The organism is Mesorhizobium sp. B2-4-15 (assembly GCF_006658505.1).
In the GTDB taxonomy this organism is placed as follows: Bacteria; Pseudomonadota; Alphaproteobacteria; order Rhizobiales; family Rhizobiaceae; genus Mesorhizobium.
In genome coordinates this window covers 1-55513 of sequence record NZ_VFUZ01000030.1, presented here as the reverse complement: position 1 = coordinate 55513, position 55513 = coordinate 1, and the positions used below count along the sequence as shown (strand labels likewise).

The following is a 55513-nucleotide window of genomic DNA, read 5'->3' as shown; positions in this document are numbered from 1 at the left end:
CGGCTCGATCAGCAGCCTGATGCCGGCCTGCTCCAATTTCTCCGCCGCGAAGGCGAGGTTTTCGGCAAAGACGTCTTCCAGCACCTTACGGTCGACACCGGCCGGCACAATGCCGGCGAGACAATTAACCTGCTCGCAGCCGAGCGCCTGCGCATAGATGATCGTCTTGGCGATGCCCTGGCGGAATTCCGGCACGCGGTCGGGCAGCACGGCGATACCGCGCTCGCCCTTGCCCCAGTCGCCGGCGGGCAGGTTGAACAGAACCTGCGTCAAGCCGTTCTTCTTCAGCCTCGCGGCAACCACGTCAGGCGCATGATCATAGGGGCCGATATATTCGACGCCCTTGAAGCCGGCACGAGCGGCTGCGTCAAAACGGTCGAGGAAATCATGCTCGCCAAAGAGCATCGACAGATTGGCTGAAAAACGCGGCATTCTTCTTGTCCTTCTTCTCAGTCTAGCATCACGATCGCCGTCGGCGCGTCTTCCTGATGTTCGGCAAGGTCCTCGAATTCGGTGATCTTGTCGATTTCGGTCCCCATCGAGATGTTGGTGACGCGTTCGAGGATGAATTCGAGCACGACCGGGACCTGGTGTTCCTTCATCAGCCGCTGCGCTTGCTTGAAGGCGGCGGCGAATTCCTCGGGCTTGCGCACCCTGACCGCCTTGCAGCCCATCGCCTCGGCGACGGCGACATGGTCAACGCCATAACCGGCTTCGGGGTCGTCGGCGCGGTTGATGTTTTCGAAGGCAAGGCTGACTTCGTAGTCCATCGAGAAGCCGCGCTGCGCCTGGCGGATCAAGCCGAGATAGGCGTTGTTCACGACGACATGGATGTAAGGCAGCTTGTGCTGCGCGCCGACCGCCAGTTCCTCGATCATGAACTGGAAATCATAGTCGCCCGACAGGGCCACGATGGTGCGGTCCGGATCGGCGGCGCGAACGCCAAGTGCTGCCGGCAGCGTCCAGCCAAGCGGGCCGGCCTGGCCGCAATTGATCCAGTTGCGCGGCTTGTAGACATGCAGGAACTGCGCGCCGGCAATCTGCGACAGGCCGATCGTGGTGACGTAGGTGACGTCGCGGCCGAACGCCTTGTTCATCTCCTCATAGACACGCTGCGGCTTCAGCGGCACCTGCTCGAAATGGGTCTTGCGCTTCATCGTCTTCTTGCGGCCCTGGCATTCCTTCGCCCAGCCCGACCAGTCGCGCAATTTGCCAGCCGTCTTCCACTCGGTGGCGACGTCGAGCAGCACCTTCAATGCGGCACCCGCATCCGAGACGACGCCGAGGTCCGGCGCGAAGACGCGGCCGATCTGCGTCGGCTCGATGTCGACATGGATGAATTTCTTGCCCTTGGTATAGACGTCGACCGAGCCGGTGTGGCGATTGGCCCAGCGGTTGCCGATGCCGAAGACGAAGTCGGCTTCCAGCATTGTCGCATTGCCGTAGCGGTGCGAGGTCTGCAGCCCGCACATCCCAGCCATCAGCCGATGGTCGTCGGGGATCGCGCCCCAGCCCATCAGCGTCGGGATGACCGGCACGCCGGTGATTTCGGCGAATTCGATCAGCAGATCCGATGCATCGGTATTGATGATGCCGCCGCCGGCGACGATCAGCGGCTTTTCGGCGGCATTGAGCATGGTCAGCGCCTTTTCGGCCTGCGCGCGCGTCATCGCCGGTTTGAATGGCATCAGCGGCTCATAGGCCTCTATGTCGAACTCGATCTCGGCCAGTTGGACGTCGACCGGCAGGTCGATCAGCACTGGACCCGGCCGCGACGAGCGCATCAGGTGGAATGCCTTCTGCAGCGCCATCGGCACCAGATACGGTTCCATGACCGTGACCGCCCATTTGGCGACAGGCGACGCGATCGCGGCGATGTCGACGGCCTGGAAATCCTCCTTGTTGAGCCGCGCACGCGGCGCCTGCCCGGTGATGCACAGGATCGGAATGGAATCGGCGGCAGCCGAATAGAGACCGGTGATCATGTCGGTGCCGGCCGGACCCGAGGTGCCGATGCAGAGCCCGATATTGCCCGCCTTTGCGCGGGTGTAGCCTTCGGCCATGTGCGAGGCGCCCTCGACGTGACGGGCCAGGACATGGCGGATCGTGCCCCTCGCCTTCAGCGCCGAATAGAGCGGATTGATCGCCGCGCCCGGCACGCCGAAGGCGCAGGAGATGCCTTCTTTTTCGAGAACGAGAACCGCGGCATCGACAGCGCGCATCCTGGCCATTTTCCGGCCCTCCACAGGGGTTGTCATTGTTGGATTGACTGAGGATGTCAGCAAGCCGGCTATTTTTCAATTTTTTCAGAATATTTTTTCATTTCTAAAAAACGGCCGCTATTCATTGATTTTATTTGCCTTCCGGTTTTTCAGGAATTTGCGTGCCGATAGCGGTGGAAAACTTTTTCATTTCCTTGTTCGGCGAAATCGGTGACAATGGAGCTATGGAAACCGCCGAAAAACGTCAGCGCGGCCGGCCACGCGCCTTCAACGGGCCATCCGAGGCCAATTCAGTGCAATCGCTCGATCGTGCCTTGCGCATCCTGGCCATCGTCGCGGAGGGCAGCGGCCTGTCGCTGAGCGAGATATCAGCGCGAAGCGGCCTTGCGGCCTCCACCGCCTACCGCATGCTGACGACGCTCGAAAACCACGGCATGGTCGAGTTCGACACGAGCGACCAGTTATGGTCGATCGGGGTCGAGACCTACCGCATGGGCGCGGCGTTCCTGCGCCGCCGCAAGCTGGTCGACCGCGCCCGCATCGTCATGCAGGAATTGATGGAGAACACCGGTGAAACGGCCAATCTCGGTGTCGCCGAGGATGATTGCGTGGTGTTTGTCAGCCAGGTCGAAACGCATCAGGCGATCCGCGCTTTCTTCCGTCCGGGCACGCGCAGCCCCTTCCATGCGTCCGGCATCGGCAAGGCGGTGCTGGCGCATCTCGAACCGGAGCGGGTCGGGACCATCCTGCGCAAGGCCGGCCTGCAGCGTTTCACCGACAAGACGCTCTCCGAGATCCCGGCCCTCGCCGACGACCTAGCTGTCATCAAGCAACGCGGCTGGTCGGTGGACGACGAGGAACGGCACCCCGGCATGCGCTGTGTGGCGGCGGCCATCTTCAACGAATTCGGCGAGCCAATCGGTGGCGTTTCGGTGTCGGGCCCGACCGTGCGAGTGACGCCGGAGCGGCTGGCCGAGATCGGGCCGATGGTGCGCAACGCAGCGGCCGAGGTGACCAGGATGATCGGCGGGACAACGGGCTGATCAGCAAGCGTCCCGCAGGGCGGGGCGCTCCTGGTCGCCGCCTCGACGATTCGAGCAGGATTTGCCGGCACAGGCCGCTCGCGGCAAAGATAAAGACAGTGATAGACATGGAGTTGGCGCGCTGGACGCTCATGGGATCGTTGTGCATCGTCGGTTGCCGCGCCAAAGGCTGACGACAAGCGGCGTGATTGGAATGCATGCGGAAGGGCAGGCATGAGGGAAACGGTTCCGCTTCTGCTTGCCGCTTCGCTTTGCGGATGCGTGGCGGCAGCGCCCAAACCCGATCCTGGGGACCAGCGCGTCAATCCGATCCCGATCTCGCTTGCCCTGGAGGAGATCATCACCACCGGCATTCGCCAGCGCCTGGAGGACCCTGCCTCCGCCAGGTTCGGAACTATTCTTGCCGGCGAACGGACCCTCAACGGCCACCGGGAGATCGTGGTCTGCGGCCATGTCAGCGTCAAGAAATCTTCCGGCAACCATGGAACCGACGAACCTTTCGCTGCCAAGATCTATCCGGACGCGGGAAGTAGCTTCGAGTTCGTCGCGATGGGTGACCAGTCGCCGAATGCGAGCCTCCTCATTGGCGACACCTGCCGTGCCGCCGGATTAGCGATCCTGGACTCCAAACTGAAGGCTAGTCTCTAAACACGGCCTTCCGGCGTTCAAACGAGGAAAAGGGGCCGCGTGCAGCCCCTCTTGCCTGTGTTGGCACACCTCCTCTTAAAGCCGGCAGTAGTGGCTGTAGCCGTCGTGGCCGATATAGGTGTCAGAGTCCGGATCGTAACTCGAATAGCGTTCGAAGCAGCGGCGTACATGCCAGGAACCGCCATCTTCGTCGACGTAGACAGTTCGCGGCTGCTGCTGGGCGAGAAGGCTGCCGAGGACGAAACCGCCAACACCGGCGGCGATGCCGATGCCGAGGTCGTGGTGATGCGAGTGAGCCGCCGAGGGCTGGACGGTGCCGACCAAAGCGGTGGCGGCGACAGTGGAGGCGACGAGGCCCGAAACGAGTATGCGCTTGAACATGACGATCTCCTTGGTTCGTTGACCGAGGCGATCCATCCGCCTCTTGATCATCTGTCGCGATGACAAGGAAAAAGGTTCGAAAGATTTTTCGGGCGGACAAAGATCGACCAGCTCGATGTGGCCACATGGCGCCAATTATCAACGATGATATCGGCGCATGGCGGCATGCGGACGCAAGAAGGGCGGCCGAAGCCGCCCTTCTTCGATCGCACCGTCAGGCTATGTTCAGTAGACGATGATGTGATGGTGATGATGGTGGTGGTGATGATGGTGCCACCAGTAATCCGGGTAATCAGGGTAATCCGGGTAGTCTGAATAGTACGACCAATCCTCGTAATGATGATGGTGATGGTGCATACCGTAAGCTGACGACGTCTGAACCGTGGCGACCAGCGCGCCTGAGGCGACGAAAATGGCAACGAGAGCGGAAGTGAGCGTGCGCTTGAACATGATGATCTCCTGGATCCTTGAGCGAGGCGACCATTCGCCTCTGGAGATCAGTCGACGGAGTGCGGCAAAAGGTTCGAAGGTCGGGAGATTTTTCGGCTAATCACACAACGACGATTAGTGAAGAGAGAATCACAGGGATCTCGGATCACCACTGCCTACTGCCTACTGCCTTTCCCCAACCTCATCCCATGCCGGTGATATGGCGAAGCCAGAAGGCGAGCGCGATGAAGCCGACGATGGTGGTCACGCCGGTCCAGTCCACATTGGCCTTCTTCCCGTCACTGATGAGCTTCACCAGCAGCATCCAGGCGATGACGACGATCGGAAGAATGATGACAAGCCTGATCATGCGACACTCCAGTTCGAAGCGATTGCACCTGCTTTAATGTAGGAAGCACGTTTGCGGATTTCAGCATGCGGCCCACGCGTCATCCACCAGGGTACGAAGCCAAAAAAGTTTTGTCTTTACTGGCGCGACAAATATGCTAACGGGGCGCCATGCCTTGTAGCTCAGCTGGTAGAGTAGCGGTTTTGTAATTCGCTGGATCAATCGGCTAAGGTGTTGGAAAGCCATGATGTTTTCCAAAGCCGGGTTTCAGGGGTATACGTACGGGTAAATGTGCCGCCTTAGCTCAGATGGTAGAGCAGTAGTTTTGTAAACTATTGGTCGGGGGTTCGAGTCCCTCAGGCGGCACCACTCGGCGCGTTTGCGCGTAGCTGCTCGACAACGTTGCATTGGGTGGAATCTACCGCCTGAATGAAATCCTGCAGCCAATCGCGAAGTGCAAACTTGTGCTCTGCAGTCGGCCCATAGGCAACATGATCGGCGTGCGCATTGTCACCGGCACGTGGCGTATAGACGATGTCAGTAGGAAAGCCGGGCAAAGGGGAAGTTCCGTCTGTCCGCAGATTTTCAACACTCTGATACAACACGCCGATGAACGGCATTTTATCGCCGCAGAATGCCCTTGCTTCGGCTTCAACATCTTTGACCAGTGAAAGCAGTCGGCCGGACAACTCCAGAGACCAAGCCCGGTCATCCGGCTGACTAATCGCTTTGCCTCCAAAAGCGCCATTGTGAACGGTGCCATCGGACCGAAGGTATGCCTCGTTTGTCAGTACTCGCAGCCAGTAGTCACGAACATCCGCTTTGTCCCCCCAATTCAGCGCCATTTAGCGGTTTAGCCTCCTTACAAGCCCAGCCAGATCGAATTTCAAGCTTCCTAATTCGATATCTCGCGCATTGAGCACTCCTCTTTGCCCATTTGCCCGCCGCCAGTAACCTTTCCACACACTTCCAGGCCCGATATCGATGAAGAGCTTATGCAAGTTGCCGTTCTTCCAAATCCACTCAAGCGCAATCGCACCGTCGGCGGTGGGGGCAATTGCCGGATTGGACAGCACCTTGGGCAACGAATCCAAAAAGCCTTTGGCGGCACGTCTTGTGTCTGCAGTTATGGGATCAGCGTCAAACCCATCCCAATTCTCAGTTTCATATTTGGCGTATGAAGCAAGCCGATCCTGCCCTTGCGTGACACCAATGCGGTTGGCTGTGGTGATCTCCCGCGCGAATACAGCGGACAACCGTGCGAGCACGGCGTTGCGGGGGCTCTCAGAGAACAGGGTCACATGGACAAGATGCGGCAAAAAAATCGCGTTGGGCGCCGGACCCTCGAGAACCGGCTCGCCCAGCGGAAAATAATGCGAGACGTCGGCCGACCATTTCGTTTGCCAGTAGTTATCGAAAAGAGCCTCGATTTGCGAGTAATGAGCGTCGCCGGAAAGGTCCGGCCGCGCAGTCACATTCGCGCTCATAGGGCTAGAACCCTGGGGATATCCGGTTTGACCAGCCTGCAAGATGCCAATTGGATAGGATGGGGCCGTCGCGTTCGCCGCCGCAAAAACATTCATGGACACTCACCAGACTCGACATTTTCACGCGCTAAATTAACTAGCTCCTCGAATATGGGGATCAACAGCGTTTTCTCAAACGGGGTTGTGTTCGCTGCATCTGTGCTGTGATCAATTTCAAGTCGCACCCCGAAGGTCGGATCATTCAACGAAACTGTACCACTCTCAGGCCCCATTCTGAATTGGCCGGTCAGGACTCGCAGCGCGCCGAAAGAAGTTATTCGATTCAGTTCACTCCCCGTCACATTGCTTTTGGTTGGCCAATTCGTGCGCAACAGAAAGTCTTTCACTCGATCTTCAATTCTCGCTGATCGAACGTACTTTGACAAAGCGCGATTTGTATCCTCAACACCATCAGTTTTTAAGAGAACGATACAACCAAAAGCAATGCGAATTACGGAGTACGCAGTGCTTTCAAACCAACCCAACGCCGTCTCAACGAACGCTGGGAAACCGTCCTCAAAGCTGGCAAACGTCGGCCATTCGGCAACTGTTTCCGTTGATGGGTTTTGTGTTAATACGACGTCAACTCGGGACCCTTGGAATGAGAGGTTAAGGCGTCCGGGTCCATATTCGCCGGCATAGACCCGTCCTGCAGGCACCGTCTGCCGTAACTCGGCTTCGTCTTGTCCGGTCAAAGCGGTCCATTCGGCTTCAGAGCCTTTGGCCGCTTCATTCAAAAAAACAGTAAGCCGCAGAGTCTCTACCTGCCACTTCGCCGCCATGGTCCCCCTCCTGTTTCCTGAGGTCTAGCATTGCCGAAAGTTCATTAATAGAGACGGAATCGATACCTCATCCTCGACGGCTTCTGACCCGCACCGGACAAGTATCAGCCAGGACTCGGCTTCTGCTGGAAAACCATCCATTGCTTGCGAATCTGAGTTGGCTCGCCGCACGCTGCGCAATTCGTCGTTAAGTTCTCGATCAAATCACGCTCGGGCGTCCCGTTCTGGGTCTCGCATTTCGTGCATTCCCACCGGAGTTTGCGCAGCTCGTAGTCGACCACCTCACCGACGCTGAGAACATCATAGACGCGGCCGCACTCGCTACAGATCACGACCGCTCCTTTTGTAATGTGCTCCGCGCGACGATACATCTCGAAGCCGCAGTGGCAATTCATCATCCAGCGCGGGCCGACTAGGTGAAGATGCCAGGATTATGAATCCAGAACCTTGCGAAGCTCCGGTGCGTATTCTTGGCAGCGGTTTCTAAAAGTCGCAGCCGTAGCGCCCTGCCCTTTCTCTAGCTGGTCGATCGTTGGCACGTGCAGCGCGTTACCAAGCGCGTTGTGCGCCTTGCTGGCCCATTTCGCTGTAAAGCGGTAGTCTTGGGTGCCTAAGGGATGCCATTCCCCGGTCTTAGGGTCTTGGATGCTCAGCAGTTGTGGAGTGGTAGCGTACTTGTCTATTTCAAGGAGCTCATCGAGCACCTTTTTAGGTTGCCATTTGGCGAGTTCGCCTTTCGACAATTCAGCGCGATAGAGGCAGAGCATTCCATAGCAAATCGCCTCGACACACAGGCGCAGTTCAACGCAGGCATATCTTGTAAGGCCGTCATCCCCGGCGCCTAGGAGTATGTCCACCGTTTTGAGGTGATCCTTTGCCCTTTCTCTATACTCGCTCGCCAATTTCTGTGTCATTCGCACCACCCGCAGTTCGAAAATCAACCCCTGCGCTTACCCTGGACGCGATTGCTGAAATTCGGGCGTCATCGATTCGTTGAAATTATTGTGAATTCGTGACGGTGTGTTTGGGCTGGCATTCAATTGAATGTTTGCTGCTCAACACATTGTATAGAGCCGAGCCTTTGATTTAGCATCGGGAATTTCACGTCGGCAACTCAGCGTCTGTTTGGATAACCGAAGGTCGCGGCTTCGATTCCTGCCGGGGCACCAGTTCCTGTGTGTGTACGATCCGAGATCCCAAACCTTCCTGATTCGACTACGAGCGCCGCCAATCTCTATGGAGCGCTCGCGACTTGGGCAGACGCGTTTGTCCTGGTGAACGTATTCCTCACCCTGACCGACTTATAGACGTAAGCGGCCCAGATGCCGGTCACCACAAACGAGGCTATAGGTGCCACCAGCGCATCGCCTGCAAGCGCTTGGTTCACCGGGACCCCCAGAATTGACGAGATCCAGATCGTGTCCAGGATGAACACGACCGGCATTGCAAACCACTGGAACAGAAACAATTGCGGGAAGCGGTGGCTTCGCCGCAGCATTAAAGCCAGCACAACCAGCTGAAGTGCCAAAAACGCCAGATTGAGGGCAACTTCGCCATACGCCGCCAGAGCCCCGTTCGGCAGGGTCATGAGTTGCCGGTAACCTTCGACCGAATTGACCAAGTCGGCGAGTGTACGCAGCGGAGACAATGCCTGAACGATCGCCAGCAGCATCAACCAACCACCGAAGCCCACAAGACCAGCTGGATTCTGTGATGGCTTCGCGGCTGACCGGACAGCAAAGAAAACAGGTACGCCGATCAGCAGCAGTACTATTGCCCAATGCCAGACGGAAAACGACATTTTTACCCCCCCCCTTTTTTATGCCCCCTTAGGTTGTATCAGGTTTTAAATTCAACTCAAGAGGTGAAGTCGCGGGAAGGTACGTTGGGTGCCGAAGCGGCGATTTCTCCTGCCTGCTCCTGACAGTTGGTTTCACACCCCGATCGCAGCCACCAAGATCCGGTTCTGCCGCCTTATCGCCGCGCGCAATTCCGGCATCCCCGCCTTGTCGCGTTTCACGAACTCGATGAACATCATGTTCATGTTGTTGAAGATCAGTTCGCCGAGTGACGCCCCGTCGATGTCCTGACGTACCAGGCCAATCTCCTGCAGCCGGGCGATCAGCGCGCGGATCTGTTCGGTCAGCGAGCGGTCGAGCGCGGTGTAAGCCTGACCGAACGGGCTGTCGGGCAATTGCGTCGAAATCGCCATCGCCTGCCGCCACATCTCCTTGCTGAGATAGTGCAGCGAGTGCTCGATATAGATGCCGACCAGCGCATCCAGCGCATCGCCGACATTGGCGGGCGGGTTGGCGACCACGCCGCGCCCGGCGTTCAGCACCTCGTTGACCTCAAGCGAGACGATGGCGCCGAGGATGTCGCCCTTGTTCTGATAGTAATTGTAGATCGTGCCTATCGACACTTCGGCCTGCGCGGCGATCGCCTCGATCTTGGCGCCCTCATAGCCGGCCTCGCGAAAAAGCGCCGCCGCCGCCTCGATGATGCGCCTGTGACGGTACGCCTTTTGCCTTGCCCGCAATCCGCTCATATCCTCCTCTTGCCATAAAAACAGAATTGACTCAATTTTAGAATTGGTTCAATTTTTTGCAAGAAGCCACAAAGGCAAAGGGAGAACACTCGATGTCCGTCAGATCCGCGAATCCACTTTCCGTCCTCAAACGCCATCTGCATGCCGCCTGCGCCGCCACGGCATTGCTGCTTGCGGCGTGCGGCATCGCCCAGACCGCCGATCTCAACGCGCTGATCTGGTGCGACCATTCCGATCCGGCGCTGCTCCAGCCCTTCGAGACGGCCAACAACGTCAAGGTCAACGTCAAGGAATTCGAGGGCACCGGCGCTGGTCTCGCCATCGTCGAGCAGTCGCAGCCTGGCGACTGGGACGTCATGGTAATCGACTCGATCGACGTGCCGCGCGGCGTCGAGAAAGGCCTTTTCGAGCCACTGCCGGAAGATAAGCTGCCCTTCGCCGACCTTTTCCCGCAAGTGAAGATGGACAAGTCGACGATGATCGACGGCAAGCGCTACGGCATCACCGAAAAGTTCGGCTACAACACGATCGGCTTCAACAAGACCAAGGTCGATCCGGCCGACATGCAGTCCTTGGCGTCGCTGACCAGCGACAAGTACAAGGGCAAGGTCGCCATATACGACTATTACCTGCCGGTCATCGGCATGGCGGCGCTGGCCATCGGCAAGAAGACGGCTGATCTCACCGAGACCGACCTGCCCGCGCTCAAGGAAGAGCTCCTGAAGATGAAGGCCAATGCCAAGCTGGTCGGCGAAGTAACCGCCAGTCAGACCGCGCTCGCCACGGGTGAAGTCGACATACTGGTCGGCGGCGGCGAGTGGGTGACGGCGGGACTGGCGAAGGAGAACCCGGCTCTGGATTTCTCCATCCCGAAAGAGGGCGCGGTGTTGTGGTCGCAGTCGCTGGCCATGTTCAAGGATTCCAAGAACAAGGACATGGCGCTGAAGTTCATCCAGTACATACTGAGCCCCGAGGGCCAGGCGCGGCTTGCCACATCGTCCTGCTATTGGGGCATGCCGTCGAACACCAAGGCCGCGCTCACCGACGACCAGAAGAAGGTCCTGCGGTTCGACGAGCAGCCGGGCTTCCTGGCTCGTGCGCAAGCCTATCCGGCGCCCAATGCCGACCTCGACAAGAAGATGCAGGATATGTGGACCGAAATGCTGCAGGCAAAGTGAGCGATCCCCGCTCATGAGCACAGCTGAAAACAACGGGCGTCCCTGGCCCCGGGCGGGTCGCGCCCTGCCCCGGGCGGGTCGCACTTTGCCCTGGGTGCTGGTCACGCCCGCGCTCGGCTGGACGCTGCTGTTCTTCGTGCTGCCCTTCGCCGCCATGGGGCTTTCCAGCCTGACGGCGCATGAGGGCGGCGGTTTCACACTGTCCAACTATAGCCAGTTCTTCACCAACCCGTCCTACTGGCAGGCGATGGTGAACTCGCTGCAGGTCACGGTGATCGTCACCGTGGTTTCGGTGCTGCTCGCCTACCCCTTCGCCTGGATCCTGGCCGAACAGGTGCCGGAGCGCTGGCAGCGCCTGGCGCTGATGCTGGCCGTGCTGCCGTTCTGGACTTCCTATGTCGTGCGCTCCTATTCCTGGCTGCTGGTGCTGGCGCAGAACGGCGTCATCAACCGCGCGCTGACCGGTTCGGGCCTGATCTCGGAGCCGCTGCAGCTCGCCAACACGCGTTTGGCCACGGCCACCGGCTTCGTGCATTTCTTCGTCATGCTGTTGACGCTCACCATTTTCGCCAACCTCAAGCAGCTCAGCCCTAGCTATCGCAAGGCGGCCGCCGATCTCGGCGCCGGGCCGGTGCGCACCTTCCTGCACGTCATCCTGCCGCTGACCTTGCCCGGCATCATGGTCGGCGCTTTTCTGACCTTCGTGCTGTGCATCGGCGACTACATCACGCCGCAGATTCTCGGCGGCAACAACGAGCTTCTGATGCCGCAGCTGGTGATGATGCAAATCGGCCGGCGTGGCGATTTTCCGCTGGCCTCGGCGCTGTCGATCATCCTGATGGCGGTCGTCACGGTTGCCTACCTCGCCTGTGCGCGCTGGCTGAAGATCGAGCGGGCCTGACCATGCGCCAAGTGATCCGCGTCGCTTCCTGGATCTATGCGCTTGCCGTCTACGGCTTCATCTTCCTGCCGGTTGTCGTGCTGGTGCTGTTCTCGCTGCAGTCGACCTCCTTCCCCATCCCGCCATTCACCGGCCCGTCGCTGCGCTGGTACGATGCCGTGCTCTCCGACGCCAGGCTGACCTCGGCGCTGCTCAACTCGCTGCTGGTCGCGGTGCTTTCCTCGGCCACCGCTGTCACGCTCGGCTTCCTCTCTGCCTGGGGGTTCGCGCGCTTCGTGCTGCCCGGCTCGGGTCTGCTGCGCGGCCTGATCACACTGCCGCTGACGGTCAGCTATCTCATCATCGGCATGGGGCTTCTGGTGCTGTTCAACTGGGGCGGCGTGCCGAAGTCACTGCTTGCCGCCGGTATCGGCCATGTCGTGATCAACCTGCCGCTCTGCTTTGCCATCATCTACAGCCAGATGGGCGACCACCAGATCAACATCGAGCGTGCCGCGCGCGACCTCGGCGCGCCGGAGTGGAAGGTGCTGCTCCTCATCACCGTGCCGGTTATGGCGCCGGCCATCTTCGCCGGCTTCTTCCTGTCGATGACCTTCTCCTGGGACGAGTTCGTGATCTCTTTCCTACTCACTCGTTTCGACACCACATTGCCCGTGGAAATCTGGAACCTGCTGCGCTCCGGCCTCAATCCAAAAACCAATGCCGTCGGTTCGCTGGTCTTTGCCGTTTCCATCGTGCTGGTGGTGCTGTTCGAACTGACTTTGCTGCGCAGGAGAAAGCCATGACCGCGCCCCTGGTCGACATCCGCGGTGTCTCGCACCGTTTCGGGCAGCTGGCCGTGCTGAAGAACGTCTCGCTGCGGATCGAGCCCGGCAGCTATACGATCCTGCTCGGGCCGTCGGGCTCCGGCAAGACGACGCTGCTGTCCATATTGGGCGGCTTCGTCACCCCGAGCGAAGGCAAAGTCTTTATCCGTGGCGAGGACTGCACATCGGTGCCGCCGGCCAAGCGGCCGACGACAACCGTGTTCCAGGACTATGCGCTGTTTCCGCATATGAGCGTCGGCGGCAATGTCGGTTTCGGGCTCCGCATGCAGGGCGTCGATGGCACGAGGCGTGCAGCAAAAGCACGTGAGGCCCTGGCGCTGGTTGGCCTTGCCTCCGCCTTCGACAAGAAGCCGCACCAGCTTTCCGGCGGCCAGCGGCAGCGGGTGGCGTTGGCGCGTGCGCTGGTCATCGAGCCGGCGGTGCTTTTGCTCGACGAACCGCTCGGTGCGCTTGACCTCAAACTGCGACGGCAGATGCAGGACGAGTTGAAGGCGATCCAGAAGCGCGTCGGCACCGCCTTCATCCATGTCACCCACGACCAGGAAGAAGCGATGGCGCTGGCCGACCACTGCGTGGTCATGAATGATGGGCGCATCGAGGACGAAGGCCCGCCCGAGCGTGTCTATGCCAGGCCGGCGACGCGCTTTTCGGCGACCTTCATGGGCGAAAGCACGATCCTTGCCGGAACGGTGATGAAAGCGACAAACGGGGCAATCACGGTTTCGACGCCAGCGGGCGCGATCTTGCTGCCTGGCCCTCAGCCGGCCGGTACCAGCATTGCGCTTGCTATCCGGCCGGAATACCTGCGCCTTGGTGAGACCAAAGGCGATATCGCGCTGGGTTCCGCCAAAGTCAGCGATGTCGTCTTCCAAGGCAGCTTCAAACGCGTGCTGGCGACTTCGGCGTTGGATCCGGCACTGCAGTTCATCGCCAAGGCACCCGCATCCACAACTGTTCAGGCAGGCGACACTGTCGTGGTTTCGTGCAACGCTGACGACATCATCCAGCTGGCGGACTGAGACATGAGTGTGCTTCCAGCTATCGACGCGGCGGACTGGTACGAGACCATCCGCATGGGCGACGGGGTCACGCTGATCCATGAACCATGGATCAAGCCGTTCTTCCGCTGCAACATGTGGCATGTGCGCGGTCGCGACCGCGATCTCCTCTTCGACACAGGCCTTGGCCATTTCAGCCTGCGCGCGCATGTGACTTTGGTGACGGAGCGCAAGCTCATCTGCGTCGCCAGCCACACGCATTTCGACCATATCGGCTGTCACCACGAATTTCCCGACCGTTGCGTGCACAGCGCCGAGGCGGAAATCCTTGCCGATCCGCGCAGCGAATGGACGGTTGCCGACCGCTACGCCACCGACGAAATGTTCGATCGGCTGCCGCAAGGCTGGGATACGGCTCGCTACGGCATTCTATCCGCGCCGGCCGACCGTCTGCTCGAGCATGGCGACATTGTGGATCTCGGTGACCGTGCCTTCGAGGTCGTCCATACGCCGGGCCATTCGCCTGGCGGCATCGCGCTCCACGAGAGAAAGACCGGCATCCTGCTCTCCGGCGACATCGTCTATGACGGCCCGCTGATCGACGACGTCTACCACTCGGACATCCCGGACTATATGGCCACGCTGATCGCCATGCGCGACCTTGATATCTCGGTCGTGCATGGTGGCCATTTCCCGAGCTTCGGCAGAGTGCGCTACCGCCAGCTGATCGACGAATACCTGGCGCACAAGCGCCAGGCCGGCTGCCACCTGCGGCAGAACGGGTAGACCGGGTCCCGGATCAACGCATCAGTTCGAAATGCCGAGGGAATGCCTGATGCAGCAGGAGCAGCATGGTCTTGCGCAGCACGTCGGTGTCGCGGCCGGAAGGGTTCAGATGATCCCAATACCATGCACCGTGAACCAGGTAATTCAGGCTCTCTGAGAGAGTGTTGATGTCGATGCCGGCATAGCCGCCGCTGCGCGCGATCTCGATCAGCAATTCGCGCGCTTCGGCGGTGTAGGCGAGGTCACTGGGCAGGCCAATCTCATTGTAGATCTGCATGCTCTTGCGGTCGCTGGAGAACACGACGAAGACCGACACCCATTTCGGATGCTGCCCGGCAAAACGTTGTGCGCATTCGACGGCGCCCAGCAGCCTGTCAACCGGCGACAGGCCGGGCGCCCGCACCAGGTTGAACCACAGCTCGTCATACTGATCGCTGAGATATTGCAGGACGGCCCGGAACAAGTTCTCCTTGCTGCGAAAATGGAAGACGACCAGCGCGTTGGACGAGCCGACATGTTCGGCGATACGCTGCATGGTGACGCTCGCCAGACCCTCCTCCGCGATGAGCTCGATGGTGGCGTCGATGATGCGCTGTACGCTGGCTTCGCCGCGTTCGCGCCGACGGTCCCTGGGCGGGGCATCGTTTGCCGACTCCCTGCCCTTCGTCGCCGCGGCCTTGCGTTTCTCCGGCCTTGCGGTTGCCTTGCGCTGCGCCATTTTCGTCAGCCCTTTCGGACCCGCGGCGGAAATATTTCGCCGCACGGATTGCTTTGTCATACGGACCGCCGGCTCATCCCGGAAACCGCTTAGAGCGACGGGCGTGTCCCGGCATTTCCATACCATTGCCCCCGAGCCGTTTCATAGGCCAGCCCGGCCCGGAAAACGTCAGCGTCGCAGTAGGTGCGGCCGACGATCTGGATGCCTGTCGGCACGCCGTTGGCGGCATGGCCAGACGGTATGGAAAGAACCGGGCAGCGGCTCATCATGTTGAACGGCGTCGTCAGCACCCAGCCCAGCGACGGGTTCACCTGCTTCCCGTTGATCTCGACAGTGTCCCTGGTCTGGTCGAACTCCGCCGGAACCGCCGGGATAGCGTTTGTCGGGCAGATGAGCACGTCATACTTTTCCAGCAACGGGCCAAGGGTCTGGTACATCCTGCCGGCGACATCCAATGTTGCGACAAAGTCCGTGGCCTTCGATTTTTGCCCGTCCTCGGCGAACTTGCGGGCATAGCTGGTCATGTCGTCGGCGTGCCGTTGGAGCAGTTGCGACAGCGACGCGCCGAACAGATGCTCAAGATACATCATGGCGGCCTTGAGCACCTCATCGCCCCAACCCAGATCGACCTCCTCGACAGTAGCGCCCAGCGACCGGAAGACGTCGCACGCGGTAAGCGTGTTCTTGCGAACCTCCGGATCCACCTCATAGGAGCCGAGATCCATGGAGAAAGCGATCCTCCAGCCCTGGATCGGCTTGTAGTCGAACGGCAGGCGCAATTTGGGGCGAAGCGTCGCGATGTCGAGCGGGCTTGGCCCGGCCATGACGTTCTGCAGCAGGATCGCGTCCCTCACGGTTCGCGCCAACGGTCCGGTGTGGCAGTAGAAGTCGAGATTGAAGGGCGGATCATCCGGGTTTCGACCGTAGGGCGGCTTGAAGCCGACAAGGCCGCAAGCCGATGCGGGAATGCGGATCGACCCGCCAATGTCGGATCCCGTCGCGATCGAGGATGTGCCCGAGGCCAGCGTCGCCGCCGCGCCGCCCGACGAACCGCCCGGTGTGAAGTTCGGGTTCCATGGATTTCGCGTGACACCCCATCGTTTCGACCAGGTATAACCGGCGCAGCTGAATTCCGGCGTCGCGGTACGCGCGTGGACAATGCCGCCGGCCTTGATGATGCGCTCATTCATGGTCGAGGTGTGGCCGCCAATGGCATCCTTCGACAGCAGCGAACCGTGCGATGTCGGCTTGCCCTTGATGTAGCTCTCGTCCTTGATGCCGATCGGCAGGCCCTCGAGCGCACCGGTTCTGGCGCCTTTGGCGTATTTCGCCTCGGCCTTGGCGGCCAGTTCCATCGCCTCCTCGAAATGCGTGAACGTGAAGCAGTTGATCGCCGATCTGGTGGCTTCGGCACGGCGAATGGTGGCCCGCATCAATTCGACGGGCGAGAGTTTCTTCGCCTTGAACAGCCGCAGCGCCTCATGGGCCGGCATGTAGCAAAGGTCGAGATCGGACATCGGAAGTCTCCCGCGATCAAGAGACCGCACTTGGCATGAAGGTGGCCGGGCCGCGCGTTGCGGCCCGGTGGCTGTTCCCGGATTCGGTTGGCAGCGCTATTTCTGGAGGTCGGTCCAGATTTTCGTGTAGAGCGCCTGCACATTCGGCGGACAGGCCTGCATGAACTGGCCCTTGGCGGCAAATTCGGCCGGAATTGCCACTTCAGGCGCGGCCTTCATGTCGTCCGGCATGAAAGCGTCGGATCCCTTGATGCCATTGGCGTAGCGCGCGAAGGCCGAGATCATCGCGGCATTCTTCGGGTCCATGATGAAATTCTGGAAAAGCTTGGCGTTCTCGACATTCTTGGCGTCCTTGAGGACGGCGACATTGTCCATCCAGATCGGAAAGCCTTCCTTCGGATAGCCGTAGACGATCTTGTCGTTCTGCAGCCGCTCGCGCAGCGATATGCCATTCCAGTTGACGCCGGCGGCAATGTCGCCCCTGCCCAGGCCGTCGACGGCCGCGTAGTCGAGCGAAAGCCATTTCGACTTCGCCGCGACCAGCTTGTCGTGCACCTTCTTCAGGACTTGCATGTCGTCGGTGCAGTATTTGCCGCCCTCATAGGCGATGGCGAGGAAAAGGATGTCGCCCATTTCGGGCACGACATTGATCTTACCGGCGAGTTCCGGTGGCGGGTCGAGGAAAATCGCAGATGTGTTCGGGTCGCCGGCATAGACTGACTTGTTCACCGAAATGCCCGTTGTCCCCCACTGCCATGGAACGGTGTATTTACGGCCCGGATCAAAGGGAACATCGACCCATCGCGGATCGACATTCTTGAAATTCTCCATCTTGTTGGGATCGGTTTCCAGCAACAGACCTTCGCTGATCCAGATCGGCACGACGCTGGCCGAGGGCACGACGATGTCATAGCCGGACGCGCCTTGGCGGACCTTGGCCAAGGCGGTGTCGTTGGAGTCGTAGTCGGTGACGGTGACCTTGACCTTGTAGGTTTCCTCGAATTTCTTGATCAGGTCCGGGCTGGTATAGTTGCCCCAGTTGTAGATGTTGAGTTCGCCATCGGCGCGGGCAATGCCTGTTACGGCGAAAAGCGATAGCCCAACGGCCGCCGCTGTCAGTTTCCAGTTCATGCTAGTGCTCCCATTGTTGGGACCGGCCGCGTCGCCGCCTCAGGTCCATTTCCTGCCGATGAACAAGCCTGTTGACGCCTTTCGTCCCGATGATGGGCCGGACGGCTGTCGAGATATTCCCCTCTTCGCGGCCATTCACCGGCAAATGCCGGCTGGCCAACTCGGTTATCCCTGAGGCTAAATTATAACTAACTATACAGTCAATATCTTTTCGCCGGCACTGCCGCGACCTGATCAGGCGCCCTGCACTTTCCAGGCAGCGAGCCGCTGACGGAATGGCGGCGCAGGCTTCAGCCGCGGCTGCTGGCGGGAAGCGAAATCCGATAGTCCGGCCCCCGATTCCTCGGTTTCCGCCAAGGCCGCAGGCGATCCTTCAATCTCGTTCGAACAACAGGCTTGTCGTAAGCCGGGGCCGGCAGTCCGGCGAGCGCGTAGTAATCGTCCAGTATGCCGGTCTGCAGCAGACGCTGCTCCTGCGTGAAGAAGCTGAAATGCGCCGCCACCAGATCGCCGAAAATCTTGCCCGGACGATCGAGTTTCGCCGGCAAGGTCGCTGACAGCCATTCTTCCTCGTCATTTCCCGGCGGGTAGAAAAGCTCGCCGAGTTCCAGCACCTCCGATCCGAAAAACCCGATCGCGTTGATCGAGAAGCGCCCCAGCCTGACTTCGCGGTCAGGCACGCGGAAGTCCCCCAGCCGGTTCGTCCTGGCAGCCTCGATGAAGACCGGATGAAGCGCCTCGGGAAAGCTTGCATGAGCCCAGGAATACGGACACATCGCCTGACAGGTGAGTGGCCCGTCGATCAGAACCCTGGAAAAATTCTTGATCAAGGTGTTGCAGACCGCATTGTTGATGATGAGCGGGGCATACCAAAGCGCCGAACCCTTTTCCGACACGGCTCGCTCCTTGAATCTGGGAAGGAAGCCCTCCTCCAGAAAAACCACATCGTCATCGAGGCGCAGGTAGAGTGCGTCGGCGTCGTCACAGAAACGGAAGAACCTGCCGATGACATCGATGCTGCCGTCCGCGCTTGGAAGCGTCTTTATCTTGCAGCGCGGATCGCTGGCCGCCAGTCGCTGGAGATAGGCGCGGTCGGCCTCGTTGCGGCAATTGTCCCACAGATGCCATTCGTGAACCTCGGGGCTTTTCAGAACATGGTGGCTGAGCAGTCGGAGATATCTCTCGCGGCCGGCCGGGGTCACCACAATCAGCTTCATGAGAGGTCCGCCCCGCAGTGGTCGCTCGACTCGGCAGTTCCATGGCGAGCGTAGAATCGATCGCGCTACGAATCCAGATTCACGTTGTGTTGCAACGCGCGGCACAAGTTGTCCGCCCGATCAATGCCAACGACCAATTCCTTCCCACCCATGCCCCTTCGCATTCATCCGGCTTTGGTGTAGGGGCTCGCCATGACCGCTTTGGACCAAGGCATGAATGCCGGAAGTAGCCCAGTAACCAGCGGCGCCAGCCGCAATCTCGTCATCGTCAGAGCTGGCGACAACTCTCTCCATCGCGGTTGGGGAGCGGACGATACTGGATGCAAATTCGATTTGATCGTCAGTTACTACGGAGCCGACCCATCAGCGTTTCGGCAGGCCTATGAAAACCGGACAGACCACAAGGGTGGCAAATGGGACGGCATACACGCCCTGCTCAGCCGCCAGCCTGACCTGCTCGACCGCTACGAGTATATCTGGTTTCCGGACGATGATCTGGAAGCAGACCGTGCAACCATCGAAGCAATGTTCGCCAATATGCGCCGGCACGACCTCCACGTTGCCCAGCCGGCACTGACGCTGGACAGTTACTATACCCACCTGCCGTTTCTTCGCTGCAAGAGCTTCGAATTTCGCCTGGTCGACAAGATCGAGATCATGGCTCCCTGCATGAGAGCAGATGTCGCGGCCAAGATGCTGCCTCTTTTTCAACAGTCCATGAGCGGTTTCGGCCTGGACTCCTTGTGGACACGTCTTGCCGCGCAAAACCTTGGAGCATCGGCCATATTCGACGCCCTGCCTGTCCGCCATACGCGGCCAGTCGGAATTCATATGGTCAAAGCGATGGCCACGTCCGGCCGCACGGCAGAGTCGGAATACCGCCAACTGGCGTTGCAATATGGATTTGGTGAGTTCTTTCCCTTGTCCTACGGGGCCGTTGACCGCAAAGGCAGGCGGTGGAGATCGCGGCCGATTATCGGCCTGCGCATGGTCGCTGACTACGTCGTGGGTCGCGGCAACTTTCGTCAAACGCTTAAATGGAAAAGACGGCTCTGGCATCTTTTGCGCAGACAATGCTCCAAGCCCGTCGATCTGGCTCAGATCGTGCTCGAACCATGAGAGCGCCAGAACTGCCAATGAACAAGAACCTGCTTGGCGAAGCTGACATCCTCGTAGTCGGCGCGGGCTTTTACGGCGCGACGCTCGCCGAGCGCATCGCCACGCAACTCGGCCGGCGTGTGCTGGTGATCGACCGGCGCCGGCACATCGGCGGCAATGCCTACACCGAACAAGATCCCGTCACTGGCGTCGAGATCCATCGCTACGGACCGCATCTGTTTCATACATCCAACGAGGAAGTGTGGAATTATCTGCGGACCTTCACCGGTTTCACGTCCTATCGCCATCGTGCGTTCTCGACCTATCGCGACAAGGTCTATCCGCTACCGATCAACCTTGCCACGATCTGCCAGTTCTTCGGCAGGCGACTGAGCCCGGACGAGGCGCGCGGCATGATCGCCGAGCAGGCGGCCGAACTTGGCGATCGCCCACCGGCCAATCTCGAAGAGAAGGCGATCTCCCTGATCGGCCGTCCCCTCTACGAGGCCTTCATCAAGGGCTACACCGCCAAGCAGTGGCAGACGGACCCGCGCGAGTTGCCTGCGCAGATCATCGCGCGTCTGCCGGTCCGCTTCACATTCGACGATGGCTATTTCAACGACCGCTTCCAGGGCCAGCCCATGGATGGCTACACCGCGATCTTCGAAAAGATGCTCGCGCACAAACACATCGAAACACGGCTTGGCGTCGACTTCTTCGATATCAAGCTTTTGCTGCCGAAGGACTTGCCGGTCGTCTACACCGGCCCAATCGACCGTTATTTCGATTATTGCGAGGGCGAACTCGGCTGGCGAACCATCGATATCGATCTGGAAGTCATGGACACGCCGGATCATCAGGGCACGGCGATCATGAATTATGCCGACGAAGCCATACCTTACACCCGCGTCGTTGAATTCCGGCATTTCAATCCGGAACGTCAGCATAAGAGCGACAAGACACTTATTGGCCGCGAGTACTCCCGGTTTGCCGGCCGCACCGACGAGCCTTACTATCCGATCGACACACGCCGGGATCAGGCGGTCTACCGTCGTTATCTCGAACGGGCGGCCGCCGAGAAAAACCTGCATCTCGGGGGACGGCTGGGCACCTATCGTTATCTCGACATGCATCAGGCGATCGGCGCTGCCCTGAACGCCTTCGAAACCGTGCTTGGGCCCTATTTCACCGGCAGGCTTGGTTCTCTTTCGCGGCCGCTATGAGGGGCTGAGCCGCAAATTTCGGATCATCAGGCGGTTGCCGCCGACCTGCCGCCAGCCATGATCCGCCGCTGGAACCATTCGAAGGTGCGCGCCGGATCCGTTCTGGTAACCGGTCGTTGCCTCCCACCCGGGAAGACCCGTCTTGCCAGGGTCAGGTCCGGGCACCGGTTTGTCGGATCCTGCGGCACAGCCGCATGGTGTTCGATGCGGCTGCCAGCAGCGGGCAAGACATGCCGAGCATCGGCGGTGGTTCCATGACGTGGATGGCGAGCGTGTTTTCGCGACCTACAGCGCTCTTTGCGGGCAAGGCATTCCGGCGGCATCGCCGCAACGCGATGCCGTGGGTACCGATCTCGTGCTCATTTGTTCCGACTGGCGCACAAGCTCGGCGAAGACCAGCGCGAAGCTACCCAGCATGACAAAAACAACAATCAGGCGTGTTACCGGCAACGTGTCGGCCTCGTCTGGCTGGCGCATATCCCGGGATGAGGATTTTCCAGGGATCATGCGCACGATCAAAAGTGCCGCAGCCTCCATTTGACATCCCGAAGGATACAGCGGTGCCGCGGGCGCCCCACGCTGCCCATGCCGGCTAACATGATCGATCCGCGTTTACGAGAGTTTAAGCCCCGCCTTAACCATCACATTCGCTCGCGCTCTGACATGAAGCGCGACCTGCCGGCCTGGCGACGCAGTCGCGGTGTGGTTTCGCAGGCCGATACAACGGCTCTCTTTGCAGACCCGCCCCGCCCATGCTACCCCGGCGCTGGCGCGGCCGGAATCTCGCCAATCGGTCGCGATCGGGGAGCCATGAGCACAGCCGCCAACAGCATCGCCTTCGTTTCGTCCGACACAGCAGACGCCAAGGCGGCGCTGGAAAGCCTGACGGGGCGCTATGGTCAGTGTTCGGTCGCGGACGCGGGCGTTGTGGTGGCCTTGGGCGGCGATGGCTTCCTGCTGCAGACTTTGCGCGACACGATGGGAACGGGAAAGAAGGTCTACGGCATGAACCGTGGCACCATCGGCTTCCTGATGAATGAGTACCGGTCCGGAGGGCTCACCGAGCGCATCGCGGCCGCGGTCGCCGAAACGATCCGCCCGCTCGAAATGCAGGCCGTCACCTCGGAAGGCGAAACGGTGTCGGCGCTGGCGATCAACGAAGTGGCGCTTTGGCGCCAATCCTATCAGACGGCCAAGATCCGCATCAGTGTCGACGACCAGATACGGCTCGAGGAACTGAGCTGCGATGGCGTGATGATCGCGACGCCGGCGGGATCGACCGCTTACAATCTTTCCGCGCACGGCCCGATCCTGCCGCTCGACGCTCCGCTTCTGGCGCTTACGCCGGTCAGCCCGTTTCGTCCGCGCCGCTGGCGTGGTGCATTGCTCTCCAACAAGGCGACCGTGCGCTTCGACATTCTGGAGCCTGAAAAGCGGCCGGTGAACGCTGCCGCCGACCACACGGAGGTCAAGGCGGTGACTTCGGTAACGGTGCGGGAATCGCCGACAGCCACGGCGACCTTGCTGTTCGATCCCAACCATTCCTGGAACGAACGCATCCTAGCTGAACAGTTCCGTTACTGAGCCGGCACAGAGAGAAGCGGCCGGATTAAGCATCGCGATTAAGGTTACGACTTCACAATCGCGCCAATCCCGCCTGTTTCTGTTGACAAATCGTGGACTTGCGCCTAATCGCATACCAACTTTGCAGGCGCGCGGCGCTTGCCGCGACGAATGACGTTGCGCCTCCCCGAACCAGCCAAAGACAGCAACACTTGTCCTCAGACACCACGATCGCTCAAGAAGCGTTGACCTTTTCAGACCTCGGCCTGTCGCCGAAGGTGCTTTCCGCAGTCACCGATGCCGGCTACACGCAGCCGACGCCGATCCAGGCCGGCGCCATCCCGCACGCCTTGCTCGGCAAGGACGTGCTGGGTATTGCCCAGACCGGCACCGGCAAGACGGCCTCTTTCGTGCTGCCGATGCTGACCCGGCTGGAAAAGGGCCGCGCCCGCGCCCGCATGCCGCGCACGCTGATCCTGGAGCCGACGCGCGAACTCGCCGCACAGGTCGAAGAAAACTTCGTCAAATACGGCAAGAACCACAAGCTCAACATTGCGCTGCTGATCGGCGGCGTGTCCTTCGATGAGCAGGACAAGAAGCTGGAGCGCGGCGCCGACGTGCTGATCGCGACGCCGGGCCGCCTGCTCGACCACCGCGAGCGTGGCAAGCTGCTGCTCAACGGTGTCGAGATCCTTGTCATCGACGAAGCCGACCGCATGCTCGACATGGGCTTCATTCCCGATATCGAGCGCATCTGCGAGATGATCCCGTTCACCCGGCAGACGCTGTTCTTCTCGGCGACCATGCCGCCCGAGATCACCAAGCTGACGGAGAAATTCCTGCATGCCCCGGTGCGTGTCGAGGTTTCCAAGGCAGCCTCCACCGCCACCAATATTACGCAGCGGCTGGTGAAATCCGGCTCCAAGCCGTGGGACAAACGCGAGACGCTGCGCAACCTGATAAAGGCCGAAGACGCGGAACTGAAGAACGCCATCATCTTCTGCAACCGCAAGGTCGAGGTGTCGGAGCTGTTCCGCTCGCTGCTGAAGCATGATTTCGATGCCGGCGCACTGCATGGTGACATGGACCAGCGCGCCCGCATGCAGATGCTGGCCAATTTCCGTGACGGCAAATTGCGCTATCTCGTCGCTTCGGACGTCGCCGCGCGCGGCCTCGATATCCCCGACGTCAGCCACGTCTTCAACTACGACGTTCCGATCCATGCCGAGGATTATGTCCACCGTATCGGCCGCACCGGCCGCGCTGGTCGCTCGGGTAAGTCCTTCACCATCGCGACCAAGTCCGACACCAAGTATATCGACGCTATCGAACGGCTGATCGGCACCAAGATCGAGTGGCATGACGGCGACCTGTCGACGGTTGTTGCCAGCGAGAGCGAGGATGATGCTCCGCGCCGTGGCAAAGGCGCGCCGCGTCGTGCCGGCCGCAAGGACGAGGACCGCAAGGCCCATGATCGCAAGGACAATGGCGAGCGCAAGAGAGGCGGCGAACGTCGTGCCCGGCGCAGCGAGGAAGATGCCCCGGCCGCGGTTGCCCAGCAAAGCGAACAGCCCGATGCACCCGAGTCGGCCGTGGCCGACATCGTCGAACGGCGCGCGCGCAAGGATGCGATCCGTTCGGAAAACTCCGAGCGCAAGACGTCCTCGGATCGCGCACCGGAGCGCGGTGACACCAGGCCGCAACGCAACCGCCCTGCCCGCCAGCATCAGGAAGACAATGACACCACTGTCGGCTTCGGCGACGACATGCCGGCCTTCATGCGCATCGTCGCCAAGGTCTGATCGCCGAACGAAAGCAAGCCAGCCATCCGGCTTGCCCTCCCGGCAGACGTCTAACCGCGTCGCGTGCGAACAGCGCCAGGCGACGCGCTTTGCTTTAGGCCTTTGTTTCCATCCGTGTCGTGCTCCCAAGACGGGGCCGCCTCCGGCGACATGCGTTAGCCCTGACTCGCCCCTTACATCGGTCCAGGCATCATCTTGGTCGGTTTTTCCAGCATCGGAAACTCGGCCTTGTTGCATTTCACGTTCGGGTTCGTCGGGCTGAACATACCGTTCGGATTGTCCCTGAACAGCCAGGCGTGAAGATCGTAGTGGACGAACTCCCTCGGAATGAGCGGGTAGTGTCCCTCCATCGGACCCTGGAAGGTTTGGCCGAGCAGCTTCGGCGGCTCCTTGATGTCCGGCGTCAACGGCACCAGCCATTCCACCCCGACAAGTTGCAAGCCCTTTTTCGTCGGTTCGTAGATCAGCACATTGGGGCGCATCGGATCGAGTTTTTGGCCGACACTTTGAGCGTTGACGAAATGGATGCCCATGGCGCCTTTCGGATAGTCCATCGCGCCCGGTATCTTTTCTCCGCTGTAATAGACGCAGCCGACTGTCGACAGATAGAGGTCGCGAACGGCGACGGTGTAGTCCTGATATTTGGCCAATGATTTTTTCAAGGCGTCGATGTCGGCCTTGTTGGCGTCTTCGGCCACGGCCGAAGCGACGCCTAACCATGCGCCTACAATACTCGTCAAAGCGAGGACGCCGCAGCGCCCAAGGCAGGCTGTTCTTGTCATGCATTCCTCCCAGATTTTCTGATCTGGCCGTTCAAGACGGAGGCGGAAAATGCTGATTGCGCGGCCAGTTGTACCGCCTCATCCCCTCTGGACAGCGACGATGCTATTCCTTTCCATGGCCGCAGGAAAGCAGCTATTTAGAACTAGCTAATTCTCCAGCGCGCTAATTCCGCTCAAACAAAAACGGCCCCACATGGGGACCGTTTTGCATTCGCATGCCGTCCGGTTCAGGTGAGCGGAGAAAGCTGGATCTCGACGCGCCGGTTCTGGGCGCGGCCTTCGGCCGTTGCATTGGATGCGACGGGCCGCGTCTTGCCGAAGCCGGTGACGGCAAAGCGGCGCGAATCGACGCCCTGGCCGGACAGATAGTTGGCGACCGCCAGTGCACGCCGCTGCGACAGATCGAAATTGTGCTGGTCGCCGCCTGTCGAATCGGTATGGCCAAACACGTCGACGGTCGTCTGGCGGAATTTCTTCAGCACCAGCGCGACGGAATTGAGCACCGGATAGAAGCCGGGCTTCACCGCGTCCTGATCGACATTGAAGGTGATGTCGGACGGCATGTTGAGAATGATCTGGTCGCCGCTGCGTGTGACGCTTACGCCTGTACCCTGGAGCTGGCGGCGCAGCTCGGCCTCGTTCTGATCCATGGTGGCGCCGATGGCGCCGCCGGCCAGTGCACCGATACCGGCACCAATCAGCGCGTTGCGGCGATCATTGCCACCGGCAAGCAGGCCAAGGCTGGCGCCAGCCAAAGCGCCGAGGCCGGCACCAGCGGCCGTGTTGGAAATCTTCTGGTCGCCGGTATACGGATCGGTCGTGGTGCAGGCGCTCACGAGCAAAGCCGTCGCCACGACGACGAGCACGGTCTTCTTCATAGGATGGTCCCTCTCCAAGTCACGCCATTGCGATGGCGCCAAATCAGCCCTTCCCGCGACTTGTACCATGAAATACGGCGAAAAGCGGAATGGCAAAAGCGCTTGCCGCAGCTTTTCCCCGGAGCTGACTGGCGCCTGGAAGATTACCAGAGATTCTTGCCGTCAATGACCACCACTTCGACCTTGTCGAGATCGAAATCATCGAATAGCCGAGAATTGACGCTGATCTTCGGATTGTCGAAATTCGGCTCGCCAGTCGACCAATCCGGCGTTTCGGTGAAGGTGCCGCAGCCACAGGTCGCGCAGAAACCATGTTTTACGGTCTTCGAGCCCCATTGATAGAATGAAACATTTTTCGGCGGTGTGATGAGCCTGAACTGCGGCGGCGTGTAGTAAGCCCACAGAGAGCCGCGTTTCGAGCAGAACGAACAGGTGCACCGCGTCACGGTTTCTGGCGCCTGCGAAACCTCGAACGTGGTGGCCTTGCAGTGGCAGCTTCCCTTGATGGCCATGAACATCACCTTCCATTGTCCGCCCCGCGCGGCAAGGCACCATAAAGAAGCGATCCTGACAACTGTCCGTCAGCAGGCTTTTGCCCGCGAACAGCAGCCAGCGGCTCTAAAGCGTGTCACGTTCGAACGGATTGTGGCGACGCACTTTAGGTCTCTGTTTCATGCTTGTCGGGCTCCCGGAACCGGGACCCAGGCGACATGCATCAGTAAGACTGCGGCGGCACAAACAGGCAGATCGTCTTGCCTGCATCGAGACCGGCCACGTGAGCACACCAATGAAACTCACCGTCGGGCGAATCCTTGATCCGCCTGTCGCTGTAGGCCAGCACCTCCCCGGTATCCTTGATGACATAGCCTTCCGGGCGTTCGCTGATCGAGGTCTGCGATACCTCGCGGCAATCGTAGTTCGCGCAGCAGGCGAACGGATAGCTCCAGCCTTGCGGTTTGGCCGCGGTCGGCTTGGCGTCATGCGCCAGGGCTGGCGCCGTCAGGGCAGCTATCGCGCAGGCAGCACACAGAGGCAGGAGAGGCCGGCCAACCGATGGAACGGCAAAGGCCGATCTAAAACCGGCAGAAAACATGGCAACGCTCCTTTCAAACGAGATTCAAGCATTTCGCTTGCCCGTTCCCGGAACGTGTCTTCCCAGTGGCCGAACCGTCAGCAGATATGCCGCGACCGGCCATATATGCTTTGCCTCCTCCTGCCGCTGATGGTGAGCCGAAATGCGAGCCGGCGCAAGCAATAGCTGCGTAGCCGGCCCATGCTCTGCCGTCGCGGCAGCCACGGCGCGCTTTCACACAGCGCCAGCTCGTCGCGACAATGGTGAACGCGACAATCGTGAAAAAGGGTGCGCGACTGCCATTCGCTGGCCTGCGTCGCAGGACATCGGCTGACCTAATCCAAGTCAGCCACCACTTCGCCAGCGCCGCCCTCGATGCGCTGCGACAGCGACGCTTCCATGAAATCATCGAGGTCGCCATCGAGCACGCTCGACGGACTGGTGCTTTCGACGCCGGTGCGCAGGTCCTTCACCAACTGATAGGGCTGCAGCACATAGGAGCGGATCTGGTGACCCCAGCCGATGTCGCTCTTCGAGGCTTCGGTGGCGTTGGCGATGGCCTCACGCTTCTTCAGCTCTTCCTCGTAGAGCCGCGAGCGCAGCATTTCCCAGGCCTTCGCCCGGTTCTTGTGCTGCGAACGCTCGGCCTGGCAGGCCACCGCGATGCCCGTGGCGATATGGGTGATGCGCACGGCCGAATCGGTGGTGTTGACGTGCTGGCCACCCGAGCCGGAGGAGCGGTAGGTGTCGATGCGCACGTCCGATTCGGAAACGTCGATATCGATCGTGTCGTCGACGACAGGATAGACCCAGATACTGGAAAAGGACGTATGCCGGCGCGCGTTGCTGTCATAGGGCGAAATACGCACCAGGCGGTGGACGCCAGATTCGGTCTTCAGCCAGCCATAGGCATTGTGGCCCTTGATCAGCAATGTCGCGGACTTGATGCCCGCTTCTTCGCCGTCATGCACTTCCAGCACCTCGACCTTGAACCGGCGGCGCTCGGCCCAGCGTGTGTACATGCGCAAAAGCATCGAGGCCCAGTCCTGGCTCTCGGTGCCGCCGGCGCCGGCGTGGATTTCGAGATAGGTGTCGTTGGCGTCAGCCTCGCCCGACAGCAGCGTTTCGACCTGGCGGGCCTTCGCTTCGCCCTGCATCGATCGGATCGCGGCTTCCGCCTCGGCTATGACCCCTTGGTCGCCCTCTTCCTCGCCGAGCTCGATCAGGCCGATATTGTCTTCCAGTGCCTGGGTCAGACCCTTGACCGCCGCTATGCCTTCCTCGAGGCCCTGGCGTTCGCGCATCAGCTTCTGCGCTTCCAGCGGTTCGTTCCAGAGGCTGGCGTCCTCGGCACGGACATTCAGGTATTCAAGCCGTTTAATGGCCTGATCCCAGTCAAAGATGCCTCCTCAGCAGGGTTATCGCCTGCCTGATCTCGTCGACAATATTCTGCGTTTCCGCGCGCATGGCCTGGTATTCTGTCCTGTTGCTGAAAGTGACGGTTAGAGCGGATCGGTGTTTGAAGGAAACGCCGAACCGCTCCAACTTTTCTGTTTGACGCAATTCCGGACGGAAAACCGCTAGGCACTTTCCTGGAATTGCTCTGGTCGGCGCGATACATAGGGACGGTGCTGCCGCGTGTAAAGCGAAATGGGCCAGCCCCGGGCTGGCCCGTGGTCGGGATTTGAACCGTCAGTAGAGGCCGCCGCCACCGTCCTGAATGGCCTGGTTGGCCTGCGGCGATAGCGCGCCGCCGGAGGCGTTGGAGCCGTCGGCGCCCATGCCGATCACCCAATAGCTGTCGGCGGGGCCGGTACCTGGCTTGAAGGCCTCGATGATGGTGCCCGGGTCACCCGGTGTCGCCCGCATGCCGGTCTTGCGGTTGATGGCGATCAGGTTCATGCCATCGGGAACCTTGAAGTCGACATTGGGCGTGCCGTCCAGCGCCACGCGCATGAAATCCTTGAAGATCGGAGCTGCGAGACCGCCGCCGGTGGCGCCATGGCCAAGGCCGCGCGGCGTGTCGTAGCCCATATAGAGACCGACGACGAGGTTGGGCGTAAAACCGATGAACCAGGCGTCCTTCTCGTCATTGGTCGTTCCGGTCTTGCCGGCGATGTGGCGCCCGAGCTCGCCGATGGTGGCGCCGGTGCCGCGCTGCACGACGCCTTCCATCATCGAGGTGATCTGGTATGCGGTCATCGGATCGAGCACCTGCTCGGAATTGTCGACCAGTTCCGGCTCCGGCTGGTTCTTCCATTCAGGCGCGTTGCAGCCCTCGCAGCCACGCTCATCCTGCTTGAACACTGTCTTGCCGTAGCGATCCTGGATGCGGTCGATCAGCGACGGCTTGATCGACTTGCCGCCATTGGCCATGATCGAATAGGCCGAAACCATGCGCATGACGGTCGTCTCGCCGGAGCCCAGCGCCATCGGCAAATACGGGGCCAGATGATCGTAGACGCCGAAGCGCTCGGCGTATTCGACGACCAGCTTCATGCCCATGTCGTTGGCAAGCCGCACCGTCATGAGGTTGCGCGACTTCTCGATGCCGGAGCGCAGGGTTGCCGGGCCGGCGACGGTGCCGTCATAGTTCTTCGGTGTCCAGGTCGTGTTGCCGCTCTGGATGGTGATCGGTCCATCCATGATCACAGAGGCCGGCGTATAGCCGTTGTCGAGCGCGGCCGAATAGACGATCGGCTTGAACGAAGAGCCCGGCTGGCGCATCGCCTGAGTGGCACGGTTGAATTCGGACTGGGCGTAGGAGAAACCGCCGACCATGGCCAGCACGCGGCCGGTATGCGGATCCATGGCGATCAGGCCTCCTTCCACTTCGGGAACCTGACGCAGGCTGTAGGCATTGTCGGAGCCTTGGTTCTTCTGCACGAAGATGACGTCGCCCGGTTTGAGCACTTCGGCCGGCGACTTGGCCTTGACGGTCTTGCCGCCGACCACATGGCGCATGGCGAAGCCCATGTCGTCCTTGCTGACGGTGCCTTCGACACGTTCCTTGACGATGTCGCCAGACGCCTGGCGCGCGGGCTGCAGGCCGATCGACAGGCCGGTCGCGGAACTGTCGAGCACGACGGCGAGCGACCATTCGGGAACATCCTCGAGGCCCTTGACGTTGCCCAGAGGCACGCCCCAGTCACCGGAGACATCGATCGATTTCACCGGCCCGCGATAACCGCGCAGCGTATCGTACTTCAACAAGCCGTTCTGCATCGCCTTGCGAGCAATGAGCTGAATCTTCGGATCAAGCGTCGTGCGAACGGACAGGCCGCCTTCGTAAAGCGCGTTCTCGCCATAGCGGGCGATGATCTGGCGGCGAACCTCCTCGGTGAAATACTCGCCGGCGAAAAGATAGGTGCCGGTGCGGCGTGGCGTCACGCCGAGCGGCTCGGCCTTGGCCTTGTTGCCTTCCTCACGCGTGACGTAGCCATTCTCGACCATCTGGTCGATGACCCAGTTGCGGCGCTCAATCGCGCGATCGGCATGCTTGAACGGGTGGTAATTGTTCGGTCCCTTCGGCAGGGAGGCCAGATAAGCGGCCTCGGCGACGGTCAGCTCGTTCACCGACTTGTCGAAATAGGTAAGCGCCGCGCCGGCGACGCCATAGGCGCCGAAGCCGAAGAAGATTTCGTTGAGGTAGAGCTCGAGAATGCGATCCTTGGGATAGGCCTGCTCGATGCGGAAGGCCAGGATCATTTCCTTGATCTTGCGCTCGTAGGTCTGGTCCGCGGTCAGCAGGAAGTTCTTGGCCACCTGCTGAGTGATCGTCGAGGCACCGACCTGGCGCCTGCCCGAGCCGAGATTCTGAAAGTTGACGATGACGGCACGGCCAAGGCCGGTCACGTCGATGCCGGGGTGGTTGTAGAAGTTCTTGTCCTCAGCCGACAGGAACGCCGCCTTGACGCGATCCGGGATCGCCTGGATTGGCAGGTACAGGCGTCGCTCGCGCGCATATTCGGCCATCAGCGAGCCGTCCGAGGCATGGATGCGGGTGGTCACCGGCGGCTCATACTTGGCCAGCACCTCGTAGTCGGGCAGATCCTTGGACAGATGGCTAATGTAAATCGCAACGCCCGCCGCGACCAGAAGGGCCAGCGTCGTGCCGATGCCGAAGAAATAGCCAATGAGACGAATCATACCCGCTCCAGTCCTTGGTTCGGGAATTTCCTAAACGAAGCCGCCTTCCACGCAAGCTTTCGAGCCGGTCCCAAACCGTAATCGAAAACCCATGTCGCCACCATGTGGACAAAATACGGCAAGCCCTGATTTCGTGACCACGCGCCCGAAATAAAGGCACCTTGTGTTGTCGTTGCGCAACGCCGCCTCCGGTTGCAGGCGCCCGTGAGGCATGTCAGCCTCCGGTTCCGGTTCCGGTTCCGGTTCCGGCTCGGGCGGAGGCGAACAGCGCAACAGCGTTGGTGATGCTTTGCGCGGCCTTGCCGCGCCACTCGGCGTTGAGGAGCTGCGCCTCGTCCTTGGCGTTCGAGAGATAGCCGAGCTCGACCAGCACCGATGGCACGTCTGGCGCCTTCAGCACCTTGAATCCCGCGGAACGTTGCGGATTGTTGATGAGGCCCACGCTGGTCGACAGTTCGCCGACCAATGTGTGGGCAAAACTCATCGAGAAGGTATGCGTCTCGCGGCGGATCAGATCGATCAGGATGTCGGTCACCTCCTTGTTGTCGTCCTTGATAACCATGCCGGCGAACTGGTCGGAGAGATTTTCGCGGTCGGCAAGCGCCTGCGCCTGGGGGTCCGACGCTTTGTCGGAGACGGTGTAGACGGTGGCGCCGCGGATGCCCTTGACGCTGATCGTGTCGGCATGGATCGAGATCAGCAGGTCTGCCTCATGCTGGCGGGCGATGCGCACGCGGTCGTCCAGGCGCAGATATTCATCGGTGTCACGCGTCATGAAGACATCGTATTTGCCGATGGCCGCGAGCTTGTCGCGCAACTCCGTGGCGAAAGCCAGCGTGACGTTCTTCTCTATGGTGCCGTTCAGGCCCTCGGCGCCGCCGTCGATACCGCCATGGCCGGGATCGATGACGACGGTGAAGCGGTGGCCCGGATTGGAGACCGGGCCGGTGCCGACCCGCCCACCCTTGTCGGTCGAAACCGTGGAGCCGGTGGTCAACGCCTGGTTGGCGAGGGCGGTGTCGAACTCACGTTCGGAGGCCGCCGACATGTCGATGGCGATGCGATAGCCGGATCCGTCCTCGTTCTTGAGCACATCGAGCCTATCGACGGCGAACGGCCCCTTGCCGGTGAGAATCAGCCGCGAAACGCCGTCGCCGATCTCGCCCAGCCGCACACCCTTGACCAGGCCGCGCGGCTTCAGATCCTTGGCGTCGATGGCCAGCCTGCTATTCGCAAGGTCGATGACCAGACGATTGGGCCCACGCAGCAGGAACCATTTGATGTCCGGTTCGCGATCGAAATCCATGACGATGCGCATCTTGGTGGCATCGCCCGCCATCTTGTAACCCTTCGCCACGAGCGGTGCATCGGCGGCATTGGCAACAGAGGAGCACGCAAAGAAAATCGCCACCAGCAGCAGGAGACGGAAGGCGCCGAGAATCTGGCCGCCAACACGACATCCCTTGCCTGTGAAGTCTGCCAGTCCCATCTCTCTTCCAGTCGCTCACGGTTTGGCGCCAGGCGCCTGCTCGTTTCACCGAAGTGCCGGTTAGGCCGCGAATTCGATTAACGATTGGTATCCAGAGAAGGTTAACCAAGCCTTTTCATGCAAGGTTGGAACCCAGGGTTACGCTGCGGAACTGCTTTTTGCCGGCATCGGAAATCGGGGTTGCCTTCCAACCCGCCAAATCATAAAAGCGATAGTGGATCACTGCAATCCTGGAACCGCCCTCCTCCGCAGCTTCCTGCTACAGGGTCAGATGAAAGGCGGCTCCTTTCGCTTCACGCGAGAAGGCTACAGGTGATCGCGACGAATTTCGCAGGTGTGCGCCCGTGGCGGGGGAATCGCCTGCGTGAGGAAAACGGCCGGGTTTGTTCCCGTGCCGGCTCTATATGAGCAAACAAGCTGGTCCGGTTTCCGGGCTTTGGTTCAAAAGTTCTGCTGGTGACGATGGCTTCAAGCGCAATCATGGAAAGGTCCGCATCAAACCGCGCCAATATGGCTGCGGGCGGCACCGCCATGACACGCGGGCAGCGTCCGGCGGACGTTCAATTATCCGGCACCCACATTCATCCAGACACACAGCAGCGGGCTTTGCCCCGCCAGCTGCGGCTGACGGCTGCCGGGGGGAAACGAAATAATGCCCAACAAAATGCTGATAGACGCCTCCCACCCGGAGGAAACACGCGTTGTCGTCGTACGCGGTAACCGTATCGAAGAATTCGACTTTGAATCCCAGGACAAGAAGCAGCTCAAAGGAAATATCTATCTCGCCCGCGTAACGCGCGTCGAACCCTCCCTTCAGGCAGCTTTTGTCGAATATGGCGGCAACCGTCACGGTTTTCTCGCCTTCAGTGAAATACACCCCGACTACTACCAGATTCCGGTCGCCGATCGTCAGGCACTGCTGCGCGCGGAAGCGCAGGAGGCCGAAGACGAGGAGGACGAGGATGGCGATGGCGACGATCGCCAGAACCGTGACCGCGGACGGCGCGGACGCCGGCGCGGCGGCAAGAGCCGCGACCGTGCCGAGCACAAGCGCGATGCCGGTTCAGCCGATTCCGACGAGGCAAACGAAGCCGCCGGCGAGACAGGTGAGGACAACGGCCATGGCGCTGACGTCGTGGCCGAGGACACCTCCCACGTTTCGGAAACCATCGAACATGCGGCGGATACCTCCGAACATGCCGATGCATCCGAACACGCCGACGAATCCCACGATAATGAAGGTCCTTCCGAACAGGGCGACTCTTCTTCCGAAGAGGGCGAAAACGAGACCCGCGACGGCGGCCCTACTTCGATCGCCGCCTCCGTCGAAGCCGATGTGATTTCCGAGCCCGCTCCCCAGGCGGAACAGGGCAGCGAAGCCACCTCCACCGACAATGATCGTGGCATGCTGGAGGAGGTCCAGTCCTCGCATCCCGACGATCATGAGATCGAATCGGTCGGTGCGGAGGATGCGCTGGAAGAAGTGCGCAACCGCCGCAAACCGGTGCGTCGCCAGTACAAGATCCAGGAAGTCATCAAGCGTCGGCAGATCCTGCTGGTGCAGGTCGTCAAGGAAGAGCGCGGCAACAAGGGCGCCGCACTCACCACCTATCTGTCGCTTGCCGGCCGCTATTCGGTGCTGATGCCGAACACGGCGCGCGGTGGCGGCATTTCACGCAAGATCACCAGCGCGGTCGACCGCAAGCGCCTCAAGGAAGTCGTTGCCGATCTCGAAGTGCCGCAAGGCATGGGCGTCATCCTGCGCACCGCCGGCGAAAGCCGCACGAAGGCCGAGATCAAGCGCGACTATGAATATCTGATGCGGCTTTGGGAGAACGTGCGCAATCTCACGCTTCAATCCACCGCCCCTGCCCTCGTCTATGAGGAAGGCAGCCTGATCAAGCGTTCGGTGCGCGACCTCTACAACAAGGATATCGACGAGATCCTTGTCTCGGGTGAGGAAGGCTATCGCGAGGCCAAGGACTTCATGCGCATGCTGATGCCGAGCCACGCCAAGGTGGTTCAGCCATTCCGCGACACGACACCGATCTTCGTGCGCAACGGCATCGAGGCGCAGCTCGACCGCATGCTGCAGCCGCAGGTGACGCTGAAGAGCGGTGGCTACATCATCATCAACCAGACCGAGGCGCTGGTCGCCATCGACGTCAATTCGGGCCGCTCCACCAAGGAGCACTCGATCGAGGACACCGCGCTCCACACCAATCTGGAAGCGGCCGAAGAGGTAGCCCGCCAGCTCAGGCTGCGTGACCTTGCCGGCCTGATCGTCATCGACTTCATCGACATGGAGGAGAACCGCAACAACCGATCCGTCGAGAAGCGGCTGAAGGATCACCTCAAGAACGATCGTGCCCGCATCCAGGTCGGGCGCATCTCGCATTTCGGCCTGATGGAGATGTCGCGCCAGCGCATCCGCGCCAGCGTGCTGGAATCGACCATGAAGCCATGCCCGCATTGCGGCGGCACGGGCCATGTGCGCTCCGATTCGTCGGTGGCGCTGATGGTGGTCAGGGCGATCGAGGAATTCCTGCTCAAGGATTCGCGCAGCCACATCACGGTTCGCACGCCGGCGGCAACGGCACTCTACGTGCTCAACCACAAGCGCGGCACGCTGGTGGAACTGGAAAGCCGGTTCGGCCTGACCATCACCATCGAGGCCGACGATGCGGTAGGCGCGCAGCACTACGCGATCTTCCGCGGCGCTCTGGCCGAAAAGCCCGAAGGCTTCGTCGAGGTGCGCAGCCTGCCAGCCTATACCGAGCCGGAAGAGCCCGAGGACGAGATTGTCGTCGTTGACGAAGAGGATGAGGCATCGGCGCAGGCCGAGCAGCCGCGCCAACAGCCGCAGCAGAATCAGCAGCCGCGGCCTGCCGGCGAGGACGGCGAAGGTCGCGACCGCAAGCGTCGCAAGCGCCGCAGACGTCGTGGCGGCAGGGACCGCGACCGCGAACATGGCGCGCCGACGGACGGAGCCTCCATTTCCGCTCCGGCCGGCGACTTCGCCGAATCGGCAAACGCGGCGGACAGTGACGACACGGAAACAGACGATACTGCTCCGATCAGCACCGCCGAGCCCGACGAAACGGTGCAGGCTTCGGAGGAAGGCGCGGGCAAGAAGCGCCGGCGCGGCAAGCGCGGCGGCAAACGCAACCGCCGTGAGGATGGCGAAGGCGAGGCCGAGGCAAGTGCGGACGAAACGACCGAGCCGTCCGAGGCTGATGCTTCGGAAAGCGAGCCCGCGTCGATCGAACCGGTGGCTGTCGCTGCGGTGGAAGAACCTGTGGCTCCCGTGAGCGACGAGGTGCCGACCACCGAGAAGCCGAAGCGGGCGCGTCGCGCAGCCAAGCCGAAGAAGGCAGCCGCCGAGACCGTCGCCGAATCAACGGGTGCCGAGGCGGCCGCGGAAACGCCGGTCGAAGCTCCGGTGACCGTAGCCGAGGAAACAGTGGTAGCCGCCGTCGAGGAAGAGCCTTCGAAGGCCCGGCCATCGCGGCGTAAGCCGGCGGCCATCGATGCACCGGTCGCGCCGGTGGTTTCGTCAACCGTGGCCAATGAGCCGGAAGCCAAGACCGAAGAAAAGCCGAAACGTGCCGGCTGGTGGCAGAGGAAAGGCTTTTTCTAAGCCTTTCAATGCCTTGAAGTAATTGGTTGATAAATCCCGCGCCCTACGGCGCGGGATTTTTCATATCTGTCGGCTCAACTAAGGGGCGAAGATCGACCAGTTCATCATCCTGGCCAGTTTCTCCAGCGCGATCGAACCCAGCTTGGAATTGCCGTTGGCATTGAGACCCGGCGACCAGACGGCAAGCGATGCAATGCCCGGCACGATGCCCAATATGCCGCCGCCGACGCCGCTCTTGCCGGGGATGCCGACGCGAAAGGCGAAGTCGCCTGAGCCGTCATAGTGGCCGCAGGTCAGCATCATGGCGCCGATACGTCGCGCCCGCTCCGCCGACACCACGGAATGGCCGGTCGCCGGGTTCTGGCCGCCATTGGCGAGGAACCGGCCGGCCATGGCCAGTTGCCGGCAACTCATGGCAATGGCGCAGTGGTGGAAATAGACGCCCAGCGCCAGCTCCGGCGCATGATGAAGGTTGCCGAAGGATTTCATGTAGTTGGCGAGCGCGAAGTTGCGATAGCCGGTGGCGCGCTCAGACGCGGCGACCTCGCGGGTCGATAATGATCGTCTCGTCGTCGGCGAGGAACTGGATGAAGCGCAGGATCTCGCCGATCGCCTCGCGCGGCTGGTGGCCGGCAAGCAGGATGTCGGAAACGACGATGGCACCGGCATTGATGAACGGGTTGCGCGGAATGCCGTTCTCGTGCTCGAGCTGGACGATCGAGTTGAAGGGATTGCCCGAGGGTTCGCGCCCTACCCGCTTCCACAACGCATCGCCGACATTGCCGAGCGCCAGCGTCAAGGTGAACACTTTCGAGATGCTCTGGATGGAAAAGGCCTGGTCGGCGTCACCCGCCATCAGCACGCGGCCGTCATTGGTGACGGCGGCGATGCCGAATTTCCTTGGATCGACCTTGCTCAACTGCGGGATATAGGAAGCAACCTCGCCGCGATCAGTGCGTTCGGCCATTTCGGCGGCGACTTCGGCCAGCGCCTGTTCGAGTTCCGGCATGACGCTACCTCAACCAGCGTTCGATGCGCGCCAGCGCCTCGACCATGTCGTCGTGGCTGCCGGCATAGGAAAACCGCATCGTGCGGTGCCCTGCCTGGGTGTCGAAGTCACGGCCCGGCGTCGCCGCCACATGCGCCTCGGCCAGCATCCTGCGCGCGAAGGCCATGCTGTCATTGGTGTGCCGGGTGACATCGCAAAAAGCGTAGAAGGCGCCATCCATGGGCGCGGCCAGCGGGAAACCGAGTTCGGGCAGACGTTTCATCAGGAGCTCGCGATTCCAGGCGTAGCGACCCTTCACCGCTTCCAGTTCCTCGGTTGCGGCAAAAGCCTCGATCGCCGCGATCTGCGACAGTTCCGGCGGCGAGATGTAGAGGCTCTGGGCGATGCGCTCGACGGGCCGCACCAACTCTTCCGGCAAGACCATCCAACCGATGCGCCAGCCGGTCATGCAATAGTATTTCGAGAAGGAATTGATCACCGTCACGCTGTTGCTGTAGCGAAGCGCCGTCGTGTCAGGCGCGGCGTAGGCCAGCCGATGGTAGATTTCATCGGAGATGACAGCGATCCCCAGGGCCTCCGCCGTCCTGATCAGCGCCGACAGCTCGTCGGCCGGTATGACCGCGCCGGTCGGATTGGCAGGACTTGCAAACAGCACGCCCTTCAGTGGCTTTTCGCGGTGCGCGGCCTCCAGATGACCGGCATGCAAGTAAGCCTCATCGCCGAGTTCGATCTCGACCACGTCGATGCCTAGCGCCGCCATGATGTTACGATAGGCGGGGTAGCCGGGCGCGGCGATGGCGACGCGGTCGCCCGGATCGAACATCGCCAGGAAGGCGAGATTGAAGGCCGCCGACGATCCCGTCGTCACCGCGATCCGGCCAGGATCGACATCGAGCCCATAATGATCGGCGTAGTGCTCCGCGATCGCTTTGCGCAGACCGGCCAGACCCAGCGTGTCGGTGTAGCCTATGCGGCCATCCTCCAGGGCCTTGGCCGCCGCGGCGCGAACGCGTGCGGGCGCCGGGTCGGACGGCTGGCCGACCGCCATGGAAATCACCGGCACGCCTTGGGCCTTCAGCCGGTTCGCTTCGGCCAGCACATCCATGGCGTGGAATGGCTCGACATTGCCGCGGCGTGAGAGTGAAACGACCATTTTATCCCTGCCCCGATGATTGAGGATGCCATGCCCCTGACGCATGCGCCGCACAAATGCCCGATTGATGTGAGGATCACAAGTTGAGGAAGTTTCCGGTGCCGACTTTTCATCTTTCGCCCGCTCGTCTACCAGTGGACACGTTATGTTGAGCCGACCCAGACCGACGATAGCCCAGGCAGCGCGTGTCGTTGCCACGCTTTCGCTCGGCTTCGCCGTTGCCGTGGCGAGTTCGGTCACCGCCTTTGCCCAGGGCGTACCTGTGATACGTGATGCCGAGATCGAGGCTCTGGTACGCGATTACGCACGGCCGATCTTCAGGGCTGCCGGATTGGCGAATGATGGCATAGACATCGTGCTGGTCAACGATTCCAGCTTCAACGCCTTCGTCACCGGACGCCGGATGTTCATCAACACCGGCGCGCTGATGATGGCTGAGACGCCCAACGAAATCATTGGCGTCATCGCGCACGAAGCCGGCCATTTGGCCGGCGGTCACCAGCAGAAATTGCGTGACCAGCTCGAGCGCGCCAAGACGATGGCCGTCATCGCGACGTTGCTTGGTGCCGGCGCGATCGTCGCCGGTGCGACCACGAATAGCCGCGGTCTTGCCGGCGCCGGCATGGGCGTCGCCGCCGGCGGCGGCGAGATGGCCCAGCGCAGCATCCTTGCCTACCAGCGCACCGAGGAGATCACGGCCGACCGCTCCGCGATCACCTATCTCAATGCCACCGGTCAGTCCGGCATGGGCATGCTGAAGACCTTTGCCCGCTTCCAGACGGCCTTGTCGTTGTCGGGCGCCCAGATCGATCCCTACCGGATCAGCCATCCGATGCCGCAAGAGCGAATCGCCAACCTCCAAGTGCTGGTCAAACAGAGCCCCAACGTCGACAAGCTCGATCCGCCGGCGCTGCAGCAGCGCCACGACATGATACGGGTGAAGATCGCCGTCTACATGGGTGGCCAGGCCGCCGCGGCGCGGCTGATGCAAAAGATGCGGGGCAGCCTGGCCGCGCAATATGGCGATGCCCAGTCGACCTACCTTTACGGCAACCTTCCCGCAGCGCTCGTCAAGACCAACGCCCTGATCAAGGCGCAGCCCAAGAATGCCTACTTCCAGGAATTGCGCGGCGACATACTGATGAAGGCGAACAAGCCCGGGGAAGCGGCGGACGCCTACGCCAAGGCGGTCAGCCTCGATCCGGCGCGGTCCGGCCTGCTGCCTGTCTCGCTTGGCCAGGCGCTGATGGCCGTCGGTACACCTGACTCGCTCAAGAAGGCTGTCGTGCAGATCAACAATGGTCTGGGTCGCGACAAGGAAAATTCCGAGGGGTACCGTTATCTGGCGCAGGCGTACGGCGAATTGGGAGACATACCGGGCGCCGAGCTTGCCACGGCCGAAGGTCATTTCTATTCCGGCAACTACAAGGACGCGAAGATCTTCGCCATGCGGGCGCAGCAGCGGATGAAGCACGGCGAGCCGCGCTGGATACGCGCCCAGGACATCATAAATTACAAATCGTCAGGCAAGATCTAGTAATCTCATGAACCTTCCGGCCACGCGCTGCGACACAGCCGGACCGGGAAACAGGCAAAAAGGAACGAAAACGATGAAAAAGGCACTGCTGCTGGGCACCACGGGGATCGCTGTAGCCCTTGCCATGCTGGCTTTCGGTTTCGTGGCCGGCAGCCCACAGATCGCGAAGGCCGGCACGGCACAGCCTGTCCAGGCGACTGTGGCCGATACCAAGATCGATCGCACCGAGGTCGAAGGAATCATCCGCGACTACCTCTTGAAGAACCCGGAAGTGCTGCTCGAGGTGCAGGACGCGCTCGAGGCCAAACAGAAGGAAGAGCAGCGCATCGCTCATCTTGGCGTCATCAAGGACGCCAAGGATCAGATCTTCAACTCCGCCTTCGACGGCGTCGTCGGCAATCCGAACGGCAAAGTGACGATCGTCGAGTTCTACGACTACAATTGCGGTTTCTGCAAACGCGCCATCGAGGACATGCGGGCGCTGACCAAAACCGATCCGGATCTGCGCTTCGTGCTCAAGGAATTCCCGATCCTCGGCCCGGATTCGCAGAAGGCGAGCTTCGTTTCGATGGCGTTTCACCTGATGATGCCGGAAAAGTACGGCGAGTTCCACAACGCGCTGCTTGGCGGCCAGGGACGCGCCACCGAGGCGACCGCGATCAAGATCGCGCTTTCGCTCGGCGCCGACGAGGCGACATTGCGCGAGAAGATGAAGGACCCGTCGATCCCCGAGGCCTTCTCCAAGACCTATGATCTCGCCAACAAGCTGTCGATCACCGGAACGCCGTCCTATGTCGTCGGCAACGAGGTCGTGTTCGGAGCTCTTGGTCAGCAAGTGCTTGCGGAAAAGATCGAGGCGGCGAAAGCCGCGCTTTGATCCGCCGCGGGTTTTGCTCACGGTCGCATTTCCGCCTGTTGTGGACAGTGAAAGAACGCACTTGCGCTCTTTTCGCGGGCGGCTATGCCCATTATAGAGAGCCAGCGCGGCGGTTTGATACCGGCGCCGGAAAAGGTCGGCTTTTTTGAAAACGGTTTTCGTCCTGAACGGTCCCAATCTCAACGCGCTCGGCAAGCGCGAGCCGGGCATCTATGGCGGCAAGACGCTTGCCGCGATCGCCGACGACTGCAAGCAGGCGGGCATATCGCTCGGGCTTGAGATCGATTTCCGCCAGTCGAACCACGAGGGCGACCTTGTCGACTGGATCCAGGAAGCCGGCGACAAGGCTGCCGGCATCGTCATCAACCCGGGCGCCTACAGCCATACATCGATCGCGATCCACGACGCTATTCGTTCGGTGGCGCCATTGCCGGTCGCCGAAGTTCATCTTTCCAACATCCACGCGCGGGAATCATTCCGCCATGTCTCCATGGTCGCGCCGGTCGCCGTCGGCATGATCTGTGGTTTTGGGCCGCTCGGCTACACGCTGGCGCTGCAGGCGCTGGCCGCACGCCTATGACCGGCCAACAAACAGAAGGCTCGAAAATGTCGATAAAGAAGACCGGTGTTGACCAGCAGCTTATCCGCGATCTTGCGGGTATACTGAACGACACCAACCTGACCGAGATCGAGGTTGAACTGGGCGACCTGAAGGTGCGCGTGTCACGGCAGGCACCTGCCGTCCACGCGATTGCCGCACCCCAGCCCACCTATGCGCCGGCGGCCGCCGGCCAGCCTGCCACCGCGGCCGCCCCGGCGGCAGCGGTCGACGTATCGAAGAACGCGGTGGCCTCGCCGATGGTCGGCACCGCCTACCTGGCGCCATCGCCGGACGCCAAGGCGTTCATCGAGATCGGCCAGAAGGTCAAGGAAGGCCAGACGCTGCTCATCATCGAAGCGATGAAGACGATGAACCAGATCCCCTCGCCGCGCGCCGGCACGGTGACGGCGATCCTGTTCGAGGACGCGCAGCCGGTCGAGTACGGCATGCCGCTCGTCGTGATCGAATAGAGCTGGCCGGATGTTCCAGAAGATCCTCATCGCCAATCGCGGCGAAATAGCGCTTCGGGTGCTCCGCGCCTGCAAGGAACTCGGCATCCAAACGGTGGTGGTGCATTCGACCGCCGACGCCGACGCCATGCATGTGCGGCTTGCCGACGAGAGCGTGTGCATTGGCCCGCCGCCATCGCGCGACAGCTATCTCAACATCCACCAGATCGTCGCGGCCTGCGAGATCACCGGCGCCGATGCCGTGCATCCGGGCTACGGCTTCCTGTCCGAAAACGCCAAGTTCGCCGATATCCTGGCCGCGCATAACATCACCTTCATCGGCCCGTCTGGCGACCATATCCGCATCATGGGCGACAAGATCGAGGCCAAACGTACCGCCAAGCGCCTCGGCATTCCGGTCGTGCCCGGTTCCGATGGCGCGGTGAGCGAGGACAAGGAAGCCAAGCGGATCGCCGCCGAGATCGGCTACCCCGTGATCATCAAGGCATCGGCCGGTGGCGGCGGACGCGGCATGAAGGTGGCCCACAGCGAGGCCGACCTCGAAGTCGCCTTGCAGACTGCGCGCTCGGAAGCGGGCGCCGCCTTCGGCGACGACGCCGTCTATATCGAGAAATACCTGCAGAAGCCGCGCCACATCGAAGTGCAGGTGTTCGGCGACGGCTTTGGCCGCGGCGTGCATTTCGGCGAGCGCGATTGTTCGCTGCAACGGCGTCACCAGAAAATCTGGGAAGAGGCTAATTCGCCAGCGCTCAATGCCGAGGAGCGGTCCCGAATCGGCGGCATCTGCGCCAAGGCCATCGCCGATCTCGGCTATTCCGGTGCCGGCACGATCGAATTCCTCTACGAGAACGGCGAGTTCTATTTCATCGAGATGAACACACGCCTGCAGGTCGAGCATCCGGTGACGGAAGCGATCACCGGCATCGATCTCGTGCACGAGCAGATCCGCGTTGCTTCCGGCGGCGGACTTTCGGTCAAGCAGGAAGACATCAAGTTCAATGGCCACGCCATCGAATGCCGCATCAATGCCGAGGATCCGCGCACCTTCACCCCCTCGCCCGGCACCATCACCCATTTCCATACACCTGGGGGTCTCGGCATCCGCGTCGATTCCGGCGTGTATTCCGGCTACAAGATCCCGCCTTACTACGACAGCCTGATCGGCAAGCTGATCGTGCATGGGCGCAATCGCGTCGAGTGCATGATGCGCCTGCGCCGGGCGCTCGATGAATTCGTCGTCGACGGCATCAAGACGACATTGCCGCTGTTTCGCGATCTGGTCGGCAATGCCGACATCGCCAATGGCGACTATGACATCCATTGGCTGGAAAAATATCTGGCCAAGGAAGAATAGTTCGGGGACGCGATGACCCGTCCTTACGCGCCTGGCTATCGCATACCCACCGACCTTCTGCTCAAGGCCTACGCCTCGGGCGTCTTCCCGATGGCCGAAAGCGCCGGTGATCCGGAGGTGTTCTGGGTGCGGCCGGAGACGCGCGGTATCATACCGCTCGATGATTTTCATATACCCAAAAGCCTGAAGAAGGCGATTCGCAGGAACCCGTTCGACATTCGCTTCGACTTCGATTTCGAGGCGACGATCGACGGCTGTGCCGAAAAGCGCGAGGAGCGTCGCTCGACCTGGATCAATGCGCCGATCCGCGAGGCCTATGTGCAACTGCACCGCATGGGTCATTGCCATTCGGTCGAGGCCTGGCGCGATGAGCGGCTGGTCGGCGGCCTCTATGGCGTCTCGCTCGGACGGGTGTTCTTCGGCGAAAGCATGTTTTCCAAGGAGACAGATGCGTCGAAGATCTGCCTCGTCCACCTTGTCGAACGCCTGAAGTCACGCGGTTTCGCGCTGCTTGACACGCAATTCACCACCGAGCACCTCAAGCGCTTCGGCGCGGTCGACGTGCCGCGCGGCAAGTATGAGAAGATGCTGGCGGAGGCTCTGAAGGGCGAAGCGGTCTTTTTCCCGTAAAGGATCTGCCTTACTTCACTGCGGCGGATTCCAGCGGCGTTTGCGAATGGAACATCATCTTCCAGCCGTTGACGCGATGGACGTAGCCGGTGCTGACCAGCGCTGCGTAGGGCTCGCCATTCTCGCGCGTCGCATGGGCCTCATAAGTCAGCATGACGATGTCGCTGCCGGGTTCGATTATTCCTTTGAGCTCGATGTCCAGACTGCGCCACCGGTTGGGCTTCGACGCGGTCTTGGCCAGATCGGCGTTATCCATGGCCTGCGCCATCTGCGGGAACGCCACAAGGCACTCGGTGTCCGCATTGGCCGCGTAGTAGGCCGCATCGCCTGTCCAGAACCCCTTTTCGAGTTCCAGCAATTCCGCCTTGTTGGCCGTAAGCCGCTTGCTGTCTGACATCGGAATATCCTCCACGCGCACCGATGCGCGGTCGTCGTGGTCCAACGCGTGGTGGCCGCGACGGTTCCGGAGGATCAGTTGGTCGTGGTCGTATCCGGTTCCATGGGGTCGGACTGTTCCACGTCCGGAGTGGCCACCGGCTTCGGCTTGGCCGAAGCGGGTTTGGGCTTGGCCGCGGCCGGCTTCGAAGCGTCGGCCTTGGTGGCGTCAGCCTTGGTGGCGTCTGGCGCCGGCACATCCGACTTCTGCTTGCATTCCTTCAACCAGACGTCATAGACGGCATGTTCGACGGCATTGAGACCCGGGCTTTCGGCAAACATCCAGCCGGTGAAGATGCGGCGGATCTTGCGGTCGAGCGTGATCTCGTCGACCTCGACGAAGGAATCGGTCTTCGGCTCCTCGTTCTGCGGCCGGGAATAGCAGACGCGCGGCGTCACCTGCAAAGCGCCGAACTGCACCGTCTCATTGATGTAGACATCGAAGGTGATGATGCGGCCGGTGATCTTGTCGATGCCGGCGAACTCGGCGACGGGATTGGTGATGCGATCGGATCCCGCGGGCGGCGCCGGCGCGGGTGCAGCGGGTGCAACCGGCGCGGGCGATGCCGCAAAGGCCGCGGTGCTGACGGCAAGGCTGGCGGCTAGCGTGAGACCGCCCGTCGATATCAGGTTGAAAAAACTCATACAGGGGTACCGGAGGTTCGCGCCCAGGTGATTTCGTCGATCGCCAAGGCTAATCGCCGTTTTCTGATCAGCAAGCAGCTAAACACCAATTGTGGCGATAAAGGACCGGCCTGAATCTTTGCGCCGTCACAAGCCGGGGCCGTTACGACCCGGGCGTCCAGGCGTCGTAGTCGCCCGTGACCTGCGGGCGATGTTGGTTGGTCAGCACCGAGCCCTTCGGGCGATAGGCCGCCGGCGTACCGGTCAGATTGGGCTCATGCGGCTTCTGCCAGTCGCGCGGCTTGTAATTGTCGCTCGGGGGTGCCGTATCGACCCGGTGATGGATCCAGCCATGCCAGCCGGGCGGGATCGCCGAGGCTTCCGAATAGTTGCGGTAGATGACCCAGCGGCGCGTGCGGCCTTCCGAATCGATGCCGCCCTCGTAATAGACATTGCCGGTCTCGTCCTGGCCGACTTTCTTGCCGAACCGCCAGGTGTGCAGGCGCGTCCCCAGCGTCTGGCTGTTCCACCAAGTGAAAAACTGCGTCAGGAAAGTCTTCATTTCGGAACCCTTCGCGCTGGCGGCGCCTATTTCCTGCTTATGGCGTCAGGCCTTCGCGAAGGCAAGGGTTTTGCCGCCGGGAGTGCGCAAATGGCGCGCCAGAGGCCCGACACGGGCCTGTGATCCCTGCAGGCGGCAGGATGCCCGCTTGCCAAGCCTTTCCGCTCTTTCTAAAGCTCAGCGCCGATGCGGGTATTCATCCGGCCACCGGCCGAAGGAGGTGACGATTGGCCACGCAATTGCCGACCACCGACGTTCGCATCGGCGCGGAGCTGATTCGTCGCCGCAAGGGCGGCACGCCCTTGGTCTGCCTCACAGCCTACACCTACCCCGTCGCTCGCCTGCTCGACCCCCATGTCGACCTGCTTCTGGTCGGTGACAGCGTCGCCATGGTTCTGCATGGCCATGAGACGACACTGGGCGCCTCGCTCGAGATGATGATCGCGCACGGTCAAGCCGTGATGCGGGGCTCTGCCAGGGCTTGCGTGGTTGTCGACATGCCGGCCGGGACCTATGAGGATTCGCCGGCGCGGGCGGTCGTCTCGGCGCGGCGCATCGTTGGCGAGACCGGCTGCCAGGCGGTGAAGCTCGAAGGTGGCGTCGGCATGGCCGGGCAGATCGCGGCGATCGTCGCCGCCGGCATTCCCGTGATGGGTCATATCGGCCTGCTGCCGCAATCCGTGGAAAAGGATGGCGGCTACAAGATCAAGGGCCGCACGGATGAGAATGTCGCGGCACTGATCGCCGACGCGCTCGCGGTCGAAAAGGCCGGAGCGTTCTCCGTGGTCATCGAAGGCACGATCGAGGCTGTCGCCGCCGATATCACACGCCGCATCGCCATACCGACCATCGGCATCGGCGCCAGCAGCGACTGCGACGGCCAGATCCTGGTGATCGACGACATGGTCGGGCTGACGGTCGACCGCGTGCCGAAATTCGTCAAGGAATACGCCGATCTGCGTAGCGTGATCGCGCAGGCCGCGCAGCGCTACGCATCGGAGGTGCGAAGCCGGACATTCCCCGGCCCCTCCCACATCTTTTCGAGCACGAACGGCGGAGATGAGGCATGAACCGGCCTGACGTCGTCGACAGCGTCGCCGCGCTTCGCGCGCGGGTCCGCGACTGGCGGCGCGATGGCCTGCGCGTCGCCATGGTGCCAACCATGGGCGCGTTGCATGACGGACATCTCTCCCTGATCCGGATCGCAAGGGAAAAAGCCGAGCGTTGCCTGGTGTCGATCTTCGTCAACCCGGCGCAGTTCGCGCCGAGCGAGGATCTCGACAAATACCCGCGCCAGCTCGCCCGCGATCTGGACCTGCTGGCAATGGTCAAGGCCGATCTTGCCTTCACACCGACGGTTGACGCGATGTATCCTGCCGGCTTTGCCACCAGGATCTCGGTCGGCGGCCCATCCGCCGGGCTCGAATCAGACTTTCGCCCCACCTTTTTCGAGGGCGTCGCCACCGTGGTGGCCAAACTCTTTCTGCAGGCCACGCCCGACTATGCGGTCTTCGGCGAAAAGGATTACCAGCAGCTCTGCGTCGTCAGGCAGCTCTGCCGCGACCTGGACCTGCCTGTCGAGGTCATCGGCGCGCCGACCATACGCGACACGCATGGCCTCGCCATGTCGTCACGTAACGCCTATCTCGGCGAGGACGAACTCCAGACCGCCCGGAAGTTCAACGTGATCCTGCGCAAGGCCGCAGCGGCGCTGGCGACGGATGCCGGTCAGGACGACGCGATCGCTGAAGCCATCCGCGCCTTGATCGCCACCGGTTTCCGGAAGGTCGACTATGTCGAGGCCCGCGAAAGCCTGACACTCGCGCCATGGCGGCACGACCGCGCGGGCCGCGTTCTCGCCGCCGCCTGGCTGGGAAAAACCAGGCTGATCGACAATGTGGCAGTTCCCGCCGCCCGAGTGTGAATTTCAGCCTCTCGATCCGGTTCGCGAATCGGCATGCGCAAAATGAGACCCGAATTTGCCGATACGCGAACTGTCGCTGCCGCGCTGCGCTCACGCTGACCTCGGCCTTTCCCTTTCCCTATCCCTACCCTGCTCTCTGGATCTATTCCTCGGTCGGCATATGCAGGTACATCGACTGGATGCCGACGCGGCCCGGGCCGGTGAAGCGATTGACGATGAAGTTCATGTTGGCGCCGAAGAAGCCGCTCGACAGGCGGTCGATCTTGGTTTCCATCCTGACCGAGGCATCCTTGAACAGCCAGCCGCCCGGCTCGATGTCGATGGTCTCGCCCGGTGCGAGCGTCTTTTCAAAGACGTTGCCGTAACCGTGCAGCCAGACGATGCCGTCGCCGGTATCGCCGCGAAACCGGTCGATGAAGAAGCCGCTCTGGCCGAACAGCATCGTCGCCAAGCCTCGTACACGCTCGAATGTATAGTCGATGTTGCCGGTGGCGGCGAGAAACTGATGTTCGCGCACCTGGATTTCCTCGCCGCGCCTGAGGTGGATCGGCACGATGTGACCGGGCCCGTCGCGGCTGAAGGCGATGATGCCCGGCCCCGATGCTTCGGTGACGAAAATCTGCATGCCGGCCATCATGCGCTTCAGTGCGCCCTTAAGCGATTTCAGGCCGATGGTGATGCTGGAGTTCTTCCACAACAGGATGTGGTGCTCGAAATAAACCGGCATGCGCGTCACATCGACCGAAAGCACGGGCACAAGTTCGCCCGCTATGTGATAGGTGACGCCGCCAAAGGTTTCGTCCGACACCTGTGTCGGCATCAGTTCCGGCAAGCTTGGCATAATTCCCCCCGCTGGCCAGGGCCGGTTTATTCCGGCTTCCGCATGGTCAGTTGGGTCAGCTTTGGTGCCGGATGCTTGGGCCGTCAAACGAAAACAGGGTCTCGGGCGCACCGCTCTCGCGAAGGTGATCCGGCCGCGGGCAAACAAATGAAATCAGACGGCAAGAGCCCTGCGGTAGACAAGCGTCGGCTTTCCGGACGAACCGCCCTGCTCACCGGCCTGCGCTGAGCGCACAAAGCCATTGGCTTCATAGAAGGCGATCGCTCGCGCGTTCTGCTCCTCGACCTCGAGGCTGACGGCGCTGGCTTCAGGAAAGCTCTCGATAATCTCGTCCAGCAGCATCCCGCCGATGCCGCGCCCCTGCAGGCTTGGCAGCACGTAAAGCTGCTTCAGGGTTACCAATTTGCCGCCGTCCGTACCTTCGGCAAAAGCCACGCCGCCAATGCGCTTGCCATCGTCAGCAACGAGGAACTCCGCATTGGGCTTTGCCAGCCGGGACCTTAGCACCTCGATGGAATGCCATTTACCGGTGATCTCGGTAACCCGTTCTGAACCGTAGATCGCATCGTAGGTCGCATGCCAGGTTTCGACCAGCAGCGCGCGGATGGCACCGAGGTCGCGCTCTCCGGCGGTGCGCACGAACATGGCGGCTACTCTATGCCGAGCTTGGCTTTGACGAGGTCGTTGACCGCCTGCGGGTTGGCCTTGCCGCCGGTTGCCTTCATCACCTGACCGACGAACCAGCCGGCCATGGTCGGCTTGGCGCGCGCCTGTTCGACCTTGTCCGGATTGGCCGCTATCACCTCGTCGACCGCCTTCTCGATGGCGCCGGTGTCGGTGACCTGCTTCATGCCACGGCTTTCGACCAGTTGGCGCGGATCGCCGCCCTCGTTCCAGACGATCTCGAACAGGTCCTTGGCGATCTTGCCGGAAATCGTGCCATCCTTGATCAGGTCGATGACGGCACCAAGCTGATCGGGCGAAACCGGAGAGCTTTCAATGTCCTTGCCGGCCTTGTTCAATTGTCCGAGCAGATCGTTGATGACCCAGTTGGCGGCGAGCTTGCCGTCGCGGCCGGCAGCCACCTTCTCGAAATAATCGGCGATCGACTTCTCCGACACCAGGATCGAGGCATCATAGGTCGACAGGCCGAGCGAGGAGACCAACCGCGCCTTCTTGTCGTCGGGCAGTTCCGGCAGTTCCCTGGCCAGCGCATCGACATAGGCCTGGTCGAACTCCAGCGGCAGAAGATCGGGATCGGGGAAATAGCGGTAGTCGTGCGCCTCTTCCTTGGAGCGCATCGAGCGGGTCTCGCCTTTGACGGCGTCGAACAGCCGTGTCTCCTGTTCGATCTTGCCGCCGTCCTCCAGAATGGCGATCTGGCGGCGCGCCTCATAATCGATGGCCTGGCCGATGAAGCGGATCGAGTTCATGTTCTTGATCTCGCAGCGCGTGCCGAAGGCACCCCCTGGCCGGCGTACCGAGACGTTGACGTCGGCACGAAGCGAGCCTTCGTCCATGTTGCCGTCGCAGGTGCCGAGATAGCGCATGATGGTGCGCAGCTTCGTCACATAGGCCTTGGCTTCGTCGCCTGAGCGCATGTCGGGCTTCGACACGATCTCCATCAGCGCGACGCCGGAGCGATTGAGGTCGACATAGGACATGGTCGGGTGCTGGTCGTGCATCGACTTGCCGGCATCCTGTTCCAGATGCAGCCGCTCGATGCCGACCTCTATATCCTCGAATTCGCCCTGGCGGTCAGGGCCGACAGAGACGATCACCGTGCCCTCGCCCACGATCGGCTGCTTGAACTGCGAGATCTGGTAGCCCTGCGGCAGGTCGGGGTAAAAATAGTTCTTCCGGTCGAAGACCGACTTGTGGTTGATCTGCGCCTTCAGGCCGAGGCCGGTGCGGATCGCCTGGTTGACGCATTCCTCGTTGATCACGGGCAGCATGCCCGGCATCGCCGCATCGACCAGGCTGACATTGGCATTGGGTGCCGCACCGAAAGCGGTCGAAGCGCCAGAGAAAAGTTTTGCCTCCGAAATGACCTGCGCGTGCACCTCGAGGCCGATGATGATCTCCCAGTCGCCGGTGGCGCCTGATATCAGGCGTTTTGCGTCGGGTGTGCGGGTATCGATGATGCTCATAGCCTGCCGTCAAATTTCGGATGAATGCCGAATGCGCTGCACATTCAGCAGGTACAAATCGTACCCGCTTCGCTAGTGCAAACCGCCAAAAGAGACAAGCGCAAACCCTGCTGTGGGACAGCGCATCCTCCACCTGCTCGCACGGAGCGGACGCGTTGAAATCGAAAGAACCAGAAGAAACGGATCACCTCAGTCAAATGCCTGACCCGTGACGGCTGCCATTATGCCGGCGTCGATCTCGACCTTTTTCGGAAGCTGGAAACGCAACAAGACGGTTCCGTCGTCGGACGGCGGTCCCTACCGCACCAAGGCGCGGGCTGGAACTCGTCCGCTCCGAACTCGACAAGCGTAGACCATCGGTTCCGCCGGTCAGCCCTCCGACCGGCGGTTTCTTTCGCCGCTCAGGCGGTGGCGATGTAGGCGCGTATTTCCTCAGCCTCGCGCTCGACATCCTCGATGCGACGCTTGACCACGTCGCCGATGGATATGATGCCATCCAGCAGGCCGTCCTTCTCCACGGGCAGATGGCGGAAGCGGCCCCTGGTCATGATCTCCATCACCTCGTTGACGGTGTGGTTCTCATTGCAGATCTTCACCTTCGGCGTCATGGCCGAGCGCACCGCAATGTCGAGCGCGGCGGCTCCTTCCTTGGCGATCACCCGCACGATGTCACGCTCGGAGAGAATGCCGACGATCTTTCGATCGCCATTGGTGATAACCAGTGCGCCGATCTTGTGTTCTGTAAGGATGCGAATGGCTTCGCTGAGTTTTTCGTTTGGCCCGAGCGTCAACACGTCATGGCCTTTTTGCTCGAGAATGGCCTTAACCGTCATGGCGTCCTCCTCTGCTTTGCCAACCGGTTCCTGCCCTGGCCGGCTTTCACTTGAGAGTGAACATCGTGCGCCGTGATCGGTTGCATTTCAAGTGTGGTCGGAGGCTTCCCACTCGAGCGCCTGCCATCGGCGGTCGAACCAGCGCAGGCCGAAGAAGCCGGCGACAAAACCGCCAATGTGGGCCTCCCAGGCGATCTGGCCGTCTACCCCGGGGGCAAAGCCAAGCAGGCCAGTGGCGAGATTGATGATCATCCACATGGCGAGGAAGATCACGACGCCGCGCGAGCGCAAAACAACCGCGATCGGCAGCACGGGACCGGCGAAGGCCGCCTTGCCGGCCGAACGGTCGGTGCGGAAGCCGAAACGCGCCGCCGCACCCATCATGCCCGATATGGCGCCAGATGCACCCACCAGCGGCGCCTCGCCATAGGGGTGCATGGCCCAGAACAGCGCCACGGAAGCCAGGCCGGTGACAGCGAAGAACAGGGCGAACCGGAACCCGCCAAGGCGATTGGCCAGTGGCGAGCCAAAGGCGGCGAGCCAGACCATGTTGATGGCGATATGGGCAAAGCCGCCATGCATGAAGGCATAGGTGAAGGGGCGGGTGAACAGGAACCAGTCGAAGCCGTATTGCCCGGTGTAAAGGACAGGGATGAAGGCCCCGTCGTACAGCAGCATCATTTGCTGCGCCTCGCTGAGCACGTACTGCTGCAGCAGATAGACGACCGCGCAAATGCCGATCACCGCCAGCACGATCGGCGGCAGGTTGAACACCGGCTCGCGCGCCGGCGGAGGCGCGCTCTCGACCTGTTCGGTCTCGGAAGGATTTACCGGTTCGCTCATCTGCAATCGCACTCGGTGCTGGTTCGATCTTGGCGAGCATCTAGATCACCGCCAATGGAACCGCAAACGGCGAATCGTCCCGGTGCGAATCAAAAAAGAAGCCGTCCAAGGTTTCCCTTGAACGGCTGGTCGAGTCCCCTATTCCCCCGAAACTCTTGACTGAAGTGCTGCCGATCGTCACGAAACGACCGCTTTTGGAGTGGTTTTGGTGTGCCACAGGGCTCGCTCAGGCGCAACGTAAACCACTTGTTAACCTTAACGGCCCCGACCCGTGAACAAGTCTTAACGACGCTGGCACGCTTCCTGCTCCGCAACGCATGTAGGTCATCGGAGGGCGCCCTTCTGTTCACCGATGGGACATCAGACGACAGAATGCGCGGAGCAGCATGCCATGAACCAAAACGGATCGATCACGCTGTTCCATTATTGGAACCGACTGCGTGACGGGCGCCCTGCTCCGAAGCGATCGGAAGTCGAGCCGGCCGATATCAAGTCGCTGTTGGCCGATACGTTCATCCTGGAAAGGGACACCCGCGGGCAAGCCGTATTCCGCCTCGCCGGCACCAGGCTCTGCGCCTGCTATGGCCGCGAACTCAAGGGGTTCTCCTTCCCGTCATTGTGGCGCGAGAAGGATCAGCGGCTGGTCTCGCGGCTGATTCATGGGGTTTTCGAACAGAAATCCGCCGTGCTGATCATGTTCGAGGGCTTCAGCCGCAACGACCGTTCCAACAAGTTCGAATTGCTTGCCTTGCCGCTTGACGGCGGCGTCGAAAACCCGCGCTGCCTCGGCGTGGTCAGCGCTGCTGAGAAGCCATTCTGGCTGGGCGCCGACCCGATCACGGACGCACTGATCGATTCTATCCGCGTCATCGACCCGGAGAAGGAGCTCCTGAACAACCGTCCGGCGATCAGCGTTCCCTCGCTCGTTCCCGACGACATCGAGGCGCCCGAAACGATCTCGGCACTCGGCCGCGCGCGCCGCATTCGCCATCTCGTCGTCTTCGATGGCGGGCGCGAGGAATAGTTGACGATCCTACGGTCCGGCCAGCCCGTTTTTCCCCTTTGTTAACCCGCTTTGTTGTACTTCTCTGCTGAAGTTCCTCGCATCCACGCGCGGGAATGCCAAACGGGGTGTAGGCAGTCATGAGGTCAGCGGCGGTCGACTATACGCCGTCCCAAGCTGAAAGGCGTAACTTTCAGCGCGTCCGGGTCAAGATATACGGGCGATTCATGCTGGAAGACCGCACCGAGCATCCTTGCCAGGTCGTCGACATGTCGCCCGGCAACGTTGCACTTCGCACCGACCGCGTCGGCATGCCGGGCGAAAAGGTCATCGCCTATATCGACCATATCGGCCGCATCGAGGGCGTCGTCACCCGTACGCTGCAGGACGGCTTCGCGATGACCGTCATTGCGTCCGACCGCAAGAAGGACAAGCTTGCCGCGCAATTGACCTGGCTTGCCAACAAGCACGAGCTTGACCTGCCAGAAGACCGCCGCCACGAGCGCGTGGCGCCGCGCAACCCGACCAGCGTGCTGCAGCTCACCGATGGCCGTCAATACCAGTGCCGGATCATCGACCTATCTTTGTCCGGCGCCGCGATCGAGATCGACGTCAAGCCGGCGATCGGCGTCCAGGTCATGCTGGGCACCATGCGTGGCCAGGTCGTTCGTCATTTCGAAGATGGCGTCGCCATCGAGTTCGCCGTGATCCAGCGCCCCGAGACGCTTGATTCCGAGTTCAATACGCCGCGCGCCTGACCGGATCGGACAGCACGCCCCAATCAAACCGGCCTTCGCGGCCGGTTTTTTGTTGTGGCGACGCCATTGAATTTCTCGCAAGCGCCAGAACCGCTCGGACAGCCCAAGCCCGTCATCTGTGGCGCATGGCGCAAGCCTCATATCTAAAGGGCCGGACGGGATCCAAACAAATCAATACTCAAATGATTCAAATTTTATGTTTATTCTACAGGAGTTTTACTTAAAATCTACTTCGCACCTTTGCGTCAAATAAATCCGCCTGTGGCAATGTCTCCTTCGAACGGGGAGACTAGAAATGAAAAGAACGAGGGGCAAGCTGTTGCTGATGGCAATGGCGATACAGCTTTCCGCTTGGGGATCAGCATATGCCGCGGGACCGGCCTATATGCACACCGGCGGCCGCACCACACAGCCCGTTGGCCATTATGAATTCTGCCAGCGCATCCCTGGCGAATGCAACGAAAAGACGCCAAAGGGAGCGCCGGTCGAGCTGACCCGCAAGCTCTGGGCGACGATTGTCAATATCAACAATTCAGTCAATACCCGCATCAAGCCGCGCACCGACATGGAAAACTACGGTGTCGAGGAGTACTGGGCCTATCCGGATAATGGCTATGGCGATTGCGAGGATTACGCGCTGGAAAAGCGCCGCGAACTCATGGATGTTGGCGTGGCTGCCGGCGACCTGCTGATGACGGTCGCGCGCCAGCCCAATGGCGACGGCCACGCCGTGCTGACCGTGCGCACCAGCCTTGGTGAGTTCATTCTCGACAATCTTGAAACCAAGGTGCTGTCCTGGACGGACACCGACTACACCTATCTCAAGCGTCAATCGACGGAGAATTCCGGCGTTTGGGTGACGATCAACGACGGCCGCTCCGACGCGGTCGCCAGCGTCCGCTAAGGACGCGGATGCAGGCCGCGGCTTTGGGACGGCGGCGTGCATGAACCGAGATCAAGCGCGTCGCGTTGACGCGACGCGCTTAAGGAGAAACCCGGTCGAGTCCCCACC

At 61.3% G+C, this 55513-nt stretch carries 55 protein-coding genes, 1 tRNA gene and 2 pseudogenes (1 of these 58 cut by a window edge); 25 read left to right on the top strand and 33 right to left on the bottom strand.

Annotated elements, in window-relative coordinates:
* Together otnI and gcl are read right to left on the bottom strand one after the other, a co-directional pair.
* A protein-coding gene (gene otnI / locus FJ930_RS26160; RefSeq protein ID WP_140747060.1) for a 2-oxo-tetronate isomerase crosses the window boundary here: on the bottom strand, window positions 1-432 show its 5' portion. It extends 366 nt beyond the left edge of the window; only the first 432 of its 798 coding nucleotides appear in the window; its start codon is at window positions 430-432; the stop codon falls past the left edge of the window.
* 17 nt (window positions 433-449) lie between these two features.
* Complete coding sequence (gene gcl, locus FJ930_RS26155) at window positions 450-2231, bottom strand: glyoxylate carboligase (RefSeq protein ID WP_141840689.1); 1782 nt, start codon at window positions 2229-2231, stop codon at window positions 450-452.
* 215 nt (window positions 2232-2446) lie between these two features.
* Here gcl and bhcR point away from each other — a divergent pair, with 215 nt between their 5' ends.
* Together bhcR and FJ930_RS26145 are read left to right on the top strand one after the other, a co-directional pair.
* Window positions 2447-3265: an HTH-type transcriptional regulator BhcR gene (gene bhcR / locus FJ930_RS26150; RefSeq protein WP_141840688.1), complete on the top strand. Its 819-nt coding sequence runs from the start codon at window positions 2447-2449 to the stop codon at window positions 3263-3265.
* A 213-nt stretch (window positions 3266-3478) separates the two neighbouring features.
* Window positions 3479-3913, top strand: a complete 435-nt coding sequence (locus FJ930_RS26145; RefSeq protein ID WP_141840687.1) for a hypothetical protein — start codon at window positions 3479-3481, stop codon at window positions 3911-3913.
* A gap of 75 nt (window positions 3914-3988) precedes the next feature.
* Here FJ930_RS26145 and FJ930_RS26140 read toward each other — a convergent pair whose 3' ends face one another.
* The 3 genes from FJ930_RS26140 to FJ930_RS26130 form a co-directional block, all read right to left on the bottom strand.
* Window positions 3989-4294: a BA14K family protein gene (locus FJ930_RS26140; protein ID WP_140747072.1), complete on the bottom strand. Its 306-nt coding sequence runs from the start codon at window positions 4292-4294 to the stop codon at window positions 3989-3991.
* Between the two features lie 225 nt (window positions 4295-4519).
* Window positions 4520-4744 carry a hypothetical protein gene (locus tag FJ930_RS26135; protein WP_140747075.1) on the bottom strand — a complete coding sequence of 75 codons (225 nt, stop codon included), beginning with the start codon at window positions 4742-4744 and terminating at the stop codon, window positions 4520-4522.
* 181 nt (window positions 4745-4925) lie between these two features.
* Window positions 4926-5093 (bottom strand): hypothetical protein, encoded by a 168-nt coding sequence (locus tag FJ930_RS26130; RefSeq protein WP_141840686.1) that lies wholly within the window; start codon window positions 5091-5093, stop codon window positions 4926-4928.
* A 272-nt stretch (window positions 5094-5365) separates the two neighbouring features.
* On the opposite strand from FJ930_RS26130, the gene FJ930_RS26125 reads away from it, so the two are divergent.
* Window positions 5366-5441, top strand: a tRNA-Thr gene (locus tag FJ930_RS26125).
* Here the strand turns inward: FJ930_RS26125 and FJ930_RS26120 are convergent.
* The 6 genes from FJ930_RS26120 to FJ930_RS26095 all read right to left on the bottom strand — a co-directional run bounded on the left by FJ930_RS26120 (window position 5429) and on the right by FJ930_RS26095 (window position 9928).
* On the bottom strand, window positions 5429-5917 hold the full coding sequence (locus FJ930_RS26120; RefSeq protein ID WP_141840685.1) for a hypothetical protein: 489 nt from the start codon (window positions 5915-5917) through the stop codon (window positions 5429-5431). The two genes, FJ930_RS26125 and FJ930_RS26120, sit on opposite strands and share 13 nt — an antisense overlap.
* Window positions 5918-6655 (bottom strand): hypothetical protein, encoded by a 738-nt coding sequence (locus tag FJ930_RS26115; protein ID WP_141840684.1) that lies wholly within the window; start codon window positions 6653-6655, stop codon window positions 5918-5920. It lies immediately after the preceding gene.
* Window positions 6652-7380, bottom strand: a complete 729-nt coding sequence (locus FJ930_RS26110) for a hypothetical protein (RefSeq protein WP_141840683.1) — start codon at window positions 7378-7380, stop codon at window positions 6652-6654. The genes FJ930_RS26115 and FJ930_RS26110 overlap by 4 nt, the downstream gene beginning before the upstream one ends.
* A gap of 431 nt (window positions 7381-7811) precedes the next feature.
* Window positions 7812-8294 carry a hypothetical protein gene (locus FJ930_RS26105; protein WP_141840682.1) on the bottom strand — a complete coding sequence of 161 codons (483 nt, stop codon included), beginning with the start codon at window positions 8292-8294 and terminating at the stop codon, window positions 7812-7814.
* A gap of 320 nt (window positions 8295-8614) precedes the next feature.
* Window positions 8615-9181 carry a DUF2569 family protein gene (locus FJ930_RS26100; protein WP_141840681.1) on the bottom strand — a complete coding sequence of 189 codons (567 nt, stop codon included), beginning with the start codon at window positions 9179-9181 and terminating at the stop codon, window positions 8615-8617.
* 132 nt (window positions 9182-9313) lie between these two features.
* On the bottom strand, window positions 9314-9928 hold the full coding sequence (locus tag FJ930_RS26095) for a TetR/AcrR family transcriptional regulator (protein ID WP_140747477.1): 615 nt from the start codon (window positions 9926-9928) through the stop codon (window positions 9314-9316).
* Between the two features lie 92 nt (window positions 9929-10020).
* Between FJ930_RS26095 and FJ930_RS26090 the strand changes: the two genes are divergently transcribed.
* From FJ930_RS26090 to FJ930_RS26070, 5 genes are read left to right on the top strand one after another with little or no spacing between them, the layout of a single operon-like run.
* Complete coding sequence (locus FJ930_RS26090) at window positions 10021-11106, top strand: spermidine/putrescine ABC transporter substrate-binding protein (RefSeq protein WP_141840680.1); 1086 nt, start codon at window positions 10021-10023, stop codon at window positions 11104-11106.
* Window positions 11107-11119: 13 nt separating this feature from the next.
* Window positions 11120-12007: an ABC transporter permease gene (locus tag FJ930_RS26085; RefSeq protein ID WP_141840679.1), complete on the top strand. Its 888-nt coding sequence runs from the start codon at window positions 11120-11122 to the stop codon at window positions 12005-12007.
* Window positions 12008-12009: 2 nt separating this feature from the next.
* Complete coding sequence (locus tag FJ930_RS26080) at window positions 12010-12792, top strand: ABC transporter permease (protein WP_141840678.1); 783 nt, start codon at window positions 12010-12012, stop codon at window positions 12790-12792.
* Complete coding sequence (locus tag FJ930_RS26075; RefSeq protein ID WP_141840677.1) at window positions 12789-13853, top strand: ABC transporter ATP-binding protein; 1065 nt, start codon at window positions 12789-12791, stop codon at window positions 13851-13853. Before FJ930_RS26080 ends, FJ930_RS26075 begins: the two co-directional genes overlap by 4 nt.
* 3 nt (window positions 13854-13856) lie before the next feature.
* Window positions 13857-14618, top strand: coding sequence for an MBL fold metallo-hydrolase (locus FJ930_RS26070; RefSeq protein WP_141840676.1), 762 nt, complete (start codon window positions 13857-13859; stop codon window positions 14616-14618).
* Window positions 14619-14631: 13 nt separating this feature from the next.
* On the opposite strand, the gene FJ930_RS26065 is transcribed toward FJ930_RS26070, so the two are convergent.
* From FJ930_RS26065 to FJ930_RS26050, 4 genes are all read right to left on the bottom strand, one after another.
* Window positions 14632-15396 (bottom strand): TetR/AcrR family transcriptional regulator, encoded by a 765-nt coding sequence (locus FJ930_RS26065; protein WP_246677030.1) that lies wholly within the window; start codon window positions 15394-15396, stop codon window positions 14632-14634.
* Window positions 15397-15425: 29 nt separating this feature from the next.
* On the bottom strand, window positions 15426-16853 hold the full coding sequence (locus tag FJ930_RS26060) for an amidase (protein WP_141840675.1): 1428 nt from the start codon (window positions 16851-16853) through the stop codon (window positions 15426-15428).
* A gap of 96 nt (window positions 16854-16949) precedes the next feature.
* Window positions 16950-17984 carry an extracellular solute-binding protein gene (locus FJ930_RS26055; protein WP_141840674.1) on the bottom strand — a complete coding sequence of 345 codons (1035 nt, stop codon included), beginning with the start codon at window positions 17982-17984 and terminating at the stop codon, window positions 16950-16952.
* 290 nt (window positions 17985-18274) lie between these two features.
* A complete protein-coding gene (locus FJ930_RS26050; protein ID WP_141840673.1) occupies window positions 18275-19201 on the bottom strand; it encodes a hypothetical protein in 927 nt (308 codons plus the stop codon).
* A 192-nt stretch (window positions 19202-19393) separates the two neighbouring features.
* Here FJ930_RS26050 and FJ930_RS26045 point away from each other — a divergent pair, with 192 nt between their 5' ends.
* Complete coding sequence (locus tag FJ930_RS26045) at window positions 19394-20320, top strand: DUF707 domain-containing protein (protein ID WP_141840672.1); 927 nt, start codon at window positions 19394-19396, stop codon at window positions 20318-20320.
* A gap of 17 nt (window positions 20321-20337) precedes the next feature.
* Window positions 20338-21522: a UDP-galactopyranose mutase gene (gene glf, locus FJ930_RS26040; protein ID WP_141840671.1), complete on the top strand. Its 1185-nt coding sequence runs from the start codon at window positions 20338-20340 to the stop codon at window positions 21520-21522.
* A gap of 285 nt (window positions 21523-21807) precedes the next feature.
* Here the strand turns inward: glf and FJ930_RS26030 are convergent, their stop codons facing one another.
* A complete protein-coding gene (locus FJ930_RS26030; protein ID WP_246677029.1) occupies window positions 21808-22059 on the bottom strand; it encodes a hypothetical protein in 252 nt (83 codons plus the stop codon).
* A gap of 273 nt (window positions 22060-22332) precedes the next feature.
* Between FJ930_RS26030 and FJ930_RS26025 the strand changes: the two genes are divergently transcribed.
* Together FJ930_RS26025 and FJ930_RS26020 are read left to right on the top strand one after the other, a co-directional pair.
* Window positions 22333-23106: an NAD kinase gene (locus FJ930_RS26025; RefSeq protein ID WP_141840669.1), complete on the top strand. Its 774-nt coding sequence runs from the start codon at window positions 22333-22335 to the stop codon at window positions 23104-23106.
* Between the two features lie 191 nt (window positions 23107-23297).
* Window positions 23298-24887, top strand: a complete 1590-nt coding sequence (locus tag FJ930_RS26020; RefSeq protein WP_181763468.1) for a DEAD/DEAH box helicase — start codon at window positions 23298-23300, stop codon at window positions 24885-24887.
* Window positions 24888-25060: 173 nt separating this feature from the next.
* On the opposite strand, the gene FJ930_RS26015 is transcribed toward FJ930_RS26020, so the two are convergent.
* The 7 genes from FJ930_RS26015 to FJ930_RS25985 form a co-directional block, all read right to left on the bottom strand.
* A complete protein-coding gene (locus FJ930_RS26015) occupies window positions 25061-25669 on the bottom strand; it encodes a hypothetical protein (RefSeq protein ID WP_140699098.1) in 609 nt (202 codons plus the stop codon).
* Window positions 25670-25896: 227 nt separating this feature from the next.
* Window positions 25897-26547 carry an OmpA family protein gene (locus tag FJ930_RS26010; protein ID WP_140609742.1) on the bottom strand — a complete coding sequence of 217 codons (651 nt, stop codon included), beginning with the start codon at window positions 26545-26547 and terminating at the stop codon, window positions 25897-25899.
* Window positions 26548-26690: 143 nt separating this feature from the next.
* Entirely contained in the window at window positions 26691-27059 is a 369-nt protein-coding gene (locus tag FJ930_RS26005; RefSeq protein ID WP_141840668.1) for a GFA family protein, read from the bottom strand.
* Window positions 27060-27262: 203 nt separating this feature from the next.
* Complete coding sequence (locus FJ930_RS26000; protein WP_140609741.1) at window positions 27263-27640, bottom strand: hypothetical protein; 378 nt, start codon at window positions 27638-27640, stop codon at window positions 27263-27265.
* Window positions 27641-27954: 314 nt separating this feature from the next.
* A protein-coding gene (gene prfB, locus FJ930_RS25995; RefSeq protein WP_141840667.1) for a peptide chain release factor 2 occupies window positions 27955-29086 on the bottom strand; the annotation gives its coding sequence in 2 pieces (ribosomal slippage) (window positions 27955-29019 and window positions 29021-29086; 1131 coding nt in all).
* 225 nt (window positions 29087-29311) lie between these two features.
* Entirely contained in the window at window positions 29312-31768 is a 2457-nt protein-coding gene (locus FJ930_RS25990) for a penicillin-binding protein 1A (RefSeq protein ID WP_141840666.1), read from the bottom strand.
* Window positions 31769-31982: 214 nt separating this feature from the next.
* A complete protein-coding gene (locus FJ930_RS25985; protein WP_141840665.1) occupies window positions 31983-33257 on the bottom strand; it encodes an N-acetylmuramoyl-L-alanine amidase in 1275 nt (424 codons plus the stop codon).
* Window positions 33258-33909: 652 nt separating this feature from the next.
* On the opposite strand from FJ930_RS25985, the gene FJ930_RS25980 reads away from it, so the two are divergent.
* Entirely contained in the window at window positions 33910-36897 is a 2988-nt protein-coding gene (locus tag FJ930_RS25980; RefSeq protein WP_141840664.1) for a ribonuclease E/G, read from the top strand.
* A 78-nt stretch (window positions 36898-36975) separates the two neighbouring features.
* Here the strand turns inward: FJ930_RS25980 and FJ930_RS25975 are convergent.
* Window positions 36976-37906, bottom strand: a pseudogene (locus tag FJ930_RS25975) (glutaminase).
* A 4-nt stretch (window positions 37907-37910) separates the two neighbouring features.
* Window positions 37911-39059 (bottom strand): aminotransferase class I/II-fold pyridoxal phosphate-dependent enzyme, encoded by a 1149-nt coding sequence (locus FJ930_RS25970; RefSeq protein WP_141840663.1) that lies wholly within the window; start codon window positions 39057-39059, stop codon window positions 37911-37913.
* Between the two features lie 145 nt (window positions 39060-39204).
* Between FJ930_RS25970 and FJ930_RS25965 the strand changes: the two genes are divergently transcribed.
* The 6 genes from FJ930_RS25965 (at window position 39205) to aat (ending at window position 44528) form a co-directional block, all read left to right on the top strand.
* Window positions 39205-40596, top strand: a complete 1392-nt coding sequence (locus FJ930_RS25965; protein ID WP_141840662.1) for a M48 family metallopeptidase — start codon at window positions 39205-39207, stop codon at window positions 40594-40596.
* 73 nt (window positions 40597-40669) lie between these two features.
* Window positions 40670-41473 (top strand): DsbA family protein, encoded by an 804-nt coding sequence (locus FJ930_RS25960; RefSeq protein WP_140747411.1) that lies wholly within the window; start codon window positions 40670-40672, stop codon window positions 41471-41473.
* Between the two features lie 145 nt (window positions 41474-41618).
* Window positions 41619-42053 carry a type II 3-dehydroquinate dehydratase gene (gene aroQ / locus FJ930_RS25955; RefSeq protein ID WP_141840661.1) on the top strand — a complete coding sequence of 145 codons (435 nt, stop codon included), beginning with the start codon at window positions 41619-41621 and terminating at the stop codon, window positions 42051-42053.
* A gap of 26 nt (window positions 42054-42079) precedes the next feature.
* Window positions 42080-42544, top strand: a complete 465-nt coding sequence (gene accB / locus FJ930_RS25950; protein ID WP_140747405.1) for an acetyl-CoA carboxylase biotin carboxyl carrier protein — start codon at window positions 42080-42082, stop codon at window positions 42542-42544.
* Between the two features lie 10 nt (window positions 42545-42554).
* Window positions 42555-43898 (top strand): acetyl-CoA carboxylase biotin carboxylase subunit, encoded by a 1344-nt coding sequence (accC, locus tag FJ930_RS25945; protein WP_141840660.1) that lies wholly within the window; start codon window positions 42555-42557, stop codon window positions 43896-43898.
* A gap of 12 nt (window positions 43899-43910) precedes the next feature.
* Window positions 43911-44528, top strand: coding sequence for a leucyl/phenylalanyl-tRNA--protein transferase (gene aat / locus FJ930_RS25940; protein ID WP_141840659.1), 618 nt, complete (start codon window positions 43911-43913; stop codon window positions 44526-44528).
* 10 nt (window positions 44529-44538) lie between these two features.
* On the opposite strand, the gene FJ930_RS25935 is transcribed toward aat, so the two are convergent.
* The 3 genes from FJ930_RS25935 to FJ930_RS25925 form a co-directional block, all read right to left on the bottom strand.
* Window positions 44539-44925 (bottom strand): hypothetical protein, encoded by a 387-nt coding sequence (locus FJ930_RS25935; protein ID WP_141840658.1) that lies wholly within the window; start codon window positions 44923-44925, stop codon window positions 44539-44541.
* A 74-nt stretch (window positions 44926-44999) separates the two neighbouring features.
* Window positions 45000-45608: a DUF2155 domain-containing protein gene (locus FJ930_RS25930; RefSeq protein ID WP_140747396.1), complete on the bottom strand. Its 609-nt coding sequence runs from the start codon at window positions 45606-45608 to the stop codon at window positions 45000-45002.
* Between the two features lie 142 nt (window positions 45609-45750).
* The gene (locus tag FJ930_RS25925) at window positions 45751-46149 is read right to left on the bottom strand and encodes an NADH:ubiquinone oxidoreductase subunit NDUFA12 (protein WP_140607477.1); all 399 of its coding nucleotides are present in this window, start codon (window positions 46147-46149) and stop codon (window positions 45751-45753) included.
* 227 nt (window positions 46150-46376) lie between these two features.
* Between FJ930_RS25925 and panB the strand changes: the two genes are divergently transcribed.
* Window positions 46377-47219, top strand: a complete 843-nt coding sequence (panB, locus tag FJ930_RS25920) for a 3-methyl-2-oxobutanoate hydroxymethyltransferase (protein ID WP_140747390.1) — start codon at window positions 46377-46379, stop codon at window positions 47217-47219.
* Window positions 47216-48073 carry a pantoate--beta-alanine ligase gene (gene panC / locus FJ930_RS25915; protein ID WP_141840657.1) on the top strand — a complete coding sequence of 286 codons (858 nt, stop codon included), beginning with the start codon at window positions 47216-47218 and terminating at the stop codon, window positions 48071-48073. Before panB ends, panC begins: the two co-directional genes overlap by 4 nt.
* 142 nt (window positions 48074-48215) lie before the next feature.
* On the opposite strand, the gene FJ930_RS25910 is transcribed toward panC, so the two are convergent.
* From FJ930_RS25910 to gatB, 3 genes are all read right to left on the bottom strand, one after another.
* Window positions 48216-48914: an AIM24 family protein gene (locus tag FJ930_RS25910; protein WP_141840656.1), complete on the bottom strand. Its 699-nt coding sequence runs from the start codon at window positions 48912-48914 to the stop codon at window positions 48216-48218.
* 153 nt (window positions 48915-49067) lie between these two features.
* Window positions 49068-49559 (bottom strand): GNAT family N-acetyltransferase, encoded by a 492-nt coding sequence (locus FJ930_RS25905; RefSeq protein ID WP_141840655.1) that lies wholly within the window; start codon window positions 49557-49559, stop codon window positions 49068-49070.
* Window positions 49560-49564: 5 nt separating this feature from the next.
* Window positions 49565-51064 (bottom strand): Asp-tRNA(Asn)/Glu-tRNA(Gln) amidotransferase subunit GatB, encoded by a 1500-nt coding sequence (gatB, locus tag FJ930_RS25900; protein WP_141840654.1) that lies wholly within the window; start codon window positions 51062-51064, stop codon window positions 49565-49567.
* A 112-nt stretch (window positions 51065-51176) separates the two neighbouring features.
* On the opposite strand from gatB, the pseudogene FJ930_RS25895 reads away from it, so the two are divergent.
* Window positions 51177-51414, top strand: a pseudogene (locus FJ930_RS25895) (YjhX family toxin); the annotation flags it as partial.
* Window positions 51415-51465: 51 nt separating this feature from the next.
* On the opposite strand, the gene FJ930_RS25890 reads toward FJ930_RS25895, so the two are convergent.
* Entirely contained in the window at window positions 51466-51897 is a 432-nt protein-coding gene (locus FJ930_RS25890; RefSeq protein WP_140607483.1) for a CBS domain-containing protein, read from the bottom strand.
* A gap of 87 nt (window positions 51898-51984) precedes the next feature.
* Entirely contained in the window at window positions 51985-52740 is a 756-nt protein-coding gene (locus FJ930_RS25885) for a rhomboid family intramembrane serine protease (RefSeq protein ID WP_141840653.1), read from the bottom strand.
* A gap of 391 nt (window positions 52741-53131) precedes the next feature.
* Here FJ930_RS25885 and FJ930_RS25880 point away from each other — a divergent pair, with 391 nt between their 5' ends.
* The 3 genes from FJ930_RS25880 to FJ930_RS25870 all read left to right on the top strand — a co-directional run bounded on the left by FJ930_RS25880 (window position 53132) and on the right by FJ930_RS25870 (window position 55405).
* Window positions 53132-53764, top strand: a complete 633-nt coding sequence (locus FJ930_RS25880; protein ID WP_140747372.1) for a PAS domain-containing protein — start codon at window positions 53132-53134, stop codon at window positions 53762-53764.
* 119 nt (window positions 53765-53883) lie between these two features.
* Window positions 53884-54501 (top strand): PilZ domain-containing protein, encoded by a 618-nt coding sequence (locus FJ930_RS25875; protein WP_141840652.1) that lies wholly within the window; start codon window positions 53884-53886, stop codon window positions 54499-54501.
* A 295-nt stretch (window positions 54502-54796) separates the two neighbouring features.
* On the top strand, window positions 54797-55405 hold the full coding sequence (locus FJ930_RS25870) for a transglutaminase-like cysteine peptidase (RefSeq protein WP_141840651.1): 609 nt from the start codon (window positions 54797-54799) through the stop codon (window positions 55403-55405).
* Window positions 55406-55513 lie beyond the last annotated feature (108 nt).

Excerpts from the sequence above, each read along its gene's own strand:
- gcl (WP_141840689.1), bottom strand. The coding sequence starts at position 2,231 with ATGGCCAGGATGCGCGCTGTCGATGCCGCGGTTCTCGTTCTCGAAAAA.
- bhcR (WP_141840688.1), top strand. The coding sequence starts at position 2,447 with ATGGAAACCGCCGAAAAACGTCAGCGCGGCCGGCCACGCGCCTTCAAC.
- FJ930_RS26145 (WP_141840687.1), top strand. The coding sequence starts at position 3,479 with ATGAGGGAAACGGTTCCGCTTCTGCTTGCCGCTTCGCTTTGCGGATGC.
- FJ930_RS26140 (WP_140747072.1), bottom strand. The coding sequence starts at position 4,294 with ATGTTCAAGCGCATACTCGTTTCGGGCCTCGTCGCCTCCACTGTCGCC.
- FJ930_RS26135 (WP_140747075.1), bottom strand. The coding sequence starts at position 4,744 with ATGTTCAAGCGCACGCTCACTTCCGCTCTCGTTGCCATTTTCGTCGCC.
- FJ930_RS26130 (WP_141840686.1), bottom strand. The coding sequence starts at position 5,093 with ATGATCAGGCTTGTCATCATTCTTCCGATCGTCGTCATCGCCTGGATG.
- FJ930_RS26120 (WP_141840685.1), bottom strand. The coding sequence starts at position 5,917 with ATGGCGCTGAATTGGGGGGACAAAGCGGATGTTCGTGACTACTGGCTG.
- FJ930_RS26115 (WP_141840684.1), bottom strand. The coding sequence starts at position 6,655 with ATGAATGTTTTTGCGGCGGCGAACGCGACGGCCCCATCCTATCCAATT.
- FJ930_RS26110 (WP_141840683.1), bottom strand. The coding sequence starts at position 7,380 with ATGGCGGCGAAGTGGCAGGTAGAGACTCTGCGGCTTACTGTTTTTTTG.
- FJ930_RS26105 (WP_141840682.1), bottom strand. The coding sequence starts at position 8,294 with ATGACACAGAAATTGGCGAGCGAGTATAGAGAAAGGGCAAAGGATCAC.
- FJ930_RS26100 (WP_141840681.1), bottom strand. The coding sequence starts at position 9,181 with ATGTCGTTTTCCGTCTGGCATTGGGCAATAGTACTGCTGCTGATCGGC.
- FJ930_RS26095 (WP_140747477.1), bottom strand. The coding sequence starts at position 9,928 with ATGAGCGGATTGCGGGCAAGGCAAAAGGCGTACCGTCACAGGCGCATC.
- FJ930_RS26090 (WP_141840680.1), top strand. The coding sequence starts at position 10,021 with ATGTCCGTCAGATCCGCGAATCCACTTTCCGTCCTCAAACGCCATCTG.
- FJ930_RS26085 (WP_141840679.1), top strand. The coding sequence starts at position 11,120 with ATGAGCACAGCTGAAAACAACGGGCGTCCCTGGCCCCGGGCGGGTCGC.
- FJ930_RS26080 (WP_141840678.1), top strand. The coding sequence starts at position 12,010 with ATGCGCCAAGTGATCCGCGTCGCTTCCTGGATCTATGCGCTTGCCGTC.
- FJ930_RS26075 (WP_141840677.1), top strand. The coding sequence starts at position 12,789 with ATGACCGCGCCCCTGGTCGACATCCGCGGTGTCTCGCACCGTTTCGGG.
- FJ930_RS26070 (WP_141840676.1), top strand. The coding sequence starts at position 13,857 with ATGAGTGTGCTTCCAGCTATCGACGCGGCGGACTGGTACGAGACCATC.
- FJ930_RS26065 (WP_246677030.1), bottom strand. The coding sequence starts at position 15,396 with ATGACAAAGCAATCCGTGCGGCGAAATATTTCCGCCGCGGGTCCGAAA.
- FJ930_RS26060 (WP_141840675.1), bottom strand. The coding sequence starts at position 16,853 with ATGTCCGATCTCGACCTTTGCTACATGCCGGCCCATGAGGCGCTGCGG.
- FJ930_RS26055 (WP_141840674.1), bottom strand. The coding sequence starts at position 17,984 with ATGAACTGGAAACTGACAGCGGCGGCCGTTGGGCTATCGCTTTTCGCC.
- FJ930_RS26050 (WP_141840673.1), bottom strand. The coding sequence starts at position 19,201 with ATGAAGCTGATTGTGGTGACCCCGGCCGGCCGCGAGAGATATCTCCGA.
- FJ930_RS26045 (WP_141840672.1), top strand. The coding sequence starts at position 19,394 with ATGACCGCTTTGGACCAAGGCATGAATGCCGGAAGTAGCCCAGTAACC.
- glf (WP_141840671.1), top strand. The coding sequence starts at position 20,338 with ATGAACAAGAACCTGCTTGGCGAAGCTGACATCCTCGTAGTCGGCGCG.
- FJ930_RS26030 (WP_246677029.1), bottom strand. The coding sequence starts at position 22,059 with ATGGAGGCTGCGGCACTTTTGATCGTGCGCATGATCCCTGGAAAATCC.
- FJ930_RS26025 (WP_141840669.1), top strand. The coding sequence starts at position 22,333 with ATGAGCACAGCCGCCAACAGCATCGCCTTCGTTTCGTCCGACACAGCA.
- FJ930_RS26015 (WP_140699098.1), bottom strand. The coding sequence starts at position 25,669 with ATGACAAGAACAGCCTGCCTTGGGCGCTGCGGCGTCCTCGCTTTGACG.
- FJ930_RS26010 (WP_140609742.1), bottom strand. The coding sequence starts at position 26,547 with ATGAAGAAGACCGTGCTCGTCGTCGTGGCGACGGCTTTGCTCGTGAGC.
- FJ930_RS26005 (WP_141840668.1), bottom strand. The coding sequence starts at position 27,059 with ATGGCCATCAAGGGAAGCTGCCACTGCAAGGCCACCACGTTCGAGGTT.
- FJ930_RS26000 (WP_140609741.1), bottom strand. The coding sequence starts at position 27,640 with ATGTTTTCTGCCGGTTTTAGATCGGCCTTTGCCGTTCCATCGGTTGGC.
- FJ930_RS25990 (WP_141840666.1), bottom strand. The coding sequence starts at position 31,768 with ATGATTCGTCTCATTGGCTATTTCTTCGGCATCGGCACGACGCTGGCC.
- FJ930_RS25985 (WP_141840665.1), bottom strand. The coding sequence starts at position 33,257 with ATGGGACTGGCAGACTTCACAGGCAAGGGATGTCGTGTTGGCGGCCAG.
- FJ930_RS25980 (WP_141840664.1), top strand. The coding sequence starts at position 33,910 with ATGCCCAACAAAATGCTGATAGACGCCTCCCACCCGGAGGAAACACGC.
- FJ930_RS25970 (WP_141840663.1), bottom strand. The coding sequence starts at position 39,059 with ATGGTCGTTTCACTCTCACGCCGCGGCAATGTCGAGCCATTCCACGCC.
- FJ930_RS25965 (WP_141840662.1), top strand. The coding sequence starts at position 39,205 with ATGTTGAGCCGACCCAGACCGACGATAGCCCAGGCAGCGCGTGTCGTT.
- FJ930_RS25960 (WP_140747411.1), top strand. The coding sequence starts at position 40,670 with ATGAAAAAGGCACTGCTGCTGGGCACCACGGGGATCGCTGTAGCCCTT.
- accB (WP_140747405.1), top strand. The coding sequence starts at position 42,080 with ATGTCGATAAAGAAGACCGGTGTTGACCAGCAGCTTATCCGCGATCTT.
- accC (WP_141840660.1), top strand. The coding sequence starts at position 42,555 with ATGTTCCAGAAGATCCTCATCGCCAATCGCGGCGAAATAGCGCTTCGG.
- aat (WP_141840659.1), top strand. The coding sequence starts at position 43,911 with ATGACCCGTCCTTACGCGCCTGGCTATCGCATACCCACCGACCTTCTG.
- FJ930_RS25935 (WP_141840658.1), bottom strand. The coding sequence starts at position 44,925 with ATGTCAGACAGCAAGCGGCTTACGGCCAACAAGGCGGAATTGCTGGAA.
- FJ930_RS25930 (WP_140747396.1), bottom strand. The coding sequence starts at position 45,608 with ATGAGTTTTTTCAACCTGATATCGACGGGCGGTCTCACGCTAGCCGCC.
- FJ930_RS25925 (WP_140607477.1), bottom strand. The coding sequence starts at position 46,149 with ATGAAGACTTTCCTGACGCAGTTTTTCACTTGGTGGAACAGCCAGACG.
- panC (WP_141840657.1), top strand. The coding sequence starts at position 47,216 with ATGAACCGGCCTGACGTCGTCGACAGCGTCGCCGCGCTTCGCGCGCGG.
- FJ930_RS25910 (WP_141840656.1), bottom strand. The coding sequence starts at position 48,914 with ATGCCAAGCTTGCCGGAACTGATGCCGACACAGGTGTCGGACGAAACC.
- FJ930_RS25905 (WP_141840655.1), bottom strand. The coding sequence starts at position 49,559 with ATGTTCGTGCGCACCGCCGGAGAGCGCGACCTCGGTGCCATCCGCGCG.
- gatB (WP_141840654.1), bottom strand. The coding sequence starts at position 51,064 with ATGAGCATCATCGATACCCGCACACCCGACGCAAAACGCCTGATATCA.
- FJ930_RS25890 (WP_140607483.1), bottom strand. The coding sequence starts at position 51,897 with ATGACGGTTAAGGCCATTCTCGAGCAAAAAGGCCATGACGTGTTGACG.
- FJ930_RS25885 (WP_141840653.1), bottom strand. The coding sequence starts at position 52,740 with ATGAGCGAACCGGTAAATCCTTCCGAGACCGAACAGGTCGAGAGCGCG.
- FJ930_RS25880 (WP_140747372.1), top strand. The coding sequence starts at position 53,132 with ATGAACCAAAACGGATCGATCACGCTGTTCCATTATTGGAACCGACTG.
- FJ930_RS25875 (WP_141840652.1), top strand. The coding sequence starts at position 53,884 with ATGAGGTCAGCGGCGGTCGACTATACGCCGTCCCAAGCTGAAAGGCGT.
- FJ930_RS25870 (WP_141840651.1), top strand. The coding sequence starts at position 54,797 with ATGAAAAGAACGAGGGGCAAGCTGTTGCTGATGGCAATGGCGATACAG.